50 protein-coding genes, 1 tRNA gene and 2 pseudogenes (2 of these 53 cut by a window edge) are annotated in these 57,671 nt (G+C 43.0%); 41 read left to right on the plus strand and 12 right to left on the minus strand.

Annotation, left to right across the window (positions count from 1 at the left end; genetic code table 11):
• The 15 genes and pseudogenes from ACESTK_RS09450 to ACESTK_RS09520 all read left to right on the plus strand — a co-directional run.
• A protein-coding gene (locus ACESTK_RS09450; protein WP_373119613.1) for a polysaccharide pyruvyl transferase family protein crosses the window boundary here: on the plus strand, nt 1-165 show its 3' end. The gene continues 885 nt to the left of window position 1, outside the view; the window shows 165 of its 1,050 coding nt (coding positions 886-1,050); its start codon lies off the left edge, out of view; the stop codon is at nt 163-165.
• 2 nt (nt 166-167) lie between these two features.
• The gene (locus ACESTK_RS09455; protein ID WP_005428647.1) at nt 168-1,277 is read left to right on the plus strand and encodes a radical SAM protein; all 1,110 of its coding nucleotides are present in this window, start codon (nt 168-170) and stop codon (nt 1,275-1,277) included.
• Between the two features lie 8 nt (nt 1,278-1,285).
• Complete coding sequence (locus ACESTK_RS09460; RefSeq protein ID WP_009246053.1) at nt 1,286-2,467, plus strand: hypothetical protein; 1,182 nt, start codon at nt 1,286-1,288, stop codon at nt 2,465-2,467.
• A gap of 2 nt (nt 2,468-2,469) precedes the next feature.
• A complete protein-coding gene (locus tag ACESTK_RS09465) occupies nt 2,470-3,930 on the plus strand; it encodes a lipopolysaccharide biosynthesis protein (RefSeq protein ID WP_005428649.1) in 1,461 nt (486 codons plus the stop codon).
• A complete protein-coding gene (locus tag ACESTK_RS09470; RefSeq protein ID WP_243000655.1) occupies nt 3,927-4,790 on the plus strand; it encodes an esterase-like activity of phytase family protein in 864 nt (287 codons plus the stop codon). The genes ACESTK_RS09465 and ACESTK_RS09470 overlap by 4 nt, the downstream gene beginning before the upstream one ends.
• Nucleotides 4,791-4,804: 14 nt before the next feature.
• The gene (locus tag ACESTK_RS09475; protein ID WP_005428651.1) at nt 4,805-6,043 is read left to right on the plus strand and encodes a nucleotide sugar dehydrogenase; all 1,239 of its coding nucleotides are present in this window, start codon (nt 4,805-4,807) and stop codon (nt 6,041-6,043) included.
• Between the two features lie 61 nt (nt 6,044-6,104).
• On the plus strand, nt 6,105-7,973 hold the full coding sequence (glmS, locus tag ACESTK_RS09480) for a glutamine--fructose-6-phosphate transaminase (isomerizing) (protein ID WP_373119615.1): 1,869 nt from the start codon (nt 6,105-6,107) through the stop codon (nt 7,971-7,973).
• Nucleotides 7,973-8,301 (plus strand): annotated as a pseudogene (locus tag ACESTK_RS09485) (SIS domain-containing protein); the annotation flags it as partial. The gene glmS (ACESTK_RS09480) and the pseudogene ACESTK_RS09485, both read left to right, overlap by 1 nt.
• Before the next feature lie 81 nt (nt 8,302-8,382).
• Complete coding sequence (gene glmM, locus ACESTK_RS09490; RefSeq protein WP_187566194.1) at nt 8,383-9,771, plus strand: phosphoglucosamine mutase; 1,389 nt, start codon at nt 8,383-8,385, stop codon at nt 9,769-9,771.
• Between the two features lie 214 nt (nt 9,772-9,985).
• Entirely contained in the window at nt 9,986-10,678 is a 693-nt protein-coding gene (locus ACESTK_RS09495; protein WP_187566195.1) for a hypothetical protein, read from the plus strand.
• Nucleotides 10,665-11,600 carry a nucleotidyl transferase AbiEii/AbiGii toxin family protein gene (locus tag ACESTK_RS09500; RefSeq protein ID WP_187566196.1) on the plus strand — a complete coding sequence of 312 codons (936 nt, stop codon included), beginning with the start codon at nt 10,665-10,667 and terminating at the stop codon, nt 11,598-11,600. The genes ACESTK_RS09495 and ACESTK_RS09500 overlap by 14 nt, the downstream gene beginning before the upstream one ends.
• Before the next feature lie 198 nt (nt 11,601-11,798).
• A pseudogene (locus ACESTK_RS09505) lies at nt 11,799-12,059 on the plus strand (phosphoglucosamine mutase); the annotation flags it as partial.
• A 97-nt stretch (nt 12,060-12,156) separates the two neighbouring features.
• Nucleotides 12,157-12,606: a hypothetical protein gene (locus ACESTK_RS09510; protein WP_187566197.1), complete on the plus strand. Its 450-nt coding sequence runs from the start codon at nt 12,157-12,159 to the stop codon at nt 12,604-12,606.
• A 298-nt stretch (nt 12,607-12,904) separates the two neighbouring features.
• Complete coding sequence (locus ACESTK_RS09515) at nt 12,905-13,174, plus strand: hypothetical protein (RefSeq protein WP_330608505.1); 270 nt, start codon at nt 12,905-12,907, stop codon at nt 13,172-13,174.
• 163 nt (nt 13,175-13,337) lie between these two features.
• Nucleotides 13,338-13,718: a hypothetical protein gene (locus tag ACESTK_RS09520; protein WP_118578885.1), complete on the plus strand. Its 381-nt coding sequence runs from the start codon at nt 13,338-13,340 to the stop codon at nt 13,716-13,718.
• A gap of 85 nt (nt 13,719-13,803) precedes the next feature.
• Here the strand turns inward: ACESTK_RS09520 and ACESTK_RS09525 are convergent, their stop codons facing one another.
• The 4 genes from ACESTK_RS09525 to ACESTK_RS09540 form a co-directional block, all read right to left on the minus strand.
• On the minus strand, nt 13,804-14,397 hold the full coding sequence (locus ACESTK_RS09525; protein WP_173717137.1) for a hypothetical protein: 594 nt from the start codon (nt 14,395-14,397) through the stop codon (nt 13,804-13,806).
• Nucleotides 14,398-14,520: 123 nt separating this feature from the next.
• Nucleotides 14,521-15,288, minus strand: a complete 768-nt coding sequence (locus tag ACESTK_RS09530; RefSeq protein ID WP_173771365.1) for a CpsD/CapB family tyrosine-protein kinase — start codon at nt 15,286-15,288, stop codon at nt 14,521-14,523.
• Nucleotides 15,288-16,037, minus strand: a complete 750-nt coding sequence (locus ACESTK_RS09535) for a YveK family protein (protein WP_373119616.1) — start codon at nt 16,035-16,037, stop codon at nt 15,288-15,290. Before ACESTK_RS09535 ends, ACESTK_RS09530 begins: the two co-directional genes overlap by 1 nt.
• A gap of 75 nt (nt 16,038-16,112) precedes the next feature.
• On the minus strand, nt 16,113-17,123 hold the full coding sequence (locus ACESTK_RS09540; protein WP_187566200.1) for an LCP family protein: 1,011 nt from the start codon (nt 17,121-17,123) through the stop codon (nt 16,113-16,115).
• A 448-nt stretch (nt 17,124-17,571) separates the two neighbouring features.
• Here ACESTK_RS09540 and ACESTK_RS09545 point away from each other — a divergent pair, with 448 nt between their 5' ends.
• The 3 genes from ACESTK_RS09545 (at nt 17,572) to selB (ending at nt 22,602) form a co-directional block, all read left to right on the plus strand.
• Nucleotides 17,572-18,954: an exopolysaccharide biosynthesis polyprenyl glycosylphosphotransferase gene (locus tag ACESTK_RS09545; protein WP_173717140.1), complete on the plus strand. Its 1,383-nt coding sequence runs from the start codon at nt 17,572-17,574 to the stop codon at nt 18,952-18,954.
• Nucleotides 18,955-18,978: 24 nt separating this feature from the next.
• Nucleotides 18,979-20,817 (plus strand): glutamine--fructose-6-phosphate transaminase (isomerizing), encoded by a 1,839-nt coding sequence (gene glmS / locus ACESTK_RS09550; protein WP_173717721.1) that lies wholly within the window; start codon nt 18,979-18,981, stop codon nt 20,815-20,817.
• A 135-nt stretch (nt 20,818-20,952) separates the two neighbouring features.
• The gene (gene selB, locus ACESTK_RS09555) at nt 20,953-22,602 is read left to right on the plus strand and encodes a selenocysteine-specific translation elongation factor (protein ID WP_373119618.1); all 1,650 of its coding nucleotides are present in this window, start codon (nt 20,953-20,955) and stop codon (nt 22,600-22,602) included.
• Nucleotides 22,603-22,701: 99 nt separating this feature from the next.
• On the opposite strand, the gene ACESTK_RS09560 is transcribed toward selB, so the two are convergent.
• Nucleotides 22,702-22,798, minus strand: a tRNA-Sec gene (locus tag ACESTK_RS09560).
• Between the two features lie 261 nt (nt 22,799-23,059).
• On the opposite strand from ACESTK_RS09560, the gene plsX reads away from it, so the two are divergent.
• The 13 genes from plsX to queA all read left to right on the plus strand — a co-directional run bounded on the left by plsX (nt 23,060) and on the right by queA (nt 37,176).
• Nucleotides 23,060-24,085, plus strand: coding sequence for a phosphate acyltransferase PlsX (plsX, locus tag ACESTK_RS09565; protein WP_118578869.1), 1,026 nt, complete (start codon nt 23,060-23,062; stop codon nt 24,083-24,085).
• Between the two features lie 79 nt (nt 24,086-24,164).
• On the plus strand, nt 24,165-24,848 hold the full coding sequence (gene rnc / locus ACESTK_RS09570; protein WP_118578867.1) for a ribonuclease III: 684 nt from the start codon (nt 24,165-24,167) through the stop codon (nt 24,846-24,848).
• An 18-nt stretch (nt 24,849-24,866) separates the two neighbouring features.
• Nucleotides 24,867-28,427, plus strand: coding sequence for a chromosome segregation protein SMC (gene smc, locus ACESTK_RS09575; RefSeq protein WP_195699237.1), 3,561 nt, complete (start codon nt 24,867-24,869; stop codon nt 28,425-28,427).
• A gap of 14 nt (nt 28,428-28,441) precedes the next feature.
• Entirely contained in the window at nt 28,442-29,383 is a 942-nt protein-coding gene (gene ftsY, locus ACESTK_RS09580; RefSeq protein WP_173717145.1) for a signal recognition particle-docking protein FtsY, read from the plus strand.
• A gap of 29 nt (nt 29,384-29,412) precedes the next feature.
• A complete protein-coding gene (ilvA, locus tag ACESTK_RS09585; RefSeq protein WP_118578861.1) occupies nt 29,413-30,624 on the plus strand; it encodes a threonine ammonia-lyase in 1,212 nt (403 codons plus the stop codon).
• A gap of 274 nt (nt 30,625-30,898) precedes the next feature.
• Complete coding sequence (gene trpS / locus ACESTK_RS09590) at nt 30,899-31,960, plus strand: tryptophan--tRNA ligase (RefSeq protein ID WP_118578859.1); 1,062 nt, start codon at nt 30,899-30,901, stop codon at nt 31,958-31,960.
• A 460-nt stretch (nt 31,961-32,420) separates the two neighbouring features.
• Nucleotides 32,421-32,744, plus strand: a complete 324-nt coding sequence (gene ylxM, locus ACESTK_RS09595; RefSeq protein WP_118578857.1) for a YlxM family DNA-binding protein — start codon at nt 32,421-32,423, stop codon at nt 32,742-32,744.
• A gap of 3 nt (nt 32,745-32,747) precedes the next feature.
• A complete protein-coding gene (gene ffh, locus ACESTK_RS09600) occupies nt 32,748-34,100 on the plus strand; it encodes a signal recognition particle protein (protein WP_373119620.1) in 1,353 nt (450 codons plus the stop codon).
• Nucleotides 34,101-34,154: 54 nt separating this feature from the next.
• Complete coding sequence (gene rpsP / locus ACESTK_RS09605; protein WP_117852013.1) at nt 34,155-34,400, plus strand: 30S ribosomal protein S16; 246 nt, start codon at nt 34,155-34,157, stop codon at nt 34,398-34,400.
• A 160-nt stretch (nt 34,401-34,560) separates the two neighbouring features.
• Nucleotides 34,561-34,791, plus strand: a complete 231-nt coding sequence (locus ACESTK_RS09610; protein ID WP_021926512.1) for a KH domain-containing protein — start codon at nt 34,561-34,563, stop codon at nt 34,789-34,791.
• 104 nt (nt 34,792-34,895) lie between these two features.
• Complete coding sequence (gene rimM / locus ACESTK_RS09615; RefSeq protein WP_118578853.1) at nt 34,896-35,399, plus strand: ribosome maturation factor RimM; 504 nt, start codon at nt 34,896-34,898, stop codon at nt 35,397-35,399.
• Complete coding sequence (gene trmD, locus ACESTK_RS09620; protein WP_118578851.1) at nt 35,400-36,164, plus strand: tRNA (guanosine(37)-N1)-methyltransferase TrmD; 765 nt, start codon at nt 35,400-35,402, stop codon at nt 36,162-36,164.
• Entirely contained in the window at nt 36,151-37,176 is a 1,026-nt protein-coding gene (gene queA, locus ACESTK_RS09625; protein WP_373119622.1) for a tRNA preQ1(34) S-adenosylmethionine ribosyltransferase-isomerase QueA, read from the plus strand. The genes trmD and queA overlap by 14 nt, the downstream gene beginning before the upstream one ends.
• 55 nt (nt 37,177-37,231) lie before the next feature.
• On the opposite strand, the gene ACESTK_RS09630 is transcribed toward queA, so the two are convergent.
• Complete coding sequence (locus tag ACESTK_RS09630; RefSeq protein ID WP_187566486.1) at nt 37,232-38,485, minus strand: CapA family protein; 1,254 nt, start codon at nt 38,483-38,485, stop codon at nt 37,232-37,234.
• A gap of 147 nt (nt 38,486-38,632) precedes the next feature.
• Nucleotides 38,633-40,006 carry a sodium-dependent transporter gene (locus ACESTK_RS09635; protein ID WP_187566488.1) on the minus strand — a complete coding sequence of 458 codons (1,374 nt, stop codon included), beginning with the start codon at nt 40,004-40,006 and terminating at the stop codon, nt 38,633-38,635.
• Between the two features lie 369 nt (nt 40,007-40,375).
• On the opposite strand from ACESTK_RS09635, the gene ACESTK_RS09640 reads away from it, so the two are divergent.
• Nucleotides 40,376-41,209 (plus strand): deoxyribonuclease IV, encoded by an 834-nt coding sequence (locus tag ACESTK_RS09640; RefSeq protein WP_173771390.1) that lies wholly within the window; start codon nt 40,376-40,378, stop codon nt 41,207-41,209.
• Between the two features lie 672 nt (nt 41,210-41,881).
• Here the strand turns inward: ACESTK_RS09640 and ACESTK_RS09645 are convergent.
• From ACESTK_RS09645 to ACESTK_RS09655, 3 genes are all read right to left on the minus strand, one after another.
• Complete coding sequence (locus ACESTK_RS09645) at nt 41,882-42,871, minus strand: 2-hydroxyacid dehydrogenase (protein ID WP_118578845.1); 990 nt, start codon at nt 42,869-42,871, stop codon at nt 41,882-41,884.
• A gap of 444 nt (nt 42,872-43,315) precedes the next feature.
• On the minus strand, nt 43,316-44,590 hold the full coding sequence (aroA, locus tag ACESTK_RS09650; protein WP_187564788.1) for a 3-phosphoshikimate 1-carboxyvinyltransferase: 1,275 nt from the start codon (nt 44,588-44,590) through the stop codon (nt 43,316-43,318).
• Between the two features lie 174 nt (nt 44,591-44,764).
• Nucleotides 44,765-45,874, minus strand: coding sequence for a prephenate dehydrogenase (locus ACESTK_RS09655; protein WP_173717731.1), 1,110 nt, complete (start codon nt 45,872-45,874; stop codon nt 44,765-44,767).
• Between the two features lie 210 nt (nt 45,875-46,084).
• Between ACESTK_RS09655 and ACESTK_RS09660 the strand changes: the two genes are divergently transcribed.
• On the plus strand, nt 46,085-48,175 hold the full coding sequence (locus tag ACESTK_RS09660) for a translation factor GTPase family protein (RefSeq protein WP_118578841.1): 2,091 nt from the start codon (nt 46,085-46,087) through the stop codon (nt 48,173-48,175).
• Between the two features lie 85 nt (nt 48,176-48,260).
• Nucleotides 48,261-49,319: a fibronectin type III domain-containing protein gene (locus ACESTK_RS09665; protein ID WP_195699233.1), complete on the plus strand. Its 1,059-nt coding sequence runs from the start codon at nt 48,261-48,263 to the stop codon at nt 49,317-49,319.
• 169 nt (nt 49,320-49,488) lie between these two features.
• Here ACESTK_RS09665 and ACESTK_RS09670 read toward each other — a convergent pair whose 3' ends face one another.
• A complete protein-coding gene (locus ACESTK_RS09670) occupies nt 49,489-51,045 on the minus strand; it encodes an ABC-F family ATP-binding cassette domain-containing protein (protein WP_373119626.1) in 1,557 nt (518 codons plus the stop codon).
• Nucleotides 51,046-51,183: 138 nt separating this feature from the next.
• The gene (locus tag ACESTK_RS09675; protein WP_373119627.1) at nt 51,184-52,932 is read right to left on the minus strand and encodes an NFACT family protein; all 1,749 of its coding nucleotides are present in this window, start codon (nt 52,930-52,932) and stop codon (nt 51,184-51,186) included.
• Between the two features lie 252 nt (nt 52,933-53,184).
• Between ACESTK_RS09675 and ACESTK_RS09680 the strand changes: the two genes are divergently transcribed.
• The 7 genes from ACESTK_RS09680 to ACESTK_RS09710 form a co-directional block, all read left to right on the plus strand.
• Nucleotides 53,185-54,063, plus strand: coding sequence for a YicC/YloC family endoribonuclease (locus ACESTK_RS09680; RefSeq protein WP_373119629.1), 879 nt, complete (start codon nt 53,185-53,187; stop codon nt 54,061-54,063).
• Nucleotides 54,064-54,274: 211 nt separating this feature from the next.
• On the plus strand, nt 54,275-54,541 hold the full coding sequence (locus ACESTK_RS09685; RefSeq protein WP_118578014.1) for an extracellular matrix/biofilm biosynthesis regulator RemA family protein: 267 nt from the start codon (nt 54,275-54,277) through the stop codon (nt 54,539-54,541).
• Complete coding sequence (gmk, locus tag ACESTK_RS09690) at nt 54,534-55,160, plus strand: guanylate kinase (RefSeq protein WP_373119632.1); 627 nt, start codon at nt 54,534-54,536, stop codon at nt 55,158-55,160. Before ACESTK_RS09685 ends, gmk begins: the two co-directional genes overlap by 8 nt.
• Before the next feature lie 135 nt (nt 55,161-55,295).
• Nucleotides 55,296-55,640: a DNA-directed RNA polymerase subunit omega gene (gene rpoZ / locus ACESTK_RS09695; RefSeq protein ID WP_118578015.1), complete on the plus strand. Its 345-nt coding sequence runs from the start codon at nt 55,296-55,298 to the stop codon at nt 55,638-55,640.
• A 1-nt stretch (nt 55,641) separates the two neighbouring features.
• Nucleotides 55,642-56,979, plus strand: a complete 1,338-nt coding sequence (gene rimO, locus ACESTK_RS09700) for a 30S ribosomal protein S12 methylthiotransferase RimO (RefSeq protein WP_118578016.1) — start codon at nt 55,642-55,644, stop codon at nt 56,977-56,979.
• Complete coding sequence (gene pgsA, locus ACESTK_RS09705; protein WP_173717736.1) at nt 56,963-57,502, plus strand: CDP-diacylglycerol--glycerol-3-phosphate 3-phosphatidyltransferase; 540 nt, start codon at nt 56,963-56,965, stop codon at nt 57,500-57,502. The genes rimO and pgsA overlap by 17 nt, the downstream gene beginning before the upstream one ends.
• Nucleotides 57,503-57,629: 127 nt before the next feature.
• Nucleotides 57,630-57,671, plus strand: the start of a protein-coding gene (locus ACESTK_RS09710) for a competence/damage-inducible protein A (protein ID WP_215661216.1). Its footprint extends 1,221 nt past the window's final position; only the first 42 of its 1,263 coding nucleotides appear in the window; its start codon is at nt 57,630-57,632; its stop codon lies beyond the right edge, outside the window.

The raw sequence follows: 57,671 nt of genomic DNA on the forward strand, positions 1-57,671 counted from the left end.
GTGGCAGATTGGCTTGATGATACAAATATGATTGTAAAAGCTAATTCGCTAAGTGAAGTGCTTGAAAAATTAAAGAGAACAACTATATGGGAACATAAAAAATATGATAGAGAAAAATTGCTAAACTATTTTGAAAAAATGGCAGAGGTAATACGAAAGGATTAAATATGGAAATTAAAAGATTGTTAGTTATCAATGTACCAATTAAGAATTGTAATCTTAAATGTGAATATTGTTATATTTCAGCATTGAAAGAAAATGAAAAAGGAGCAGCTAAATTTTTATATACTCCAGAGCATGTTGGCAAATGTCTTTCAAAAGAGAGGTTAGGAGGCCCTTGTATTATAAATCTAACGGGAGGAGGAGAAACTCTTATTCCGAAAGAAATGCCGCAATATATTTACCAATTATTATTACAAGGACATTTTTTAGAGGTTGTAACAAATGGAACATTGACAAGTCGATTTGATGAAATTGCTGAGTTCCCAAGAAATTTGTTAGAGCATTTGGAGTTCAAATTCTCTTTCCACTATGCAGAGTTAAAGAAAAAAGGATGGATAGATAGATACTTTTCAAATGTGAAAAAGATGTGGGAAAAGGGATGTTCGTTTACTGTTGAGTTAATGCCTTATGATGGATTGATTGATGATATTGATGAAATTATAAATCTTTGTAAATCAGAACTAGGAGCAGCATGTCAAATTACAGTAGGACGAAATGATTTGACTGAGAAAAAAGATCTTTTGACATCTATGTCAAGAAAAGAGTATGAGTCTGTTTGGAGAAAATTTGATTCTACAATGTTTGATTTCAAATTGGATATTTTTCAGAAAAAAATAGATGATTTTTGTTATGCGGGAGCTTGGACTTTGTACGTTGATTTGGGAACTGGGGCTGCTAAGCCATGTTATGGACAGCTTAGTAATCAAAATATATTTAAAAATCCTGAACAACCAATAATCTTTAATCCAGTGGGAAAACATTGCAGACAGCCATATTGTTATAATGGTCATGCATTTTTAACCTTGGGAGTAGTTCCAGAATTAGAAACACCAACATACGCTGACATTCGTAACAGAGTATGTGAAGATGGTAGAGAATGGTTATCGAAAGAAGTTAAAGATGCATTTTCACAAAAATTAGCTGATAACAATGAAGTATGGGATGAAAAGAAAAAGAATAGTTATGAAAGAAAGTATCCGTTTATATTTTTCAAAACGGCATTATATGACTGGAAAGAAATATATAATAAAGTTATAAGAAAACGCAAGAAATAAGGTGCGATATGAGTAATGGACAAAGAAATATAAAACAGAAAAGTACAATACTTGCAATTATATTGGTGATATATATTTATGTTCCATACTTTGCGAATATTTTAGAAAACACTTTTAAAATTTCATCGTTATATGAATATATAATTTATATGATGCTTGCGATAATAGCAATAGGAACGACAATGAGCATGAATAAACGTGTGCTTACATTTTTGTTTGTTTTTTGTTCTGCGATAATCATTAATTATATAGTAGTGCCTTATCGGTATTATGTATTTATAGAAGGTATACAAGCGTTGGTTGGCATAGCAGTTCCATGTTTGTGTGTTTCAAATAATATATTTGATTTAAGAATATTTGTTGAAAAATGGTGGAAATTTTCTAAATTAAATTTACCGTTGGTATTAGTTGCAGTTGTCTTACTTAAACAAGGGCTAGTGCATTATTCAATATTTACAAGTATATGTGTACCAAATGTATTTATTGGTTCTTACATGGTACTTCAGGGAATTGAAAAAAGAAAATGGTTATATATTAATGTTGCCATTAATATTCTTGTGACTGCTGTTTTGGGTGGACGTATGTCTGCAGTAATATCAGCGTGCATGATTTTATTTGCATATGTATATTCAGGTAAAATAAAGTTATGGAAGAAACTAATAATTATTGTAGGACTGGTAGTATCGGCATATATTTTGCTAAACAATTTAATAGATATTTTATATTGGGTAAGCCAAAAACTAGCACAATATGGAATGCAATCTCGAAGTGTTACTTTGTTGATAAATCAAATAAAAAGCAATGAGATATACTTGACCAACAGAGATTATATTTATACGGCATGTGTAGAGTATATAAGAGGTAGAGTCGGTTTGCCAGGAGGATTTGGAATTCCGCTATATATTACTTCGGGTGAATATTATTATGCACATAATGTCGTTTTGCAATTCTTGACATTTTTCGGAATATGGGGAACTATCATTATTCTTGGAATTACATTGATTCGTGCAAGAACGATAAAGTATATTGCACCTTTAAAGTGTAAAAAATTTATGTATTTTATGTTGCTATGTTATATAGGCATCGGAATGACAGGATCGAGTATATGGATTCATTATTTATCAACTATTTTTATTGCTATTTTCTTTTTTGGAAATAGTAAGATTTATCAGTCAATAGAAGTGAGTTAGATATGAAACTTTTTCTTAAAAAAATCATAAAAAAATATAGAGATATGTCAGTAGAAATGAAAGCTGCGTCTTGGTATGCAGTGGGAAATATAATACAAAAAATTGCGCCTTGGTTGGTAATGATTATACTGACGCATTACTTAGCTACTGAGGAATATGGAATATATAGTATATTTATGTCCTGGCTAGAAATATTTGAGATTATTATAACATTGAGAATATACAGCAATGGTTATGTTGCAGGATTGGTAAGGGACGATGAAAACAGGACAATATATACAGCAACTATGCAATCATTGAGTATTGTATTGATTGTGATTTGGACATTAATGTATTTAATGTTTCACAAGGGTATTAATTATATTACTGGAATAAGTACTCCGTTAAGTATACTGATGATATGTTCTTTTATAGGAACTATCAGTTTCGGATTGTGGTCATCAAGACAAAGAGTTGATAACCAATATAAGAAAATGTTATTTGCAATAATTGTATATGGTCTTATCGGACCTATCGTTGGTGCATTAACTGTTTTTCTTAATTTAGATAATCCTATATTTTATGTTATAGCTACAAGGACAGTAATCCAGTTAGGGGTTGCAATTCCGTTTTTTATATCAAATTATAAAGGTACATCCACACTATGGAAAAAAGACTATGCAATAGATGCATTGAAATATAATTTGCCATTGATGCCATATTACTTATCGATGATATTATTAAATCATTCGGATCGTTTAATGATACAAAAAATTGATGGTTATGAAGATGCTGCTTTATATAGTGTATCATATAGTGCAGCTATGGTCATCTTTGTTATAAGTGGTGCGTTGAATTTATCTTTACAGGCATGGCTGTTTAAGGAATTAAAGTTAAAGGATTCGTCGAAAGATAAAAGTAAATTGATAACAGTCGGGACAATTATAGTTGCTTTTTGCGCTATTGCGGAAATTGTGATGGCTCCAGAAATAATTTTGATTTTAGGAGGGAAAAAATATTTAAAGGCAATATGGGTTATGCCACCATTAGCAATTAGTGTTATTGTTATGTATATATATCAACAATATGTAAATATCTTGTTCTACTATAAAAAGACGAAATTTATTTTGTTTGCGTCAGTATTTGCAGCAGTGTGTAATATAATTTTAAATGCTATTTTTATTCCGATTTTTGGATATGTTGCTGGTGGATATACGTCATTAGTAAGCTATTTAATAGTCATGATTTTATATTTTGTATTAGCAAGAAAAGAATGTATTGATAATGAGATACAAATGAAAAATTATTTTAATACAAAATTGCAAATGACAATACTTATAGGTACGAGTATTGTGGCATTGTCTATGGTTGCTGTATATAAAAATGCAGTTGCTAGATATTTGTTGGCTTTAATGATGTTTGTATTGTTGGTTGCAACAAGGAAAAAATGGATACCAGAACTGAGAAAAGGAAAGAAAGTATGAAGAAGAAAAAACGATTAATTTTTATGTTATTTTTTCTCATAATATTTTTTACAGTAGGATATATAATTTTACCACGCATTAGAGTAAAAATTGAACAAGAGAAATGTGACAAAATATATGCAAATAAAATATTAAAGTTGCCGGACAAAGAAAAAGCTAATGTAGGATTTACGTGTACAGGGCTTTATTGGGATAAAGAAGAAGAGTGTTTTTTTATAGGGAATGCAGGTAAATATAAGCCTAATGATAAAACTTTCCAGGCTTCTATCGAAATAGTTGAAAAGGATTTTTCGGCTATTAAAGGAGATATACCTTGTTATTTAAAATTTGAGAATATGAGAGATATACAAGGAGTTACTAAGTCAACAGATGGAACTATCTGGTTATGTTCTTATGGAGAAAACAAAGTTCGCCATATAGACGAAAAAGGAAATGAATTAGGAAATTTTGATATAAAAGAACCATCTGGCATTGCAAATGATAGTAAGAGTAACACGCTTTGGATTTTGACGAATAATTATTTATATAATTGTTCATATGATGGCGTAGTACAAAAATCAATTAAAATACATATAAAAGGACAAGATCAATTGTTTTTAGACGAAAAAAATGATTTGATATATTTTTCAGCAGGTGCAGACTATCATGGAGATAGCTATATTTATACAGTTGACTTAAAAACAAGTAAAGTTAAACCATTATATGTATTGAAAGATTCATATGCAATTGAAGGGATTACGATTGTTGATGATGTATTGTATGTGCTAAATGATGGTTATTATCATGACGCTGAAACGCCAATCAATCAAGTTAATATGTATTTTTTAAATAAGATGCAAACCAAAGAAAATTATCAGTAAATGGGGGGAATATAATGAAAATAGCAGTAGCAGGAACAGGATATGTAGGACTTTCTATTGCCACATTATTATCTCAAAATCATGAGGTAATGGCAGTAGATATTGTTCCGGAAAAGGTAGAGAAGATTAATAAAAGGATTAGCCCGATTCAGGATGAGTATATTGAAAAATATTTAAAGGAAAAAGAGTTAAATCTGACGGCTACATTAGATGCTGAATCTGCATATAAAGATGCGGATTTTGTAGTTATTGCTGCACCTACAAACTATGACAGCAAGAAAAATTTCTTTGATACGTCAGCAGTAGAAGCTGTGATTAAACTGGTTATTGAATATAATCCAGATGCAATTATGGTAATTAAGTCTACAATTCCGGTAGGGTATACTGCAAGCATTAGAGAGAAATTTCACTGTGATAATATTATCTTCAGTCCGGAATTTTTACGAGAGTCAAAAGCATTATATGATAATCTGTACCCATCCAGAATTATTGTGGGAACAGATGTTGAAAATGCTAGACTTGTAAAAGCTGCGAATACGTTTGCTGGATTGTTACAGGAGGGTGCAATTAAAGAAAATATTGATACCTTGATAATGGGATTTACAGAAGCAGAAGCAGTGAAATTATTTGCTAATACATATTTGGCTCTCAGAGTTTCATATTTTAATGAGCTTGATACTTATGCAGAAATGAAAGGATTGAACACACAACAGATTATTAATGGTGTGTGCCTTGATCCTAGAATCGGCTCTCATTATAACAATCCGTCATTTGGATATGGTGGATATTGCTTACCGAAAGACACAAAACAGCTTCTGGCAAATTATGCAGATGTTCCTCAGAATATGATGTCTGCAATCGTTGAGTCTAATAGAACAAGGAAAGATTTCATAGCAGATCGTGTTTTACAGAAAGCAGGATATTACGCTTATGGAGATGAGAATACATACGATGCCTCTATGGAAAAAGAGGTTGTAATTGGTGTATATCGCCTTACTATGAAATCAAATTCAGATAATTTCCGCCAGTCCTCTATACAGGGAGTTATGAAGAGAATCAAAGCTAAAGGGGCATCTGTGATTATTTATGAACCAACATTGGAGGATGGAAGTACTTTCTTTGGAAGCAAGGTTGTGAATGATCTGGACAAATTTAAAGAACAGAGCCAGGCAATTATCGCAAATAGATACGATAGTTGTTTGGATGATGTACAGGATAAAGTATATACAAGGGATATTTTTAAAAGAGATTAAAAATGTAATAAGGGGAGAATATTAATAAAGATATTCTCAAATAAAGGAGAATACAGTTTTTATGTGTGGAATAGTTGGTTTTACTGGAACACAGCAGGCAGCACCTATTTTATTAAGCGGTCTGTCTAAATTAGAGTACCGAGGGTACGATTCGGCTGGGATCGCTGTGCGAGATGGGGAGCGTCTGGCACAGGTGGTTAAAGCCAAGGGAAGATTAAGCAATCTGGTTGAAAAAACAGATGAAGGAAAAGCATTGTTAGGAACATGCGGAATCGGTCATACACGTTGGGCAACACATGGCGAGCCAAGTCAGATTAATGCACATCCGCATGTATCTGGAAATTGTACAAGATCAGGTTCTGGAGAAGTAGAATCAGAAGTGGTTGGAGTACATAATGGCATTATCGAAAATTATACGGAACTTAAAGAAAAATTATTAAAGCATGGTTATACTTTTTACAGTCAGACTGATACAGAGGTAGTAATCAAACTGGTGGACTACTATTATAAGAAGTATAATCTCGGACCGATTGATGCGATTGCCAAAACGATGGTTCGTGTGCGTGGTTCCTATGCTCTGGAACTTATGTTCAAAGATTATCCGGGAGAAATTTGGGTAGCAAGAAAAGACAGTCCAATGATTATTGGAGTAACAGACGGCGAAACCTATGTAGCTTCTGATGTTCCGGCTATTCTGAAATACACCAGAAATGTTTATTATATTGGTAATCTGGAGTTTGCCAGATTGACACCTGGAGAAGCTCATTTCTTTAACCTTGATGGGGATGAGATTGAAAAGCAGACAACAGAAATTAAGTGGGATGCCGAGGCAGCAGAAAAAGCAGGATTTGAACACTTTATGATGAAAGAAATCCATGAACAGCCGAAAGCAGTTCAGGATACTTTGGGTTCTGTTATAAAAAATAATTGTATTGATTTAACATCAGTTGAGATTACAGAAGAAGAAATTCAGAAGTTTGAACAGATGTATATTGTTGCATGTGGTTCAGCTTGGCATGTTGGAATGGCAGCGCAGTATGTGATTGAGGATTTAGTGGATGTTCCGGTAAGAGTGGAGCTTGCATCTGAATTTAGATACAGGAAAATGTCAACAAATAAAAATTCGTTGGTTATTGTCATCAGCCAGTCAGGAGAAACAGCGGATACTTTAGCAGCTTTGCGTTTGGCAAAGGAAAAAGGTATAACAACTTTGGCAATCGTAAATGTGGTTGGCAGCAGTATTGCTCGTGAGGCAGATAAAGTGTTCTATACGCTTGCTGGCCCGGAAATATCAGTAGCAACGACAAAGGCTTATAGTGCCCAGCTTGTAGCAATATATTGTCTTGCTGTTCAATTTGCCAAAGTTAGAAACACCATTACAGAAGAGCAGTATGGCAATTACATTACTGAGTTATTGACGATTCCGGATAAGATTCAGAAAATCTTGCAGGATAAAGAAAGACTTCAATGGTTTGCTGCGAAATATGCGAATGCTCATGATGTGTTTTTTGTGGGCAGAGGAATTGATTATGCAATTTCTCTGGAAGGCAGTTTAAAGCTGAAAGAAATTTCTTACATTCATTCTGAAGCATATGCAGCCGGGGAATTAAAGCATGGTACGATCAGTTTGATCGAGCCAGGAACATTAGTAATTGGTGTATTGACACAGAGTGATCTTTACGAGAAAACCATCAGTAATATGTTGGAGTGCAAGAGTCGTGGTGCGTATTTGATGGGATTGACAACATATGGAAAATATGAGATTGAAGATCAGGTAAATTTTGCAGTTTACGTTCCGAAGATAGATGAACACTTTGTGGGAAGTTTGGCAGTTGTTCCGTTGCAGTTAATGGGATATTATGTCAGCGTGGCTAAAGGGTTAGATGTAGACAAGCCTAGAAATCTGGCAAAAAGTGTTACTGTAGAATAACGCTGAAGCATGGCACTATTAGTCTCATTGAGGACACGGCACTCTTGTGATCGGTGTGCTCACCCAGTCTGAGCTTTATGAAAAAACCATTTCCAATATGGTAGAGTGCAAAAGCCGCGGAGCTTATCTCATGGGGCTGACTACCTATGGAAATTATAATATTGAAGATACTGCTTCCTTTACCGTTTATGTTCCAAAGACAGAGGAGTGCTTTGCCACAAGCCTTGCGGTGATTCCGTTACAGCTTATGGGATATTACGTAAGCGTGGCAAAGGGACTTGACGTGGATAAGCCGAGAAATCTTGCAAAGAGCGTTACAGTAGAGTAAATTTGCAGCAGTCTTATGAGTGCGGTGAGCAGAAACGGCAGATGTTTTTCGGGGGAAAAACAACAGGATGAGGTTATAAAAATGGGAAAATATTTTGGTACAGATGGCTTCCGTGGAGAGGCAAATGAAAACCTGACAGCAGATCATGCATATAAAGTAGGCCGTTTTCTCGGCTGGTATTACGGAGAACTGAAACGTCAGAACGGTGATGACACTCCGGCACGTATCATAATAGGAAAGGATACCCGCCGTTCCAGCTATATGTTCGAGTATACACTGGTTGGCGGACTGGTGGCTTCCGGTGCAGATGCATATCTTCTCCATGTCACGACCACACCTTCTGTGGCTTATGTGGCAAGAGTGGATGAATTTGACTGCGGTATTATGATCTCCGCAAGCCATAATCCATATTTCGACAATGGAATCAAGCTGATCAACGGAAACGGGGAGAAGATGGACGAGGAGACCATTTCTCTTGTGGAAGCCTATCTGGATGGAAATCTGGAAGTCTTCGGGCAGAAATGGGAGGAGATTCCTTTTGCAAAGAAGGAAAAAATCGGCTGTACAGTAGACTATGTTTCCGGAAGAAACCGTTACATAGGTTATCTGATCTCTCTGGGTGTCTATTCCTTCCGCGGCGTGAAGGTGGCGCTGGACTGTGCCAACGGAAGCTCCTGGAACATTGCCAAGGCTGTTTTTGACGCTCTCGGCGCCAAAACCTACGTGATCAATGCCCAGCCGGATGGCACTAACATCAACAACAATGCTGGTTCTACCCATATCGGGGGACTGCAGAAATATGTGGTGGAGAATGGAATGGACGTGGGTTTTGCCTATGATGGGGATGCGGACCGTTGTCTTTGTGTGGATGAAAAGGGCAATGTGATCACAGGTGACCACATTCTGTACATCTACGGAAAATACATGAAAGAGCGCGGCAAGCTTCTGACCAATACAGTTGTTACCACCGTCATGTCCAACTTCGGTTTGTACAAGGCCTTTGATGAGCTTGGAATTGACTACGCGAAAACAGCCGTTGGAGACAAATATGTATATGAGTACATGATGAAAAACGGCTGCCGCATCGGCGGTGAGCAGAGCGGGCATATTATTTTCAGCAAATACGCCAGCACAGGGGATGGAATTCTTACCAGTCTGAAGATTATGGAAGTTATGATGGCGAGAAAGAAAAAGCTCAGCGAACTGGCAGAAGGATTTACCGTTTATCCACAGGTGCTCACAAACGTGAGAGTGACCGATAAGAAGGCTGCGCAGGATGATGCAGATGTGCAGGCTGCGGTGAAGAAGGTTACAGAGGAACTGGGCGATACTGGCAGGATCCTGGTACGTGAATCCGGAACGGAACCGGTTGTGCGTGTAATGGTGGAAGCGGAGAGCGAAGAAATCTGCCAGAAGTATGTGGATATGGTTGTGAATGTAATTAAAGAAAATGGGTATGTGGCCGGATAAGGGCTGGATGCCGTGGATGCTGCCGCCCGGCGTGTGCCGGGCGGTGGTGGTGTGTATAAGATAAGTTATAATATAATAATTTCGTATAGAATATTTAGAGATTAAATTGTTATAAGTTTGCAGCATCTGAATGTCGAGTAAAAGCAAAATCTACTTGACATTCGATCTATGTCTGTTTATTATTTAAATAAAATAATTAGAAGGAGCAGGAGTGATGAATAGTAGAGAGCGGATAGAATTGTTTCTTTGCAATATTAAAGAGAATACTGTAATTGAAGCAAGCCGTATATATACTTTCTTGGCAGATGACATGACAGAAGCAGCATTTTATAAAACACTTGAACGCTTCTGCCAAAGTGGTTCACTTGTCCATTTGACTAAAGGGTTATATTATAAGCCGAAGAAATCCAGATTTGGAATTGTTCCGATCAGAGAGCAGGATATTGTTACTCATTACATTGGGAATCAGAAGGGATTGGTTGTAGGCTATAAACTGTATAATGAGAAAGGACTTACTACACAAATAAGTAAGCAGACGGAAGTTTTTTCAAATCATGTGCCAGGGCAAAGGAAAACAATTCAGAATGTGGTTGTAAAAAATATCTCTTGTGATCTGAATGAAGAGCGCGTAGCAGTAATTGAAACTCTGGAGATTCTTCAAAATTATTCTAAGATAGAAGATGTAAACAAAAAAGCGCTGATTACTTATATGGAGAAGTTTGCACAGTCTTATTCTGATAAAGCTGCGGTCTATGTCCTGGAGCATATGAAATATAAAAAGGCAACAATTGCTTTTTTGGAATCCTTTTTGGAGTATCTAAATGTTAATAACTCATTAAAACAATTTTTATCATCAATGTCTGTTTATGCAATTCCAACCATGGAGGAAATATATGAGACTGCATGAGAATGAAGAGGATTTTCGAGATCTTTGTAGTATAACAGCTGGATACATTGGCATTCCAGAAGACGCTGTTAGAAGAGATTATTACATTGTGAGTATGCTTCAAAAACTTGAGAAGAGTGAGTTTGCAGACTGTTGTGTGTTCAAAGGTGGAACTTCACTTAGTAAATGCTATCCAGGCTCAATCGAACGGTTTTCAGAAGATATAGATTTGACATTTTTGGCTTCTGGTTTGTCTAAAAAGCAGTATGATAAAAGTTTAAAGAAGATAGAGAAGATAATGACAAACACTTATAAAGTGGAAATTATCCCAGAAGAGCGAAACGATAGGAATAAAAGCTCTTATGTTTTCTTTGGTAATAATGATAATATTAAAGTGAAATTGGAAATTGGCTCTAGTGTTAGACCAGATCCATATTCTAAAAGAGTATTGAAGACATATATTCAAGAATACCTGGAAAAACAGGAAATGGAAGATGTTATAGCTGAATATGAATTAAAAGAAGTGGTAATAAATGTGTTGGCTATTGAACGTACATTTCTTGATAAGGTGATGTCAGTTAAAAGACATGCAATATGTGGAACATTAGGAAATAAAGTACGTCATATTTATGATGTTACCAGACTTTTTCAGCGCGAGGATATTCAGGAATTTTTAAAAGCATCGGAAGAGCTAAAATCCCTTTTAAGAAAAACAAAGGATACAGATAGTTACTATCTGCAGAAAAGAAATATTTCCGAAGAATATGATCCTACTGGGAAATATGATTTTAACTCATGGAAAGAATACTTTAATGAATCAATACAAAGACGTTATGAAACTTTGCATGAGGATTTGCTGTATACTGATCAGAAACAGAATTTTGAAGATGCAGTAAATACATTCGAGGAGATTAACAGGATATTTGCTGCGATTGATGAATGAAATAAAAAAGTTTTTTGAAGGAAGAAGAAACATATTGTTTGGAGAAAATATCTTGATATATTTTTATAATATGGAAAAAGAGGACTAATGGTATTATTATGAGAGAATTTGTAGAAAAATGGGAGGTTCTTATAACTGTAATTATTTCTATTACAAGTATTTTTTGGCTACCAAAGCGAACGAGATGACATTTCCAATGCATGCACAGGCAATAGAATCCTGACTAGCTTGAAAATCATGGAAGTTATAATAACGAGAAAGAAGCTTAGTGAACTGGCATAAGGGTTTACGGTGTATCCGCAGGTGCTTACCAATGTGAGAGTAACCGATAAGAAGGCCGCACAGGACGATGTGGACGTGCAGGCAGCGGTGAAGAAGGTTACAGAAGAGCTGGGAGATATCGGCAGGATCCTGGTCCGCGAGTCCGGAACAGAGTCGGTGGTACACGTTATGGTGGAAACGGAAAGTGATGGATTCGAGCTATAAGATATAAAGTTAGGAAATTCGGATGAGACAGAATAGTAAAAATAATTAGGAGAGATAGGGGAGAAGGTATATGGTAGAAGCTTTACTTAAAGAAGTAGTATCTGCAGGTCGCACTGAAATTATATTGGCGGCAGGAGAACATTTGGCTGGTAAAATTAAAGCCGGTTATGACATAAAGAAATTGTTTGTTGAAACTGGGGAGTTTTTTATTGATTTTGAACCACAAGCAGAGCAATTATTTGAAGATTTGGCGTTAGTTTTTTCTAAAGAAAATATGACTAAATTGGCAAATGAGATGAAAGGAGATTCTGGCTATACTCTTAAAAAAAGTTTGCTTGATTCAATTATAAGATTGATGAACAAATATGATATTCCTAGAGAGCAGGCAATTTTATACGCTAATGAATTTCTTTTTGCTGTTCTGGGACAATTACCTGAAGTAGCACCGAAACAGTATGATAGATATTTTCAGAGTGAATGGAGAGAGGAACAGGAAAAGACACTAAATGATAGAAGTTAGTGTTGCAAACCTCTTGATATCTAGTTATAGTTGTGGGTCAGCAATAGAATCCGGATGGCGTTATCCAAGGAGAATATCATGAAGCATAAAACAACTTGTTTCTAATAGTAAATTCCAGTTTTGAAGAACTTTGCAAAACTAACTTCCATAAAAATCATGATATTTTGATTTGCCAGAATTTACTTTTGCAAGCGATTAGCTAAATCAGAACTTAAACTTGCAAACTGGAAGCAAGGTATTAAATATGTTTTCTTTCTTAAATTTGAAGAGGTAGTATTAGATATATTAGAGGAGGGACGTGCTGCTGGAAAATCTGAAGGAATCCAGATTGGCGCAGAGCATGAGCAGCGACTTACCAAAGGATGCTGATTTGGTGGAACGGGCTGTTGATATTAAAGCATGGTATGATGGCTACCATTTTGGTGATTTTGATGTATATTGCCCCTGGGATGTGATGAATTATCTGCTGGAATTGCAGCGTGATCCAAAGGCAACCCCTATCAGCTATTGGAAAAATACCAGTGACAATGCGATCATTCGCTCTTTTATACAATCATCCACTGTATAGTTCTGGTATGAAGATCTATAGTGCTGCGTCAGAAAAAAATCTCGAAATTTTTAGATAAAAACAGACAGATAAAACTTGTGAAGCTCCTGTTTCCGTGCTATTATGAGCATAGAAATTTGAAGCAGCAAACAGCTGCGAAAATAAAGGAAAGATGTGAGAGAAAATGAAGGAAACAATACAGGACGTACTTCAGCTGATTTTACAGGCCGATGATATCAAATATGTAAAAAATAGCGGTATATTGAATTATGGACTGGATTTGAAACAGGTGGTGGAACGTGAAATTGAATTGTCTGTTTGCAAGGATGATAAGGAAATATTGCTTGCGATGAATTATGACATAGAGCAATGCTCTGTTCAATTTCAGATTGTAGACTGCACGGAGGAAGAGGAGAAGAAGATTATAGATCTGGATTTTGCTTTAAACGGCGCCGAAGCTACGGTGGATTTTACAAAAGCGCTTAATTTATATTTGTTAAGTATCGGTTATATTGATGAAGGCGACCTGGAAGAGTATCGTCAGAAGGTCAGCCGCCTGAGCTGAGGATAATATGTGAGGCGAAAATCAGTAACAATGAAAAAACAGCTCCCTGCGTGGTCAGAGAGCTGTTTTTTATTATACACCAGGATTATTTAACTGTAACGGTGATATATTTGTTTACTGTCTTGTAGTTTTTAGCTTTAACAGTAACTTTTACCTGATAGGTACCTTTCTTGGTTCCCTTAGCAACTACGATCTTACCGTTTTTGTTAACTTTGATCTTGGAGTTGTTTGTTGTGTAAGAAATTTTACCAGTTTTCTTAGTTACTTTGATAGCTTTCTTAAGAGTCTTGCTGCTCTTCTTAACTGCAGAAGCCTTTACAGTATACTTGTCAGTAGACTTTAAGGTAACCTTCTGAGTTTTAGCTTTGATCTTGTAAGTAAGAGTCTGTGTATATCCGGCATATTTTCCTTTACCGATGATGGTAACTTTGTATGTTCCGGCATTCTTACATGTTTTAACTTTTACTGTGTAGTATTTAGCCTTGATTGTTTTTCCAGCTTCATTCTTAACTACAACCTTTGGCTGCTGTTTCTTACCAGTGTAAGTTACAGTTTTCTTGGTAAGAGAAGCATTGAAAGATGTTTTTACAGGTGAATCTGCTGCAAAAACAGTAGTGCTGATGAGAAGCATCATTACTGCAGCCAGGATGGTTACAGCTACTTTTTTGAATGATTTCATTGGTAACACCCTCTATTTCTTAATTTAATGTATTTAATAAACGGTCTCCCCACGCAGACCCGTTTATCCGGAAGTTGGATTGCTGTGAATAAAGTTCACAGCCGGTAAAAATAGTACAAACGGTTATTTTCCGGTAGAATTCTTATCTGTGGCAGCGGAGTCAGAGCTGTTTTTCTTATCCTTAGGCTCATAACCATAGCCGTATCCATAACCATAACCGTATTTTCCATAGCCATACTTGCCATAAGCACGTCCCTTTACATCGGCACGGTTCAGGACTGTACCCAGGAGCTTGCAGCCAGACTGCTGGATCTCATAAAGAGACTGCTTGATCAGAGTACGCGGTGTAGTACCGGCACGTACAACCAGAACTGCGCCGTCGCACAGAGAAGCGATAAGTGCTCCATCTGCTACACTGCCAAGCGGCGGGGAATCTATAATAACAAAACGATAATTCTCTGAAAGAGTATTCAGAAGCTCTTTGAAACGAACGTCTTCCAGAAGAGCGGAAGGATTCTCAAGGAGCTGTGTACACGGAACCATATAGCCGTTTGGAATATTGGTACTATATACAACGTCTTCATATTCTGCCATACCGGAAAGATAATGGTTCAGTCCCATAGTAGTGTCATCGTCATAGTCCATCTGAAAACGTGTTTTCATAACGGATTTACGAAGGTCAACGTCTACCAGAACAGTGGGAAATCCTGCTTCTGCAAGCATTTTCCACAGGTAGGAGGAAATGGTACTCTTACCTTCATTAGGCTGGCAGCTGGTCAAAAGGATCTTGCGGGTATTTTTACCGCAGAATTTAATATTAATACGAAGTCGGTTCATCGCTTCGGAAACTGCATAGGGCAGCTCCGGAAGGTTTACATTAAGCTGGTTCATTATTTCTTACGACCTCTCTTTCTGCCGCGTCTGCGGTGCTGCTCCTCATCCAGATCGATTACCTGATCGCTGTCAGGGATTGTGGTAAGAGGTACCAGCCCAAAATATTTTTCCATATCATCTGCAGTATGGATGGTGTCATCCATCAGATATTTTACAATAAAGAATGCTGCACAGATGAGAAGTCCAAGCAGAGCACCGATCATGGTGAATTTGGTATAGCTTGGAGCTACTTTACTCTCAGGAAGCTTGGCATGCTGTGCCAGATTCGGAGCAAGTGTGCTCATGGTATCCGGGAGATAATCAATGGCTTCCTCAGCCATAGTTTCAGCCAGATCCATAGCCATCTGCGGATCGGTAGAAGTAGCGGTGATCTCCAGAATACGGGTATCGCTTGGGTTATTCAGTGAAAAAGCTTTAGCCAGTTCATCGGATGTGGCATCCAGATTCAGACGGTCAATGACACGGTTCAGTACCGGATAGCTGAGCATCAGCTGTTCATAATCTGCAGTCAGGGAAGTACCAAGATTCAGGTCACTTAAATTGACTACAGAATCGTCTGAGGCAGATACTACGTAAAGCTTGGTTGTGGATTCATAGGTAGGTGCGATAAAGAAAAAGGAATACGCACCCAGAAGTACAGCGCCTGCAATAAGACTGATCAGCAGATAACGCCATTTGTCTAACAAGACGTAGCCTAGATCCACAAGGTCGATTTCCACCTCGTCGTTTGTGAGTTCTTCGTTCATGTCGGGTCTCCTTAATTTTGTTTATTGTAGCTGTTCAGTATCTTCCTAGCTACGATTTATTTTCTAACAGGAAAATTATTTCTTTTCCTTATAAAAAAGCGAAAGGATCGCTTCCTGAAGGCTGTCCGGATCAGGAGTGAAAGTCTGCCAGCCATCCTCGTCGAAGTCGGCAGTTCCTTCTATAGATACTTTCTCCTCCTCTTTCTCATCGGAAAGAAGAAGGGCAAGACGGGAAAACTTCTTGGCACTGATGTTGGTAGTCATGTAGTCCTCAAGTGCATGATAAAGATCCAGCGGGAACGTCTTATCTTCACTGCATTTCGCCTGGAAAACAGGCTTGAAAGCTTCCTCGTACTGGGCCTGACGGCTCATTCGGTTCTCGTTCAGTCCGTCGGCAACGGTCTTGCGCTCACGGATGAAGCGTTCAGCGTCTTTACCGTGCAAGGTAACGGTCTGTCCCTTGATCAGTGTGTCACTGTCCGGGAAATCATCCTCGATGGTGACGGTGACACCGCCAACCATATCATTTACCACTTCGATGGCGCTCATGTTTACCATTGCAAAGCCATCGATCTTGTGACCTCCAAGGAGCGTGGAAACTGCATCCACAGTATTCTCTGCACGGGTCTCATGATCCAGGCTCATGGCGTGTGCCAGGGAAATCTGGCATTCTGTGGTATCTATGTAAGAACCGTCATCTGCAAGGCTTTTCACCGGAGTCATGGTGTTCCGGTCGATGGTGAGAAACTTGCAGGTGTCTGTGCTTCTGTCGCGGACAAGCACAAGCAGCACGTCGCACTGACCGGTACCGTCGTATTCCTTGATCTCGGTTACCTTATCCGGAGAATCAATTCCGGCGAAAAGGTAAGTCTCAAGATTCCCTTTCGGAACATAGGTAACACCTTTATAAGTGATCTGGTCAGTATCCTGTGTGGAAGAGGATGCACTCCGGTTCACAGCATGGCTGTTGGCAGAAGTGAGAACACCTGCAGCTGAGCCTATGCCAAGAACGCCAGCGGCAAGTCCTATGGCGAGATATTTTATTTTTTTATTTTTATTCTGTCTGGAAATTTGATTATGACGCATTGATTCCTTTCTGCAGACCGAGGTATACTTCGCAGCTGTTCACTCCGTTCACAGCAACACGCTCCGCGATGCACAGAAATCATGCTTTTGCATGATTTCGCGCCGCAATTCTCGGGCTTTCTGTGAGCCTTGCTCACAAAAAACACCTCGCGGAACATTCCCTGTGAACAGTAACGGAACAGTACCTGTAAACCGTCACTCTGAAAATTACATATTGACAAAACTTAGAATCTGTTATTTACTTCACATTATAAAATATCATATTGTATAAATATTATATTGCTTTACTACAATATGTACTGATTTTATCACGGTTTGATTTGGATATCAACCCGCTCTGTCATTTTTTGGCAAAATAAGGTGACGAAAAAAATCGTTTTCCTCTGGGATTTTTTGTGCTATACTTATACAACGTATAGATTTCAGAGGAAATTTACTGGAGGAAAAAATGGAAAATCGCGAACGATATAAGAGACTGATCATGTTTTTGGCGTCTGCGGTGATCATAGCTATTGAAACATTGCTTTTCGCCTATATCTGGTATAAATTTTATGCCCACAAGGAGGTCATCGGCAGACGCTTTGACAGAGGCAATCAGGTAGTCATTGGCCTGTATGTGCTGATGATATACTTCTTTTATAAAATTTACGGTGGTTTTAAGGTGGGTTATCTGCGGGTATTTGAAGTAATCTATTCCCAGATCCTGTCTGTGTGCTGCGTGAATTTTATTACCTATTTACAGTTGTGCCTGATCGGCCGCTGGCGTCTGGGAGAGCATCTGACACCTATGCTGGCTATGACGGGGATTGACCTGGTGATCGTTGTCATATGGGTGGTTGGTATGCGTTATGTGTACACCAGACTGTATCCGCCCAGACAGATGCTGATGATTTATGGCGGACGTAATCCGGGAGATTTAAGGAATAAGTTTGAGACCAGAGAGGATAAATATGCCATTAAAGAGATGGCATCCCTTTCCCTTGGCCTTGACGTGATCAAGGAGAAGATCAACGGATATAAAGCAGTTGTGATCGGGGATATCCCGTCCCACGAACGAAATCTTCTTCTGAAATACTGCTTTGAGAAGGATATCCGCTGTTATTCTATTCCGAAGCTTTCTGATATTATGCTCCGGAATGCAGACGATATTCATTTATTTGATACCACGCTTCTTCTTTCCAGAAACCTGCGTCTGACAGCAGAGCAGCTGTTTTTCAAAAGAATTGTGGATATTATATTTTCCCTGGCAGGGCTGGTGATCGCATCTCCGTTTATGATTCTGATCGCACTTGCTATTAAGCTTTATGATGGCGGTCCTGTTTTTTATAAGCAGCCGCGTCTTACGAAGGATAAGCAGATCTTTATGATCCTGAAATTCAGAAGCATGAAAATGGACTCTGAAGTGAAGGGTGCCCAGCTGGCGAAGAAAGAGGATGACAGGATCACACCGGTCGGGAAGCTTATCCGCCGGATCCATTTCGATGAGCTGCCACAGATTTTTAATATCCTGAAAGGTGATATGTCTCTGGTAGGCCCAAGACCGGAGCGGCCGGAAATTGCTGCACTGTATAGCGAGAGGATCCCTGAATTTGATTACCGCCTGAAAGTGAAGGCCGGACTTACCGGTTATGCCCAGGTTTATGGTAAATACAACACGACACCTTATGATAAGCTGAAACTGGATCTCACCTATATTGAGACCTATTCTCTGAAGCTGGATCTGAAGCTTTTGATGCTTACCTTCAAAATCCTTTTCCAGAAGGAAAATACAGAAGGGGTTGAGGCATGGCAGAAGACAGCTGGCCAGGAGAAAAACGAGGAGAATGATTAAGACTGAGACTGAGGAGGAAATTTTATGTGTGGAATTGTTGGTTATGTAGGAGATGAACAGGCGGCACCGATTTTGCTGACAGGCCTTTCCAAGCTGGAATACAGAGGCTATGATTCAGCAGGTATCGCAGTTCGAAACGAGGCAACTGATAAGATCGCAATCGTAAAGGCGAAAGGGCGTCTGAAAACTTTGATCGAGAAGACAGACGGCGGTTCAGCCGTACCTGGTACCTGCGGTATCGGTCATACCCGCTGGGCGACTCATGGAGAGCCTTCTGAGACAAATGCCCATCCTCATTGTACAGATGATAAGTCCGTAGTACTTGTTCATAATGGAATTATCGAGAATTATCAGGAGCTGAAGGCGAAGCTTCTTCGTTCCGGTTATACGTTCTATTCACAGACAGATACAGAAGTGGCTGTGAAGCTGGTAGATTACTACTATAAGAAAACCGGAACCCCGTTGGAAGCAATCTCCAGAGCAATGCTCCGTATCCGCGGTTCTTATGCATTTGGTGTTATTTTCAAGGACTATCCGGGCAAACTGTTTGCAGCCCGCAAGGACAGTCCGCTGATCATTGGAAAGAGCGAGAACGGAAGCCTTATCGCTTCTGATGTTCCTGCGATCCTGGATCAGACCAGAAGAGTTTATTATATCGGCAATCTTGAAATTGCGGAGCTTTCCCGTGATGAGATCCATTTCTACAATATCGACCGTGAAGAGATTGAGAAAGACGTTGTGGAGATCCAGTGGGATGCAGCTGCTGCTGAGAAGGGCGGCTATGAGCACTTTATGCTGAAAGAGATCCATGAGCAGCCGAAGGCTGTTCAGGACACCATTGGCGCTTATGTAAAAGAGGGACACATTGATTTTTCTGAGACAGGGCTTACAGATGAGAAGCTGGCTTCTCTTAAGAGAATCTATATCATCGCCTGCGGTTCTGCTTACCATGTTGGTATGGTTGGCAAATATGTGATCGAATCCATGGCGAAGATCCCGGTTGAGGTGGATGTGGCTTCTGAGTTCCGTTACCGTGATCCGATCCTTGTGGAGGATTCCATGGTGGTTATTATTTCCCAGTCCGGAGAGACCGCAGACAGCCTGGCTGCCCTTCGTCTTGCCAAGGATAGAAATGTTCCGGTACTTAGTGTAGTCAATGTTGTAGGCTCCAGCATTGCAAGAGAGAGCGATTATACGTTATATACTTATGCAGGACCTGAGATTTCTGTTGCCACCACCAAGGCTTACAGCACCCAGCTGATCGCTATGTATCTGCTGGCTATCCAGAGCGCTTTTGTCCAGGGAAAGCTTGAGGAGGGAAAAGTGACCCGTCTGCTTGCTGAGATGGAGACCCTGCCGGACAAGATCAGCCGTGTTCTGGATGATAAGGAGCGTATCCAGTGGTTTGCAAGCAAGTATGCAAATGCCCATGATATTTTCTTCATCGGACGAGGAATTGACTATGCTATCAGCATGGAAGGAAGCCTGAAGATGAAGGAAATCAGTTATATTCATTCTGAGGCTTACGCAGCAGGTGAGCTGAAGCACGGAACGATCAGCCTTGTAGAGGATGGTACTCTGGTGATCGGTGTGATGACCCAGAAGGATCTTTTTGAGAAGACACTGAGCAATATGGTTGAGGTAAAGAGCCGTGGTGCTTATCTGATGGGACTGACCAGCTATGGCAATTACAGTATTGAGGATACCGCTGATTTCTCCGTATATGTTCCCAAGACGGAGAAGTATTTCACAACCAGCCTTGCAATTGTTCCGCTGCAGCTGATGGGATATTATGTCAGCGTAGCGAAGGGCCTGGATGTGGACAAGCCGAGAAACCTGGCGAAATCTGTTACTGTAGAATAATGTTATTAAATTACTGAATTATATTTCTAAACAACAGAAAAAAGACAATATTGTTATAAACGTAAACATGGCGCGGAGAAGTGGCTTCTTCGCGCTGTTTATTTGGAAACGAAATAGTGGGATTGTTCGAACAAAATGGGGCATGAAAAAGATATGGAAGAAAAAAGGTACAGGATCATAGGTACTGCCGGACATATTGATCATGGTAAAACCTGGCTGGTCAAGGCGCTGACAGGCACGGATACGGATCGCCTGGCAGAGGAAAAAAGGCGGGGGATTACAATTGAAAATGGTTTTGCGTTTCTGAAATTTCCGGATGGCAGGGAAGCCGGGATTATTGATGTGCCAGGCCATGAAAGGTTTATAAAGAATATGCTGGCTGGAGCTGGCGGAATTGATATTGCCATGGTAGTGATCGCAGTAGATGAGGGAGTTATGCCTCAGACCAGGGAACATCTGGCAATACTTTCCCTGCTTGGTATTCGAAAGGGTGTGCTTGTGCTCACCAAAGGTGACCTGGAATGGAAAAAGGGACTTGACCAGGAAATCAGGGAATTTGCAGAGGGAACGTTTCTGGAAAATGCGGATGTGGTAGTGACCAGTGCTGTGGATGGGCGTGGGATTGAGGAACTGCGCAGGGTGTTGTGGAAACTGTGCACAGCCGGAAAAAACACGGGAAATCAGAAGCCTTCCCAAAAAGAAGGTGACAGCTGCACAGGCAGAATGGGGACAAAAGCATCTGCGTTTCGCCTGCCCATAGATCGTGTATTTTCTCTAAAGGGTTTTGGAACTGTAGTGACCGGGACGCTGCTTGATGGCAGTTTAGGCTTGAATTATGACGCCATGCTTTATCCCAGAGCTGAAAGGGTAAAAATTCGAGGGATTCAGGTGCATGGTCAGGAAGTATCCGAAACTGTTCCGGGACAGCGGGTGGCAGTGAACCTTCCGGGAATTGGAAAAGAGCAGATCTCCCGGGGAGAAATCCTGGCAACAGCAGGAAGTATGGAAGGTACCATGATAGCAGATGTACGGCTGCAGCTGTTGAAGTCAGGACAGCGTACTTTAAAAAGCGGTACCCGTGTTCATCTTTATCATGGGGCAGCAGAACTGGTGTGTAAAATAATTCTGTTTGACAGAGAAGTGCTGAAGCCCGGTGAAGAGGCCGTAGTCCAGCTTCGGATGGAGCAGATGACGGCAATGAAAGCAGGGGATCATTTTGTTATAAGATTTTATTCGCCAGTAGAAACCATCGGCGGTGGAGTTGTGCTGAATCCCAATGGGGTAAAAAGGAAAAAAAGACAGAATGCAGATGCTGTTGTTCATTGCGCATGTACCGGAAAGGAAAGAAAAAAAGCACATGCTTCAGGAAAAATAACAGAAGAAATATGTGGAAATTCTGTCTTTTTGCAGCTGCAGGAATTATATCTGAAATCGGGCTTTAAGCCTCCGCTGACAGATGAAGTGAAGAAAGTATTTTCCGGTGAGCGGGATTTTTCAGAAGTGTTCTTTGCCATGGTGCGGGACGGTGTTCTTGTACGGTTTGACGAGAAGCATTATATGCACTGGGAAATACGGCAGAAAGCTCTGGATATGGCGTATCTGTTATATGAAGAAAAGGGTATGATCCAGACTGGAGAATTTCGTGACCGTCTGGGAATATCCCGTAAATGTGCGATCATACTGCTGGAGGGGTTTGACAGAGAGCGGATTACAGTTATGGAAAATGGAGGAAGAGTATTAAAACGAAACTTGCAGCAGACAGATCGGCTGCGTCGAGGCTTTTAGACCTGCGCAATCGGATTCACAGACAAGTGAGTGGTATGGTTATTTCGAAAACGTAGTCTCCATGAGAAGAGTAAGAATGGAAAGCTGGGTATGCTTTTTTGGCGGGAACATATGGGAATCGAACCCATCCGGGACGGGATTAGCGCCCCACACTGGTTTTGAAGACCAGGAGGCACACCGGCACCTATCTGCTCCCAGTGAGAGTATAGCGGAGATTGGAAGCTTCGTCAACCACAGTCTTTGGGTCCGAAACCTTTCTTTGATTCCCTATTGACTAAGAGGGGGCAGATAAAGTAGAATAGTATTATTCGGGATAGTGTACCTTGTAGCCTTTTTCAAACATGCTCTGGTATGGCGGAGCTGTTGAACAGGGCTGTGTTTTGCGTATCCCGTTTATAATGGATGTTTTCACATTACCAGATTACAGTATTGAAGAATATCCGAAGAGGAGAAAAATATGGCAGAGACAGTTAGAGTTGTAGTAGATGCCATGGGCGGAGACAACGCTCCGGCAGAACCAGTGAAAGCAGCTGTAGAGGCTGTTGCCGAGAGGGAAGACATTGATGTGATCCTTACCGGCAGGCAGGATGTAATTGAGAAAGAGCTGAGTAAATTTCAGAATTACCCCAAGGAAAGAATCCAGATCGTGAATACCACAGAGGTGATCGAGACAGCAGAGCCTCCGGTTCTGGCAATCCGTAAGAAGAAAGATTCTTCCATTGTGGTAGGACTGAATCTTGTGAAGAAGCAGGAAGCAGAAGCATTTGTTTCCTCTGGAAGCTCAGGCGCTATTTTAGTAGGTGGTCAGGTGATCGTAGGAAGAAGCAAAGGAGTACAGCGTCCGCCGCTGGCACCCTTGATTCCTACCCAGAATGGTGTGTCACTTCTTATTGACTGCGGTGCGAACGTAGATGCCAGACCAGAGCATCTGGTACAGTTTGCGAAGATGGGTTCCATCTATATGGAAGACGTGGTTGGAATCAAGAACCCTCGTGTAGCCATTGTAAACATTGGTGCAGAGGAGGAGAAGGGAAATGCCCTTGTGAAAGAGACGTTCCCTCTTTTGAAGGAATGCCCGGGGATCAATTTTATTGGAAGTATTGAAGCAAGGGATATTCCAGCTGGTTATGCAGATGTGATTGTCTGCGAGGCTTTTGTCGGGAACGTGATCCTGAAGCTTTATGAAGGACTTGGAAGTACCTTTATGAAGATGCTTAAAACCGGCCTTATGAAAGACACCCGCAGCAAGGTTGGAGCTCTTCTGGTGAAACCGGCCGTCAAAGAAACTATGAAGGCATTTGATGCAAGTGAGTACGGCGGAGCCCCTCTTCTGGGTCTTAAGGGACTGGTTGTGAAGACACACGGCAGTGCCAGGGCGGTTGAGATTCGTCACGCTATTTTTCAGTGTGTTCAGTTCAGACAGCAGAAGATCAATGAGAAAATCGCTGCCCATATGGTGGAAGAGACACCAGAAAAAGCATGATCATCCATGCATTGCAGCAGACTCTTCGGCAAAGACCTGCCGGGGGTCTGCCAGCTAGTCAGAGGGAAGGAAGTTTATCATGGAAAAAAAGTTAAAAGCATTGGAGAACCGGATCGGTTATGAGTTCAGGAACAGAAACCTTCTGATCCTTGCACTGACACATAGTTCTTATGCCAACGAGAAGAAGCTTGGTAAGGCAGGCTGCAACGAGCGTCTGGAGTTTCTTGGAGATGCAGTTCTGGAGCTGATCAGCAGTGATTTTCTTTATAAGAAATTCACCCAGATTCCAGAGGGCGAATTGACCAAGAAGAGAGCCAGCCTGGTTTGCGAACCCAGTCTTGCTTATTGTGCAAGAGATTTCGGACTGCCGCAGTATCTGCTCCTTGGAAAAGGTGAGGATATGACCGGTGGAAGAAACCGTGACTCTATTGTTTCCGATGCAACAGAGGCTCTGCTTGGAGCTATCTATCTGGACGGTGGTTTTGCTAGCGCAAAGGAGTTTGTTCTGAAATTCATTCTGAACGATCTTGAGAATAAACAGCTCTTTTATGATAGCAAGACCATCCTGCAGGAAATCGTACAGGAGAAGGGAACCCATCTTGTGGAGTACCATCTGATAAAAGAAGAAGGCCCGGATCACAATAAAAGCTTTACCGTGGATGTGCTTGTCAGCGGTCATGTGATGGGTACCGGAGTAGGACATACCAAGAAAGCTGCCGAACAGGAAGCTGCTTACCAGGCAATCCGGAAGATGAGAAAATAATAACAAGGATTCGAATACATGTATTTAAAAAATATTGAAGTGCACGGGTTTAAGTCCTTTGCACAGAAAATCAATTTCGAATTTCATAATGGAATTACGGGAATCGTTGGTCCCAACGGCAGTGGGAAAAGCAACGTAGGTGATGCGGTCCGCTGGGTTCTTGGAGAACAGAGTGCCAAGCAGCTTCGAGGCGGAAACATGCAGGACGTTATTTTTTCCGGCACGGAGACCAGAAAGCCCCTTAGCTTTGCTTCTGTTGCCATTACTCTGGATAACAGCGATCACAAGCTTCCGGTTGATTTTAATGAGGTTACGGTTACCCGAAGACTTTACCGCTCCGGTGAAAGTGAATATCTTATTAATGGAAGTGCCTGTCGTCTGAAGGATATTAATGAGATGTTTTACGATACCGGTATTGGGAAAGAGGGCTATTCCATCATCGGGCAGGGACAGATCGATAAGATCTTAAGTGGTAAGCCGGAAGAGCGCCGTGAGCTTTTTGACGAAGCTGCCGGAATCGTAAAGTTTAAGCGAAGAAAGGCAACTACCATTAAGAAGCTGCAGGACGAGCAGGCGAACCTGGTGCGTGTTACCGATATTTTAAGTGAGCTTACCAGACAATTGGGCCCTTTGGAGCGCCAGTCCGAGACAGCCAGAATTTATCTTGCCAAAAGAGACACTTTGCGGGAACTGGATGTGAACAGTTTTCTTCTGGAAAACGAGGAGACCAGCCGTGAATTAAAAGAGCTGGATACCAAGAATACCCGGGCTGCTGAGGAGCTGGAGGAGAATCAGAAGGCCTACGAGCAGACGAAAGTGGAATATGATCGTCTGGAAGAGGAACTGGAACAGTTGAATTCCCAGATGGATCAGCTGCGTGAAGAGACGCAGAATAAGGCAATCCGCAGGCAGCAGCTGGATGGCGAGACCAAGGTACTTCGGGAACAGATTTTGTCCGGAGTGCAGAGTGAAGAACATTACAAGAGCCGTCTGCAGTCCATTGAGGCGGATCTGAAGGAACGCCAGGAGTCTCTGGAGAGGCAGGAGGCGGAGAAATCCCAGCTCCATGCAGCTCTTCTGGAAGCAAGGAAGCGCCAGGAGGCAGAAGAGGACCGGATTTCCAATATTCAGGCACAGATCGAAGAGTGCTCCCAGGCAGTGGAGAATGGCAAGAACGAGATTATCGAGCTTCTCAATACCCGTGCCACTACCAAAGGAAAAGCCCAGCGTTTCGATACCATGATGGAGCAGATCGATATCCGTAAAGCGGGAATCAGTCAGAGACAGCTTCATTTGAAAACAGAGGAAGCCCAGCAGCAGAGTGAGCTGGAGAGGGCAAAGGAGAAGTTTCAGGGAATTACCACACTTATCCAGGACATGAATGCAGAGTGTCAGCGCCTGGATAATGAAGTACATAAAATTACAGATGAATTAAAGAAACAGAACGGCCAGATGGAAATCGGCCAGAGCGCATATCACCGTGAGGCTTCCAGGCTGGAATCTTTGAAAAATATTACAGAGCGCTATGACGGATACGGAAACAGTATCCGCCGTGTAATGGAACAGAAGGACCGAGTACCGGGAATTAAGGGTGTTGTAGCAGATCTGATCCAGGTAAATAAGGAGTATGAGATCGCCATTGAGACGGCTCTTGGCGGAAGTATTCAGAACATTGTCACAGACAATGAACAGACTGCCAAGCACATGATTGAATTTCTGAAGAAAAACCGTTTCGGCCGTGCTACGTTCCTTCCGCTTAACAGTATCAATACCAGAAGTGGTTTTACCCAGAGGGATGCGCTGCAGGAGCCGGGAGTGATCGGGCTTGCCAGTGAACTGGTAACTACAGGTCCGGAGTATGTTGGACTTGCTACTTATCTTCTGGGTCGTGTGCTTGTGGTGGATCACATTGACAATGCCATTGCCATTGCGCGAAAGTACCGGCACAGTCTTCGCATGGTAACTGTGGAGGGTGAATCCTTCAGTCCGGGCGGTTCTATGTCAGGCGGTTCTTTTAAGAATAACAGCAACCTTCTTGGCCGCCGCCGTGAGATCGAAGAACTGGAATCCAGTGTGAAGGCTCTTCGAAAAGACATGGATGACATGCAGACTGCTATTAATGATAATCGAAGCAAGCGCAATGTTATGCGTGACACCATTGCAGATCTGCAGGAAAAACTGCGTCAGCAGTATGTTGCCCAGAACACGGCGAAGATGAACATTAACCAGGTAGAAGCCAAGACAAAGGAAATCCAGGCTGGCTACGGAGAGATTCAGAGAGAGCAGATGGAAATCCGCCGTCAGATCGAGGAGGCAGAGGCTGATCACAGCAAGATTGCCGAAGAATTGAAGGCTTCTGAGCAGGATGAGAAAGAACTGGAGACTTTTATCCAGAATAAACAGGAAGAATTAGAGACCTGGAGGGCTGAGGAGCAGGAGGTTTCCAGGAAACTGGAGGCTCTTCGTCTGGAAGCAAGTACAGCCCAGCAGAAAGAAAGCTTCGCAGCAGAGACTCTGGGCCGTCTGACCCATGAGATGGAAGCTCTTCGCCAGGAGGAAGCAGATATTCATGAAACGCTGGAGCTTGGCGGCGAAGAGAATGAGAGAAAGCGCCAGTCTGTAGAGAACCTGGAGGCAGTAATCCGGACTTTGGAAGAGGATGAAACCAAGGCGAAGGCTCAGATGGAGAGCTGGCAGAGTGTGAAGGATGAAAAAAATGCCAGCCATAAGGCATTTTTTGAGAAGCGGGATCAGCTGTCCGGTAGGATTTCACTTCTGGACAAAGAGTGTTACCGTCTGAAAAGTCAGATCGAGAAGCTGGAAGAGCACAGGGAATCTCAGATTTCCTATATGTGGAATGAGTATGAGATCACCCCGAACAATGCCCTTCAGTACAAAAAAGAAGAGCTGAACGATCTGAAAGCCATGAAGAAAGAAATTGCCCAGGTGAAGGATGAAATCCGTAAGCTTGGTAACGTTAATGTAAATGCAATTGAGGAATATAAGGAGATTTCAGAACGTCATGCTTTCCTTTCCGGACAGTATGAGGATCTGAAAACCGCAGAGGCACAGCTGGAGAACATTATCCAGGAACTGGATGAGGGAATGCGTAAACAGTTTACGGAGAAATTCCAGGATATCCAGAGAGAGTTTGACAAGGCTTTCAAGGAATTGTTTGGAGGCGGTAAGGGCACTCTGGAGCTTGAGGAAGACGTGGACATTCTGGAAGCAGGAATTCGCATTATTTCCCAGCCGCCGGGCAAAAAGCTTCAGAATATGATGCAGCTTTCCGGTGGTGAGAAGGCACTTACTGCAATCGCACTTTTGTTTGCAATCCAGAATCTGAAGCCGTCGCCATTCTGTCTTCTTGATGAGATCGAGGCGGCACTTGACGATTCGAATGTAGGTCGTTTCGCAGGCTATCTTCAGAAGTTGACGAAGAACACTCAATTCATTATAATAACACACAGGCGTGGTACTATGAATGCCGCAGACAGACTTTATGGTATTACCATGCAGGAGAAAGGCGTCTCCACGCTGGTTTCCGTTGATCTTGTGGAAAACCAGCTTACGCAGTAAAAGGAGGAGAGGAAATGGCAGAGGAAAAGAAAGGCTTTTTTAAAAGACTTGTCAGTGGCCTGACAAAAACAAGAGACAACATCGTGGCAGGATTTGATTCTCTTTTCACCGGCTATTCAACAATAGATGATGATTTTTATGAGGAACTGGAAGAAATCCTGATCATGGGTGACATTGGAATCAATGCCACCACAGCCATTCTGGACAAATTAAAAGACCAGGTGGAGATCCGGAATATCAGGGATCCCAAGGAGTGCAAGCAGCTTCTTATTGATACCATCAAGGAGCAGATGACGGTAGACAGCACAGAGTACGAGTTTGAAAACCGTAAATCCGTTATTCTTGTGATTGGTGTCAATGGTGTTGGAAAAACAACTTCCGTTGGAAAACTTGCTGGCAAGCTGAAGGACCAGGGCAAAAAGGTTATTCTTGGTGCTGCGGATACTTTCCGTGCAGCGGCAGGGGAACAGCTGACCCAGTGGGCGAACCGGGCAGGAGTGGAGATCATTGGCGGTCAGGATGGAGCAGACCCGGCATCAGTTGTCTATGATGCAGTGGCAGCAGCCAAGGCCCGCAATGCAGACGTTCTGATCTGTGATACCGCAGGAAGACTTCATAATAAGAAGAATCTTATGGAAGAGCTTCGCAAGATTTACCGCATTCTGGAGAAGGAATATCCGGAAGCGTATCTGGAAACTCTGGTGGTTCTGGATGGAACGACAGGACAGAACGCACTTGTGCAGGCAAGACAGTTTGCAGAGGTGGCGAATGTAACCGGTATCATTCTTACCAAGCTTGATGGTACAGCCAAGGGTGGTATTGCGGTGGCAATCCAGTCTGAGCTTGATATTCCGGTGAAATATATCGGCGTTGGTGAGAGCATTGACGATTTACAGAAATTCGATGCAAATTCTTTTGTGGATGCGTTGTTTGATATTCGTCCGGATGAAAACTAACCCCACAGACTACAGGAGGAAAAATAAAAATGCTTACATTAGAGAGTTTTGAAGAAGCGGCAGAAATAGTTAAGCAGGTAACCCAGGAGACCAAGCTGGTGAAGAGCAGTTATTTCTCTGAACTCACTGGAAACAAGGTCTTCTTCAAACCAGAGAACATGCAGAGAACAGGTGCATATAAGGTGCGTGGAGCTTATTATAAGATCAGTACTCTTTCCGACGAGGAGAGGGGCAAAGGCCTGATCACAGCTTCCGCTGGAAACCATGCACAGGGTGTGGCATATGCAGCACACAAGTACGGTGTGAAGGCCGTGATCGTAATGCCGACCACTACACCGCTTATTAAAGTAGAGCGTACAAAAGGTTATGGCGCAGAGGTTATTCTTCATGGTGATGTTTATGATGAGGCCTGTGCTTATGCGCTGGAGCTTGCTGAAGAAAAGGGCTATACCTTTATTCATCCTTTTGACGATCCTGCAGTTGCTACCGGACAGGGAACCATTGCCATGGAGATCATTCAGGAGCTTCCTCTTGTAGATTATATTCTGGTGCCAATCGGTGGAGGCGGACTTGCAACAGGTGTATCCACACTTGCCAAGCTTCTTAATCCTCATATTAAAGTAATCGGTGTAGAGCCGGCAGGTGCAGCCTGCATGAAGGCTTCTCTTGAGAAAGGGGAGGTTGTTACACTGCCCCATGTAAACACCATTGCAGATGGTACTGCAGTTCAGACTCCGGGTTCTCATATTTTCCCATATATCCAGGAGAATCTGGATGAAATCATCACGGTTGAGGATGATGAGCTGATCGTTGCATTCCTGGATATGGTAGAAAATCATAAGATGATCGTTGAGAATTCAGGACTTCTGACAGTGGCTGCGCTTCGTCATCTTGATTTCAAGAATAAAAAGGTTGTGTCCATTTTAAGTGGTGGAAATATGGATGTGATTACCATGTCTTCTGTAGTACAGCATGGCTTGATCCAGCGTGACAGAATCTTTACCGTATCTGTTCTTATCCCGGATAAGCCTGGTGAACTGGTACGTGTGGCTTCTATTATTGCAGAGAATCAGGGAAATGTTATCAAGCTGGATCATAACCAGTTTGTAAGCACAAACCGTAATGCCGCTGTAGAATTGAAGATCACTCTGGAGGCGTTTGGTACAGACCATAAGAATCAGATCGTGAAAGCGCTGGAGACTGCCGGATGCAGACCGAAAGTAATTCGCGCAAGTCTGTAATTGAAAAATAGAAGCATTTCCCCAGCTTGCAGTTAATAACTGAAGCAACATTACAAATGGTATGAATAAAGTTAGTTACTGTTCACTCCGTTCACAAAAAACACCTCGCGGAATGTTACCAGTGAATAGTAACTAAAGTTAATCTATGTGCTTTGGACGTTTTGCATATTCATGTAAAAAAATGGGGAGTGTTTGCTGAAATGATTATAAATAAGTACAACTGTGTTGGTAAAAAAAGGATCGGCATGGCGGTGAATATAAGGAGTAGCAAACTATGAAAAAAGTAATTTTAACAGGAGACCGTCCTACAGGACGTCTTCATGTGGGACATTATGTAGGCTCTTTATCTGAGCGTGTAAAGCTTCAGAATTCCGGAAATTATGACGAGATTTATATTATGATCGCGGATGCCCAGGCGCTTACTGATAACGCAGAGCACCCGGAGAAGGTTCGTCAGAATATTATCCAGGTAGCACTTGATTATCTGGCTTGCGGGATTGATCCGGAGAAATCCACAATTTTCATCCAGTCTATGGTTCCGGAGCTTACAGAGCTTACTTTCTATTATATGAATCTGGTTACAGTAGCCCGTGTTCAGCGTAACCCTACTGTGAAATCTGAGATCCAGATGCGTAATTTCGAAGCTAGCATTCCGGTTGGATTCTTCTGCTATCCTATCAGCCAGGCAGCTGATATTACAGCCTTCCGTGCAACAGCAGTTCCGGTTGGCGAGGATCAGCTTCCTATGCTGGAGCAGTGCAAAGAGATCGTACACAAGTTTAACACAGTATATGGTGAGACACTTACAGAGCCGGAAATCGTACTTCCTTCCAACAAGGCGTGCCTGCGTCTGCCAGGTATTGACGGTAAGGCAAAAATGAGTAAATCTCTTGGAAACTGCATTTATCTTTCCGATGAGGCAGATGAGGTTAAGAAGAAGGTTATGTCCATGTTCACGGATCCGAATCATCTTCGTGTTCAGGATCCGGGAAATGTTGATGGCAACCCGGTATTTATTTATCTGGATGCTTTCTGCAAACCAGAATACTTCCCGGAATTTCTTCCGGATTATCAGAACCTGGACGAGCTGAAAGACCATTATAAGAGAGGCGGACTTGGAGATGTTAAGGTTAAGAAGTTCCTGAACAACGTTCTTCAGGCTGAACTTGGCCCGATTCGAGAGCGCCGTAAAATGTGGGAGCAGCGTATTCCGGATGTCTATGATATTTTAAGAGAGGGCAGTAAGGTGGCTGAGGCAAAGGCAGCTGAGACTCTGAAGGATGTAAAGGCTTCTATGAGAATTAATTATTTTGATGATGATAGTTTGATTCAGTAAAATATGTGGATTTTAAGTGTCAGTAAAATATGTGAATTTTAAGTTGACATTTCGTTGGTTATGGCATATCCTAATAGTAGCTAAGGATTAGAGCAATAGTCCATCGAAAGCAAACGAAAACCCCGGAGGTGTGCGAGACTTCCGGGGTTTTCTATTCCGTTTATGTAGGTGGCTTATGCCTTAGGCTGTTATGCTGCCTATTTGTCTTTTCTGTCCAGCCATTTGTAAATGCAGTAGCTAATTACATTTACTGCGACAGGGACAAGGATTAGAGCAATAATATTATCCATCGAATTCACCTCCTTTCTGCTGGAGGCTCGGCAGCTTTTATAGTATAACATAAGGGCAGACAATTAGAAATAGCGTATAATAAATTTGGACATATAAAAAATATTGCGTGTAAAGAAAAAATACTTGACACACACCACAAAATACGGTATGATACCCAAGGTGATAACGAATGGAAAAGTTTGTAGAACGTACTTTGCTCTATGATTTTTACGGAGAGCTTCTTACGAAGAGACAGCAGCAGATCTACGAGAGTGTAGTTCTGGAGGATTATTCTTTAAGTGAGGTTGCAGAGGAACTGAATATCAGCCGTCAGGGCGTACATGATATGATCAGACGCTGTGACAAAGCACTGGAAGGATATGAAGAGAAGCTGCATCTGGTGGAGAAGTTTGTGAATATCCGGGGACAGGTACAGAAGATACATGAGCTTGCATCCGGATATCACGCTGATGATATTGAGGCAATATCCAATGTGATTTTAGAGGAGTTATAATTCATGGCATTTGAAAGCTTAACAGATAAACTTCAGAATGTATTCAAGAAGCTGAGAAGCAAAGGCCGTCTGACCGAAGAGGATGTTAAGATTGCTCTTAAAGAAGTTAAGATGGCACTCCTTGAAGCAGACGTTAACTTCAGAGTCGTGAAACAGTTCACGAAATCTGTACAGGAACGTGCAGTTGGACAGGACGTTATGAACGGACTGAACCCAGGCCAGATGGTCATCAAGATTGTAAATGAAGAGCTGGTTAATCTTATGGGAAGCGAGACTACAGAGCTTCCGATCAAGCCTGGCAATGATCTGACTGTCATTATGATGGCAGGTCTTCAGGGAGCTGGTAAGACCACTACGGCAGCCAAGCTTGCAGGTAAGATCAAGTCGAAAGGTAAGAGCCCTCTTCTGGTAGCCTGTGACGTTTACAGACCCGCAGCGATCACTCAGCTGCAGGTAAACGGTGAGAAACAAGGTGTGGAAGTCTTTACCATGGGTGATAAACAGAGCCCGGTAGACATAGCCAAGGCGGCTGTTGCACATGCCAAGACGAATCAGCAGAATGTAGTGATCATTGATACAGCAGGTCGTCTTCATGTCGATGAGGATATGATGCAGGAGCTTGCTGATATTAAGTCTAATATTGAGGTAGATGCTACAGTCCTTGTAGTAGATGCCATGACCGGACAGGATGCAGTCAATGTAGCCCAGACCTTTGCAGAGAAGGTTGGAATCGATGGAGTGATCCTGACCAAGATGGATGGTGATACCCGAGGTGGTGCAGCTCTTTCCATTAAGTCCGTAACTGGCAAGCCTATCCTGTATGTAGGTATGGGAGAGAAGTTATCTGATCTGGAACAGTTTTATCCGGAGAGAATGGCATCCCGTATCCTTGGTATGGGAGATGTAATGAGCCTGATCGAGAAGGCAGAAGCAGCCGTAGATCAGGAAGCAGCCCAGGAGATGTCCAAGAAGCTGAAGAAGATGGATTTTGATTTCAATGACTATCTTACCAGCCTTGAACAGATGAATAAGATGGGCGGAATCTCTAGTATCCTGAATATGCTCCCAGGTGTGGGAAGCAAGATGAAAGATGTGGAGAGTATGATTGATGAGAAAGCAATGGACAGAACCAAGTCCATTATTCTTTCCATGACTCCACAGGAGCGTTCTAATCCGGGAATCCTGAACCTTTCCCGCAAGAACAGAATTGCCAGAGGCGCAGGTGTGGAGGTTGCAGAAGTCAATCGCCTTGTGAAACAGTTTGAGCAGAGCAAGAAGATGATGAAGCAGATGCCGGGTCTCATGGGCGGCGGCAAAATGGGTGGTAAAAGAGGCGGCTTCAAGCTTCCTTTTTAACATAAAATAATTAAATTAACTAATAAAGAGAAAGTAAATTGGAGGAAAATTAAAATGGCAGTTAAGATCAGATTAAGAAGAATGGGACAGAAGAAAGCACCTTACTATAGAATCGTTGTTGCAGATTCCCGCAGCAAACGTGATGGAAGATGTATCGAAGAGATCGGAACATATGATCCAAACCAGGAGCCAAGTGTATGCAAGGTTGACGAAGAAGCAGCTAAGAAATGGCTTGCAAACGGTGCTCAGCCTACAGAAGTTGTTGCTAAGATCCTCAAACAGGCCGGAATCGAGAAATAATTTAAGGAGTATCTTAGAGGTTGCCAGAACGGTTCAGACTGCACAGTATTTCCTGTGAAAGTCGTGAACTGTAACCGGCAATTTTCAGGGGGTATTTCTGTGACGTCCAGATGAGGGCATTTTTTGAATATGCTCCGGGGCGGGATCAGGGAGGTGTGTAATGAAAGAATTAGTAGAAGTAATTGCAAAATCTCTTGTTGAAAATCCGGACGAAGTAGTCGTTACCGAAACAGAAAAGGATGACGCTGTTGTTATCGAACTGAAGGTAGGACCATCTGATATGGGTAAGGTGATCGGACGTCAGGGCAGAATCGCCAAGGCCATCCGTACCGTAGTAAAAGCGGCTTCTTCCAAAAGCAGCAAAAAAGTGATTGTAGATATTCTGCAATGATAAGCAAGATATATGGATGCAGGAGCTGTGGAGACATGGCTCCTGTTTTTACTTATGAAAGTCCTGGACGGCAGACATATTCGTTTTTTGTAGAGGAGTTTTGAATGGAAGATTTATTAAAGGTTGGAGTAATTACCACCACTCATGGCGTGCGGGGAGAAGTAAAAGTATTCCCTACCACAGATCCGGAGCGTTTCCTGGATCTTGAATACGTGATTCTGGATGCTGGCAGAGAGATGAAAAAGCTGGAAATCCGTAACGTGAAATTTTTTAAGAATCTTGTGATCCTGAAATTTGACGGGATTGATAATATAAATGATATTGAAATGTACAAAGGCAGAGACCTGTGGGTTCCCAGAGAAGAAGCCCAGGAACTGGATGAAGATGAATATTACATCGGCGACTTGATTGGCATGGAAGTGGTTCTGGAGGATAACACCCATTTCGGAACCCTGAAAGATGTTATGGAAACAGGAGCCAATGATGTTTACGTAGTAGAGCTTCCAGATCATCAGGAAGTACTTCTCCCGGCAATCAAGGAATGCATCCTTGACGTTGATCTGGAGGAGAATGTGATGACGGTACATTTGATGAAAGGACTTTTGTAAATGAATTTCCATGTTTTGACCCTTTTTCCAGAAATGATCCGGAATGGAATGAACACCAGCATTACAGGACGTGCCATTAATGCAGGAATCCTTTCTGTGGAGGCCATAAATATCCGCGACTATGCTTTTAACAAGCACCAGAAAGTAGATGATTATACTTACGGCGGCGGTGCTGGAATGCTGATGCAGGCAGAACCGGTTTACCTGGCTTATGAAGCGATTGCCGAGAAAGCCGGGAAGCGCCCCCGTGTGGTTTATCTCACCCCGCAGGGACAGGTGTTTAATCAGCAGATGGCAAGAGACATGGCGAAAGAGGAAGACCTGGTTTTCCTTTGCGGTCACTATGAGGGAATTGATGAGCGTGTTCTGGAAGAAATTGTGACGGATTATGTGTCTATCGGAGACTATGTGCTTACAGGCGGCGAGCTTCCGGCCATGGTTATGATGGACTCTATTTCCCGCATGGTTCCAGGCGTGCTCAGCAATCAGGAGTCTGGCGAGACCGAGTCCTTTGCAGGAAACCTTCTGGAATATCCCCAGTACAGCCGCCCGGAAGAGTGGCATGGTAAAAAGGTTCCGGAGGTTCTTATGTCCGGTCATCATGCAAATATAGAGAAGTGGCGCAGAGAGCAGTCTATCATTCGTACAGCCAGAAGGCGCCCGGATCTGCTGAAAAAGGCAGATCTCACCAACAAAGAATGGAATTTTGTGCGGCAGCTGAAAAAGCAGTGGAAAGAGGAGGAATCCAAAGATGAGAACATCTGATTTTTACTATGAGCTCCCTCAGGAGCTGATCGCCCAGGATCCGCTGGAGGACAGAAGTTCTTCCAGACTGATGCATCTTTCTATGGCAGATGGCAGTATTGAGCATCGCCATTTTAGGGATATACTGGACTATCTGAATGAAGGTGATACTTTGGTTATCAATGATACCAAGGTTATTCCGGCAAGGCTTTACGGTCACAAGGAAGAGACTGGCGCAGTGATCGAAATCCTTCTTCTGAAAAGAAGAGAGAACGATATCTGGGAATGCCTGGTAAAGCCTGGCAAAAAGGCTCGTCCAGGTGCCAAAATCACATTTGGTGATGGCATTTTAGAGGGCGAGATCATCGACGTGGTGGACGAAGGCAACCGTCTAATCCAGTTCCATTATGAAGGCATTTTTGAGGAGATTTTGGACCAGCTGGGAGAGATGCCGCTGCCGCCATATATCACTCATAAATTAAAGGATAAGAATCGCTACCAGACTGTTTATGCAAAGAATGAGGGTTCCGCAGCAGCTCCTACAGCAGGTCTGCATTTCACCAAAGAACTTCTGGAACAGGTGAAAGCCAAGGGCGTAAATATTGCCCATGTAACTCTTCACGTAGGTCTTGGAACTTTCCGTCCGGTTAAAGTAGATGATGTAGAACAGCATCACATGCATTCTGAATTTTACATTGTGGAAGAAGACCAGGCGAAGCTGATCAACGATACCAAGAAAAATGGCGGCCGTGTGATCGCAGTTGGAACTACCAGCTGCCGTACACTGGAGTCTGCAACTGGCGCTGATGGTGTTCTGAAGTCTGGAAGCGGCTGGACAGAGATTTTTATTTATCCAGGCTATAAATTTAAGATGATCGACGGTCTGATCACCAACTTCCATCTGCCGGAATCCACACTGGTTATGCTGGTGTCTGCACTGGCTGGAAAAGAGAATATTCTGCATGCCTATGAGGTGGCAGTGCAGGAGAAGTATCGGTTCTTTTCATTTGGAGATGCGATGCTGATATTATAATCAAAAAATACCCCCGGAGCTTTCGCTCTGGGGGTGCTGAACAACATATTTTTTTCTATCCGATCCAGGAGCTTCTTTCCTGGATTTTTTCCATAATTCTGGTCTTTTCATCCCCTTCAGCAGGCGTTGGCTGGTAATTGTTATAGCCGTAAGCGGAGGAGATGGAACATGGGATGATATTTGTTACATTATCTGCTTTTACGCCGTCATTTGAGATGGTAAAGGTCTGCTGGAAAATCATACTGTCCATGTCACTTGGGGCGCTGTTTCCGCCGAAGCAGAAGTTTCCAAGGCTGTATACAATATTCTTTCCTTTATATTCTTCAATTCCCTGAAGTACATGAGGATGATGTCCGCACACCAGGTCAGCGCCAAGGTCAATGGCAAGATGTCCAAGTGTGGTCTGATTGGAGTCTGGAACGGTTTCTTTTTCGTTTCCCCAGTGAAAGATAACGATGATCAGCTCTGCACCATCTTCTTTTACCTTGGCAATGTTGTCTTTCAGCTGCTGTTCACGCTCTAGATGATCGTATAACTCATAGATTCCCACAAGACCTACTTTTACCCCTTTTATATCCATTACAGCCGTCTCATCATAGCCGAAATGAACAATTCCCTGGGCATCCAGGGCGTCCATGGTATCCTGAAAGCTCTGCTCGCCGTAATCATGGCTGTGGTTGTTAGCTGTGTTCACTGCTTCCACAGAACTGCTGGAGTAAATTCCTGCAAAAGATGCGGGTGCTTTGAATGCGAAGGTTTTATCCTCGCGGCTGCTGCTGTCTGTGAAGGTTCCTTCATTGTTGGCGATAGTCAGGTCATCTGCTTCAAAAATGCTCTTTACATTCTGTAAAAAGTATTCTTTTCCATAATTTTCAAAATATGCATTCAGGCTGGTACTGTAATCGAAGGCCTCATCTGTACCAAGGGTACAGTCTCCCACAACGCTTATAGTAAGGGTGACTGGGGTGTCGTGCTTCGATTTTGTTGAAACAGTATCGCTGCTTTCGGAATCAGAAGATGAATCTGAGCTGTCACTGGAAGATTCTGCAGTCTGCTTAGCTCCATCGGCAAATGAAGAATCGTTCTTTTCGCTGTCAGAAGAAAGAGCAGAACCAGTTGTATTTTCGTCGGTTGCGTTGTTTATATTCGAAGAGTTTACACTCTTTGTCTTTCCTGCACATCCCCGGACGATCAGGAGCAGTACCACCAGCAGCAGGACACCACCTGCGGTCATACAGATCTGCCGGATTTTTTTCTGGCGCCGGCGGTAATATTTGGATTTTTTGTATAAATTCTTTTTCTTTTGCATACGTCTGTCCTCATATGGCTTTTGTATATGATGTCGCCGACAGGCGACGTGTTTGTTCCGTATAAACATTGAGGCAAAAATCCATAGGTCATGTTTTGAGTGAATAGCCCTGTGAACTTTTGCCTTTGATTTACATTACAATAATATTTATCTGAAGAATTTATCGTAATAACCCATTACGAAAATCAACAGTACAATAAGCGGCAGTACATAGGTAAGATATGGACGTGCCCACTTCGGGAATTTAATGCCGTTTCCTGTATCCGCTTCTTTGATGAAATTGTCCCATCCCCATCCGTAGCGGGTTACGCAGAACAGCAGGTAAACTAGGCTTCCAAGCGGAAGCAGGTTATTGGAGATGATGAAGTCCTCCAGATCCTGGATGGTGCTTCCTGCGCCCAGTGGCTGAAATCCGCTCCATACGTTGAAACCAAGTACGCATGGCATGGATAAAACAAAGATTGCAATTCCGTTTACCAGAACTGCCTTCTTACGGCTCCAGCCCCACAGATCCATGGCAAAGCTTAAGATATTCTCAAATACTGCAATGATGGTGGAGAGAGCTGCGAATGTCATAAAGATGAAGAACAGTGCACCCCAGAAACGACCGCCCATCATCTGGTTAAACATGTTCGGCAGTGTTACGAATACAAGTCCAACACCCTGTGTAGGGCTTACATTGTAAGCAAAGCATGCGGGGAAAATAATAAGTCCGGCCATTAGTGCCACGAAAGTATCCAGAATACCAATCTGGATGGATTCGCCCATAAGGCTGCGGTCTTTGTCGATATAACTTCCAAAGATTGCCATTGCGCCGATCCCAAGGCTCAAGGTGAAGAATGCCTGTCCCATAGCGGCATAAATACCGGAAAGCAGTCCGTTCTCTTTCAGACGGCCAAAATCCGGGAGAAGATAGAACTTAATACCCTCGATGGCGCCTGGAAGCGTACAGCTCTTAACGCAAAGAACTACCATAATAGTAAGAAGACATACCATCATAACCTTTGTGATACGTTCAACACCTTTCTGCAGTCCCATGCAGCAGGTACCAAAACCGAATGCAGTTACGATTACCATCCAGAAGGTCATTTCTCTAGGATTGGAGAGCATGGTGTTAAATACGTTTCCTACCGCTTCTGTATCAAGACCTGTGAAGGTGCCGCTTGCTATTTTAAAGAAGTAAGCCAGCATCCAGCCGCCTACAGTGGTGTAAAACATCATCAGCATATAGTTGCCAAGCATGGCTCCATAGCTGTAAAGGTGCCATTTGGTGCCCTTTGGCTCAAGGAGATGGAAGCTTCTGGCAGCGGACTTGCGGCTTGCGCGTCCGACAGCAAATTCCATAACCATAATAGGCAGTCCAAGAATTACAAGGAACAGAAGATAAATCAGTACAAAAGCAGCACCGCCGTACTGACCTGTTATATAAGGGAAGCGCCATACATTGCCGATTCCAATGGCGCAGCCGGCTGAAATGAGAATAAATCCAAGCCGGGATGAAAACTTTTCACGTTCTTTCATGTTGATTTCCTTCCTTTTTTCTATGTATGAATTCTGTGGAAAAGTATGGGACAAAAGTCTTTTTTACAGAAGAGCACACCTTTTAACAGTATAAGAATAAAATGGGTTTTCGTCAATAAATATCTTGAAAAAGAAGGGGGAAATGCTAAAATATATAGGATGTACTTAAGGAGTGCCTGAGAGTCAGCTGTTTCGCGCCTATGGCGCTCCCGCAGCTTCCGACCGCATTCGTAATCCGGGCCATCGTCCTACTTACTCATACGGTCTAGCCCGTTCGATATCCAAGAGTTCGCTCGTGCAAGCATGGCTCATTTTTGGCTACCGTACGGGATTTTCATAATAAAATAGTAAATAAGAAGGGAAAACGACATGTTATATATAGGAAATCATACTTCATCATCCAAAGGCTACGCAGCCATGGGACGCCAGATTGTAAAAAATGGCGGCAACACGTTTGCATTTTTTACCAGAAATCCAAGAGGAGGGAATGCCAAAGCTATTGACCCTGCAGATGTGGCGAAGTTTCAGGAGATTGCCAGGGAGCATGAATTCGGCAAAATCGTGGCGCATGCGCCTTATACCTTAAATGCCTGCGCGGCCAAAGAAAATCTGCGGGATTTTGCCAGAAATACTTTTTCGGATGATCTGAAACGCATGGAAGCCACACCAGGAAATTATTATAATTTCCATCCAGGCAGCCATGTGGGACAGGGAATAGAGGTTGGAATTCAGAAGATTGCAGAAGTGCTGAATGCAGTTCTTACTGAAGAACAGACCACTACAGTTCTTCTTGAAACCATGGCTGGAAAAGGCTCTGAGGTGGGAAGCCATTTCCAGGAGCTTCGTGCCATCATGGACCTTGTAGAAAAACGCGATAAACTTGGAATCTGCCTGGATACCTGCCATGTGTGGGATGGTGGCTACGATATTGTAAACGACCTGGACGGTGTCTTAACTGAATTCGACCGCATCATCGGTCTCGACCACTTAAAAGCCATCCACCTAAACGACAGCCTCAATCCTCTTGGCAGTCACAAAGACCGCCACGCCAGAATCGGGGAAGGCCAGATTGGTCTTGATGCCCTTGTCCGTGTCATCCGGCACCCGGCATTGGAGGGTAAGCCTTTTATTCTGGAAACGCCTAATGATGATGAGGGTTGGACAAGAGAAATTGCACTTCTTAGGGAAAGATATTCAGAATAAATTGCTATTTAGTGTGTTGAAAAGTTCTTCAGGAGGGACGCATTTGGGCAATGTGTATTACTCACTCGCCGGCGCAACGCTCCAGCGAACTAATCGCTAACTGCGACTAATGCGTTCGGGAGAGCCCTCACGCATAAGTCTTCGTAAGCGCTGGATTTCGCTTACGCTAAGAGCGCGCCTGAAATGGCTCGCTGGAGTAATACACACTGCCCAAATGCTGTGTACTGGCTGGGACTTGCTGGTTAGTAAGAACTTTTAACGAAGGGGGAGGGGGAGTGATTGGTTTCCCTATACTTTCTTGACAACGATAGATTAGAAAAAACAATATAGTTGCGGGATACCAACTACTTCACCCCACCCGCGTTGTTGTCGTTACTGTTTCTTTCTTCCCTTGCCAGTAACCAGCGATTTTGCAATGTATATTCGCAAGCCGCGCATTTCAGGAGCGGTTTTAGTGGAGGCGAGATCCATGACTTACGGAGACTTAGGCGCGAAGGCTCTCCTGAGCGTCTTAGTCGCAGTTAGTCATTAGCTTGCCGGAACGTTGCGACGCGCGGCGGTGAATATACATTGTGAAATCGCGTCCGGAATAATGACCAACACACTAAATAGCAAAACGGTGTTTCAATACCTATGCATTGAAACACCGTATTTTCTATAGTGATTTATGAATTATGAGAGAACCTCGTTCTTCAGCTCATCTCCATTGATATAAGCCTGCGCATTCTCCATAGTTGTCTCTGCAATATTGGTGAGCGCTTCTTCTGTAAAGAATCCCTGATGGGAGGTCATGGTTACGTTCGGGAAGGAGAGAAGCCTCTGGATCAAGGAAGTCTGCATGATGCTCTCAGACAGATCTTCGAATACGTAATCAGATTCCTCCTCATAAACATCCAGACCAACTGCGAAGAACTTGTGGTCACGGATACCGGAAATCAGATCCTCCGTCTTGATAAGACCGCCACGGGAAGTGTTTACAAGGATAACTCCGTCCTTCATCTGGGCAATTGTCTTTTCGTTGATAATATGTTTGGTTTCGTCAGTAAGCGGGCAGTGCAGGCTGATCAGATCACTGGTAGCCAGCAACTCATCAAGAGAAACGTATTCCAGGAAGTCAAGATTCTTGTTTGGGAAAAGATCATATGCAATGACCCGCATTCCAAATCCCTTGCAGATTCTTGCCATAGCCTGACCAATCTTACCAGTACCGATAATACCGGCTGTTTTCTTGTAAAGGTTCACGCCCATAAGACCGCTTAAAGTAAAGTTGTTCTCACGGCATTTGATGTAAGCCTTGTGAGTGTGACGGTTAGCTGTAAGCGCCAGCGCCATTGCGTGCTCAGCAACAGCCTCGGGAGAGTAACCTGGTACACGCAGAACTTTCATGCCATATTTGTGGGCTGTCTTAAGATCCACGTTATTGTAACCAGCGCAGCGCATAAGGATCAGTTTTACACCCTGCTGATGTAATTCTTCAATAACAGGAGCGCCAAGGTCTGCATTTACAAAAGCACAGATGGCTTCATAACCTTTTGCAAGAGAAGCGGTCTCCTCATGGATATTTGCTTCAATAAATTTAATCTTAATATCTGGAAATTCAGGTAAAAGTTTTTCAAAAAACTGCTCGTCATAATTTTTGGTTCCGTAAAATAAAATTTTCATTATTTCTGGCTCCTTTCTTGTGGCAGCCGCTCTTTTGTCTGGGCTGTTCACCTTCGCTTTGTTTGTTTTAGTGTTCCTCAACTTACAGTGGGATTATACGTTATTTTTTTGAAGAAAAAAAGAGGAAAACGGAAAGTTTTTTAACTTCGTCGAAATCGTTAAAAGAATATCAATATAGAAATGAGATTAAAACGAATTTTAAAATTGCACAGAAATTAATACATGGTAAAATGTGCAATATGTATATTTAAAAAGAAAATACAAGCATATAATCTGGCAAAGTATGACAGTTACACTAAACTAACATTGACTATTATTTAACATAAAATAATAGGAATGCACATCTAAAAAGGCAAAAAACAGGAACCTAAATGGAAAAATGGTTATTGCTCACTCCGTTCACAGTAACGAAAAATGTTCTCATTTAAGTTCCTGCGGTTCAGATTATTCTCCTAACCGATACAGATCCTCATAAAATTCCGGATAAGAAATCTTCACACAATCTCCACCCTTAATAGAGAGCGGTCCATCACAGAGCAGTCCTGCAACAGCGAAAGACATAGCCACTCTGTGGTCCAGATAAGAATCAATCTCTGCGCCGTGAAGCGGCTTGCCTCCATGTATGATCATTCCGTCCTCTGTAGGTGTAATGTCCGCACCCATGCGGGAAAGATTCTCTGCCATAACCAGAATACGGTCTGATTCTTTTACTTTAAGTTCTTTTGCATCCTTGATCACAGTAGTTCCCTCTGCGAAAGCCGCCATAACTGCAATCATCGGAATCTCATCAATAAGCGTCGGGATAATTTCTCCGCCAACAGTTGTACCATGAAGAGAACTGGCGCGGACAAGAAGGTCAGCAGTAGGTTCTCCATCCATATTAACATTTAGCAGGGTAATGTCTGCGCCCATGTCCTTACACACACGGAGCAGTCCGTCTCTTGTGGGATTGATTCCCACATTCTTCAGAAGAATCTCACTGCCTGGCACCAGAAGTCCGGCAGCGATGAAATAAGCAGCAGAAGAAATATCCCCAGGTACTGTAATTTCTCTGGCAAAAAGAGATGGTTCCGGAGCAATGGAAGCGGTAGTTCCCTCAGAAGTTACCCGAGCTCCAAAATAGTTTAACATGATTTCTGTATGGTTCCTGGAAAGAACCGGTTCGGTGACGCTGGTAATTCCGTCAGAATACATTCCTGCCAGAAGTACACAGGATTTTACCTGAGCAGAAGCAACTGGGGAATCATAGTGAATGGCCTTCAGAGGATGACCTGTGATCCGAAGAGGAACACAGTTATTTCCCTTTATGCTTGCAATATCAGCGCCCATGGAAAGGAGAGGCGTCATGATCCGTTTCATGGGACGGCTCTGGATAGAGTCATCGCCGGTAAGCTCCGATACAAAATTTTGTCCTGCAAGAATACCGGAAATCAGGCGGGTAGTTGTGCCACTGTTTCCGACATCCAGAATATCAACAGGGGCAGATAATCCGTGGAGTCCTTTTCCATGAACCAGGATTTCTCCGCTGTTATTCTCAATATCAATGCCCATTTTGCGGAAACAGGAGATGGTGGAAAGGCAGTCAGCTCCTTCCAGAAAATGGGTGATCTTTGTGGTTCCTTTGGCAAGGGAACCGAACATGACGGCACGGTGGGAGATGGATTTGTCGCCTGGGACTGTAAGTTCTCCGTGGAGATTTGTAAGTTTTTTTATTTCCATAATAATCGTTCCTTAAATATAAAGTTTCATACAGTAAAAACGGGTATCGGCTATATTACTTATAAAGAATTAGACGAGTCAATATGGCGGTTACTTCGTATTTGCTGTATTGATACAGAGTTTGTATGAAAAATTAATTGTGATGTATCCAATAAACAACTGCCGGTGCGCTGGTTATCGCTCATAAACAATATAATTGCGCTTTTTCAAAAGTGCAATGGCCTTTTCCATAGCGTCTTCTTCATAAAATTCGATTTTCAGAACACCCTGCTCAAATTCACGGTTGTGGATAATTCCGATGTTCTTAATGCTGATCTTATCCATGGCAAGGATGGTGGCAATGGTAGCGATTCCGCCGGCTTCATCTGCAATATCCAGATAAAGCACATAAGCCTTGCGGATAGGACCATTATCCACAACATCAATGGAATCACGGTAATCCCTGGAGCTTGCAAACATCTGATAAATAGCATCTGCCTCCTTACCATCTGTAGCACAGTTGTCTACAGAACAGCGGATCTGGATCAGCATGCGGATGTAGTCGTCCAGAACATTGGAAATGTTCTCATGGTTTTCCATGCAGATCTGCTGCCACATAACAGGAGAAGAAGAGGCAATCCTTGTAATATCGCGGAAACCGCCTGCTGCGATGGTCTTCATGTATTCGGCATCGTTGTCCAGAGTTTTTACCAGATTTACAAGGGCGGAAGCAATAATATGGGGCAGATGGCTTACACCTGCTGTAATAAAATCATGTTCTTCAGCTGTAAGCACCATAGGGATAGCACCAAGAGAACTGATCAGCTCTGTAAAATCTGAAATATATTCCAGTCCCACTTCCCCGCCAGGGGTAAGAATATAGTATGCATTTTCCAGAATGCGCTCGTTGGAATGGTCAAAACCGGTTTTCTCAGAACCGGCCATAGGGTGACCGCCGATAAAGCAGTCTGTCATTCCCAGCTCATCCACTTTCTGATGGATGATTCCCTTTACACTTCCCACATCTGTGATAATGCAGCCTGGCTGGCGGATCTCTTTCAGATATGCAAGGCACTCCAGGTTGATCTCTACCGGAGCACATAAAAATACATAATCACAGGATCCAAAGCGTGGATCCTTCATTTCCTCACAGACACCATCTATAATGCCGGTGCTGATGGCGGAGGCAAGTGCTTCCTTACTGCGGTTATAGGCCAGAATGTGGTAATCCGGATGGTACTTCCGGATGGCCTTGGCGATAGAGCCGCCAATCAGACCGAGACCGATAAAACCGATTGTCTTCATAATATAATGTCGTTTCCTTTCCTTCGTTAAAGTGAAAAATTATCTTATGATATTGTACGAGATTCCTCGCAAATTGTCAATTCCTACAGAAATGACAAAATAATCTAAACTTTTTTGAAAAAAGACCGTCAAAATCCCAGAAAATACTTGAAATTCTTCTGAATATTTAGTAAAATATGAACATATTAGACAAACAGGGAGGTATTACATATGGACGTTTTTAGAACTGACCGAATCAGAAATGTAGTGCTGTTAGGACACGGCGGTGCTGGAAAGACAACTCTGGCAGAAGCAATGGCATATCTTGCCGGCTTGACCAACCGTTTAGGCCGTGTAGAAGATGGCAATACAGTCAGTGATTATGATAAAGAAGAAATCAAACGACATTTCTCTATCACTACATCTCTGATTCCGGTCCCGTGGCAGAAGAACAAGGTAAACATTCTGGACACTCCCGGATATTTTGACTTCGTAGGAGAAGTTGAGGAAGCTGTCAGTGCTGCAGACGCAGCAATCATCGTAGTATCAGGTAAGGCAGGGGTACAGGTTGGTACCCAGAAGGCATGGAATCTCTGCGAGAAGTATAAACTTCCGCGAATGATTTTCGTTACCGATATGGACGTGGACGATGTAAGTTACCGTAAGGTAGTAGATCAGCTTACTGAGCTTTATGGCAAGAAGATTGCCCCGCTGCATTTCCCGATCCGTGAGGATGGCAAGTTCGTGGGATATGTTAACGTTGTGAAGCAGGCCGGAAGAAAATATATCGACAAGGGACAGAAGGAAGAGTGCGAGATTCCTTCTTATCTGGATGAGTACCTTGAGAAGTATCATGATATCCTGATGGAATCTGTAGCAGAGACCAGCGAGGAATTCATGGATCGTTATTTTGAGGGAGACGAGTTCTCCGTTACAGAAGTTTCCGCAGCACTTGCCGCCAATGTACAGGATGCAAGCATTGTTCCGGTATGCATGGGATCCCCGATCAATCTTCGCGGCGTATCCAACCTTCTGGACGACATCTGCGGATATTTCCCAAGCCCGGACAAACGTTCCTGCAACGGTATTTCCCAGAAGACCAACGAGATTTTTGAAGCAAATTACGATTTCGCCAAAGCAAAATCAGCATATGTATGGAAATCCATCGTGGATCCATTCCTTGGCAAGTATTCCCTGATCAAGGTTTGCTCCGGTGTTATCAAATCTGATGATACCCTTCTCAATGTTGAGAAAGGCACAGAAGAGCGTCTTAACAAATTATATGTTCTTCAGGGTTCCAAGCCTATCGAAGTTCCAGAGCTCCATGCAGGTGATATCGGTGCAATTGCCAAATTAGTCAGTGTTCAGACTGGTGACAGCCTTGCCACCAAGGCGAATCCGGTTCTTTATCCGAAAGCAATTCTTTCCACACCTTATACCTATAAGAGATTTAAGGCTGTGAACAAGGGCGATGAGGATAAGATTTCCCAGGCTCTTGCCAAGATCATGAGCGAAGACAGGACTGTTCGTGTTGAGAACGATGGTGCTAACCGTCAGAGTCTGATCTATGGTATGGGCGATCAGCATCTTGATGTTATTGTCAGCATGCTGAAAGAGCGTTATAAAGTTGATGTAGAGCTTTCCAAACCGAAGGTTCCATTCCGTGAGACCATCCGCAAGAATTCTGACGTAGAAGGCAAACATAAGAAACAGTCCGGCGGACATGGACAGTATGGACATGTTAAGATGCGTTTTGAGCCGTCTGGCGATATGGAGACTCCATACGTATTTGAGCAGGTTGTTGTTGGTGGTGCAGTTCCGAAGAACTACTTCCCGGCAGTCGAGAAGGGCCTTCAGGAATGTGTTCAGAAAGGACCTCTTGCAGCATATCCGGTAGTTGGTGTAAAGGCTACTCTTTATGATGGATCTTATCATCCGGTAGATTCCTCAGAGATGGCGTTTAAGATGGCTACCATCCTTGCATTCAAGAAAGGCTTCATGGATGCTTCTCCGGTACTGTTAGAGCCAATCGTTTCCATGAAGGTTACAGTTCCGGATAAATATACAGGTGACGTTATGGGCGATCTGAATAAGCGCCGCGGCCGTGTTCTTGGAATGAATCCGGATCATAACGGAAATACCATTATTGAAGCTGACGTTCCTCTTCTTGAGATTTATGGATATTCCACAGATCTTCGTTCCATGACTGGTGGAAGTGGTGACTTCTCCTACGAGTTTGCCCGCTATGAGCAGGCTCCTGGTGATATCCAGCAGAAAGAGATCGAAGCAAGGGCAAGTAAGGTTGACGCTGCTGATGAATAAGTAGTATAATGAGACGGAGAATTTCTTGAAGAAGTTCTCCGTCTTTTATGATGGAAGTTCATATGAGGAAAGAAGGAGGAATATTATGAACAGAAAAGGAATCAAAAAGATTATGCTGTTTTTACTTGCTTTTATGCTTGTATTTCCGGTTTATTCATTTGGAAAAGCAGAGGCGGTTCAGGCAGCAGCATTAAAAGCACCGAAGCTTTCCAAGGTGGTACGTGTAAACAAAAGTGTTAAAATTACCTGGAAAAAGAGTAAAGGCGCTTCCGGCTACTATGTTATGCGTAAGACAGAAAATAGTTCCTGGAAAAAAATCAAAACTGTGAAAGGCGGTTCCAAAACATCTTACACAGATAAAAAAGTGAAGAGTGGAACTACATACTGCTACACAGTAAAAGCCTACAAAGGAAAGAAAGTAAGTTCCTATAACAAAAAAGGACTGAAAATTGTTTATGAGGTGCCAACCACAACGAAACCGGATACTGCCGGCGGAAATACCACGGCAACAGGTTCCACTGTTGCAAATACAGCTTCCGAATATACCATTGAAACGGATATGGTACTTTCTGGTTCCGGTTCCGGTTACCATGCGAAGCTGGTTGCCTGCACGGCGACCTCTGCAGTAAGCTTTGGTATCCAGTATGACAAGCATGCAAGAGCTCCCTATACAGGTAAGGCATGGTTCATGATCGAGAATGTAGCCCACAATGGTGCAGGCGGTCAGAACTATATCTGGGTTCAGGAAGCGGCCAGAGATAAGACTTACCATGTAATGCTGACTGTGAAAAAAGACGGAACCTGCAGCTGCTACATCAACGGCAAACTTGCCAAAACAGTTAAAAACAGCAGTCTTGCAAACACAACTGTCTATCTTCGCGTAGAGGGTTCTGCAAGATTAAACGGAGATTCTGTAAATGCCACATTCAGCAATATTGAATTGAAGGCTGACGGCAAATATTATGCAGATAAGATCTGGCGTACGCATGACTTCACAACCAATAAGGGAATCAAGGCAGATGCTTCCGGATATGCGGCTTCCAAGCGAGTAACAATCAAGGGAAAAGTAAAAGGACTGGCAAGTGGTCAGGACTGGGATAGTGCATACGAGCAGGTATCCGGAATCATTCAGTTTGTGAACTGATAGATTGAAATGTAACAGAATGCATAAATCCTTCATATATGGTGATGCCGCCGACAGGTGACACGTCTGTTTAGTAAAGGAAATAAAAACAGCATTCAGACAGAAGTATAAAAAATATATTCTGTCTGGATGCTGTTTTGCTTATAAAATAATAATCTTAGTATAGCATTTACAGGATCTTAGTTGTCCATTTACTGCAGTCCCACACCTGTGAAACCACATCCTGATAAAATTCCGGCTCATGGCAGATGAGAAGCACACTTCCGCGGTATTCCTTTAGTGCCTCCTTCAGAGCCTCTTTTGCATCCACATCCAGGTGGTTGGTAGGCTCGTCAAGAAGAAGGACATTTGTCTCTTTGTTTACCAGCTTGCAAAGGCGGACCTTGGCCTGCTCACCGCCGGAAAGCACACGGACCTGACTCTCAATATGCTTGGTGGTGAGACCACATTTTGCAAGTGCGGAGCGTACTTCATACTGGGTATAAGACGGGAATTCTGCCCAGATCTCATCAATACAGGTGGTTTTGTTGTCACCTTTTACTTCCTGCTCAAAATATCCGATCTGCAGATTGTCCCCTAATTCCCTGGTTCCCTTTAATGATGGGATCAGACCAAGAATACTTTTCAGAAGTGTGGTTTTTCCAATTCCGTTGGCACCTACAAGCGCGATTTTCTGGCCTCTTTCCATGGAAAGGGTGAGAGGGCGGGAAAGGGGTTCGTTATATCCGATCACAAGATCCTTTGTCTCGAAGATGTATTTGCCTGGGGTGCGTCCCTGTTTGAAATGAAACTCCGGTTTTGGTTTCTCGGCAGCCAGTTCGATCACGTCCATTTTGTCTAGCTTTTTCTGGCGGGACATTGCCATATTTCTGGTGGAAACCCGGGCCTTGTTTCTGGCAACGAAATCCTTCAGTTCGCTGATTTCCTGCTGCTGGCGGCGATAAGCCGCCTCTAACTGAGCTTTTTTCACTTCATAGACTTCCAGGAAGTGGTTATAATCGCCTACATAACGGTTCAGCTCCTGATTTTCCATATGATAAACGATATTGATCACATCATTGAGAAACGGAATATCATGGGAAATAAGGATAAAAGCATTCTCATATTCCTGAAGATAGCGTTTCAGCCATGCAATGTGCTCTTCATCCAGATAGTTGGTGGGCTCATCCAGAAGAAGAATATCTGGTTTCTCCAGAAGCAGCTTGGCAAGGAGCACCTTAGTACGCTGCCCGCCGCTGAGATCTGTGACATCACGGTCAAGTCCAAGATCCAGAAGACCAAGTGCCCGGGCAACCTCTTCTACCTTGGAATCAATTACGTAGAAGTCGTGCATGGTCAGGGTATCCTGGATAGTTCCCAGTTCCTCCATAAGAGCTTCCATTTCTTCCGGGGAGGCTTCGCCAAGGGAATCGCAGATAGTATTCATTCGTTCTTCCAGTTCAAAAAGCCAGGAAAAAGCAGATTTCAGCACGTCGCTGATGGTCATGCCAGGAGCGAGGACAGAATGCTGGTCCAGATAACCTACGCGGACATTTTTTGCCCACTGGATCCTGCCCTCATCCGGCATCAGTTTGTCAGTTACAATATTGAAGAAGGTGGATTTTCCCTCTCCGTTGGCGCCTACCAGGCCAATATGTTCTCCTTTTAAAAGACGGAAGGAAACATCATGGAAAATGGCTCTGTCACCAAAGCCGTGGGTAAGGTGTTCAACATTTAAAATACTCATAGATAACTCCTGTTCTTAAATCAGAGCGTGCTTGAAACAGGCTCCGGTATATATAGATAGCAGCTTGCGGTTTGCAGAGCAGCCGTTTTGCAAATTTAGGGCTGTATGCAAAATGCAAAGAGGGAAAAACGGTTACAATCAGGATAACTGCTGGATTCCTGCAATATCTGGTGAAGCCATCAGAGAATAGTTGGTATAATAAACTACAAATCCCGGTTTGGCTCCAGCCGGCTTTTTCACATTCTTTTTCTGGAGATAATCAATCTCTACCTTTGGTGCAGTGCGTCCCTTGGAATAAAAGGCTGCAAGATTTCCTGCTTCTTCAAAGGTGCGGTCCGGAAGTGTGCCGTCTTTTGTCTTTACCACAACATGGGAGCCCGGCATCTTTTTGGCATGGAACCACCAGTCATTTCCTGTGGCAAATTTAAAGGTCAGCTCATCATTCTGGTAGTTGTTTTTTCCTACATAAATATCGTATCCATCGCTGGAAACATAGTGGAAGGGTTTGGATTTCACCTGCATTTTGGCACCTTTTTTGTTTCCGTAGTGGCGCTTCACATAGCCGTATTCCATCAGCTCTTCCTTGATCTGGGAAAGGTCGCTCTCCTCAGCGGCAATGTCCAGGGCATTGGAGATGGATTCCAGATGTTCGATCTCGCTGGTGGTATCTGCAATCTGAACCTCCAGAGCTTCCTGGGTACGCTTCAGCTTACCGTAACGATCGAAATACTTCTTGGAATTCTCCTGAGGAGTCAGGGTAGGATCAAGAGGAATGGTGATTTCTTCTCCATTATAATAGTTCACAGCCTTAAAGGATTTACAGCCTTCTTCCAGACCGTAGCCGTAGGTGTTGATCAATTCGCCGTAAACCTTGTATTTGTCTTTTTTCTCAGTGTCTTTCATCTGCTTCTGCTGAAGGCTTAATTTTTTTCGGTTGCGGTCAAGGGCAGTCTGGACGATCTTTCGGAGATCCGCAGATTTCTGACGGATACGGGTGATCACGTCGCGGGAGGCATAATAGGTTTCCAGCATCTCTGACACAGATTCAAAGGTCCGGGTGGTGAAGCCTTCTCCATATTGGGAAAAAGGAAGAACACCGTATTCAACCGGCTCGTCCCCTTTGAAAACAATAACCGGGGTAAATTCTTCCCTCCGGATCTGTTCCATTAAATGGGTGAATTCTGTATAAAGCTGCTCTCTGGTATTCTCATCTAATGTCTGGACATCGTCATTTCCATCAATGGAAGCGCGATAGCAAAGTTCCTGAGCCATTACCGGGCTGAAACCGGTAAGCGTCTGATAGAGAGCTTTGGAGACAGCATTGGATCTGCCACATACTTTTTCCATGAAATCCTCTCTGGAAATGGTAAGAGGATCCAGCTTGTCCTGAGTGTGGGGGATGAAATAAGGACGTCCTGGCAGAACTTCACGTACAGAACTTACGTTGCAGGATACGTGCTTGATACTATCCAGGATCATATTATTATCATCACAGAAGATAATGTTGCTGTGCTTTCCCATCAGTTCCATAATGAGAACCTTATGGCATACATCACCAAGTTCGTTCAGGTGCTCCAGCTCAAATTCTACAACACGCTCCAGACCAGGCTGGCGTATCGCAGTGATCCTGGCGCTTCCGATGTGCTTGCGGAGAAGCATGCAAAAATTAGGAGCAGTCAAAGGGCTGATCCGGTTTTTGCCTGTAAAATAGATCAGAGGCAGGGAGGCGCTGGCGGAGAGAAGCAGACGCTTCTGACCATTTGCACCTTTTCCGGTGATCAGCAGTTCGTCACTTTCCGGCTGGGCAATTTTGTTAATGCGTCCCCCGGAGAGATTTTTATTTAATTCAGAAACCATTGCAGCAATGGTAATTCCGTCAAAAGCCATAAAAAACTCCTTTCTGCTGACAGGTTACCGGTCGCTCCGTGACCAGTAACCGTGACATGCAGACTTTATTATAACAGCAAAAAAAGGATTTGACTAGGGTTTTAGAATGAACTATAATAAATCTGTATGCGTAGGCAACTGTGAACGGTAACCTGCGTAGAGTTATTGCCTGAATATCAGAGACGATTCTGTTATGCGGAATGGGACTCTTTTCAGACAGTATTCGGAATAAAAATAAAGAAAGAGATTACTATGATAAAAAGTATGACCGGCTTTGGAAGGGCCGAGGTGATTACAAAAGAGCGGAAAATCACCGTTGAGTTAAAATCCGTCAATCACAGATATCTGGATCTGAGTATCAAAATGCCAAGGAAGCTGGTTTTCCTTGAGGGCGCGATCCGGAATCTTATGAAGACCTATATGCAGCGTGGTAAAGTGGATGTGTTTATCACATATGAGGACTATACCTTAAGCTGTGGCGCACTGAAGTATAATAAGGAGCTTGCAGGAGAATATCTTGCATATATCCGTCAGATGGCAGAGGAATTTGGCCTTGAGAACGATGTGAAGGCAGGAGCTCTTTCCCATTATCCGGACGTGCTGACTATGGAGGAGCAGTCTGTAGATGAGGATGCATTGTGGGCAGTTCTGGAAGCACCGCTTCGTGAGGCCTGCGAGAAATTTGCCCAGTCCCGTGCAAGAGAGGGAGAGAATCTGAAGAACGACCTGATCGCCAAGCTGGATGCTCTTGATGAGAAGGTAAGTCAGGTAGAAGCCCGCTCTCCGGAGGTTGTGGATTCTTACAGAGAGAAGCTGGAAGCCAAGGTTCATGAGCTTCTGGAGGATTCTCAGATCGAAGATTCCCGTATTGCAGCAGAAGTTGTCCTGTTCTCCGACAAGATCTGCAACGATGAGGAAACCGTCCGTCTCCACAGCCATATCCAGGGAATGAAGAAGATGCTGGAGGAGAAGGAAGGCATCGGACGCAAGCTCGATTTTATGGCACAGGAGATGAACCGTGAGGCAAATACCATTTTGTCGAAATCAAGTGATCTGATTATTTCCAATATAGCGATTGATCTGAAGACAGAGATTGAGAAGATCAGAGAACAGGTTCAGAATGTGGAGTAACCTAGTACATCGTTTTCGAAATAACTATACCACTCACTTGTCTGTGAATCCGATTGCACAGGTATAAAAGCCTCGGCGTAGCCCGCTACGCCTGCGTTTTTATACCTGCACACTCGAATCCACATCCTACGTGATTGGTATAGTTATTTACGAAGCGATGTACTAGAGAATCAAAGACGTAAGCTTTCCATATTGACAGAAGGGTGAAAACATGGCAAAATTAATCAATATCGGATTCGGCAATGTGGTGAATTCCCAGAAAATCGTAGCTGTGGTAAACCCGGATGCCGCTCCGGTGAAACGAATGGTTCAGAGTGTGAAGGGTTCCAATTCCCTTGTGGATGCCACTCAGGGAAGAAAGACCAAGTCTGTGATCGTTACCTCAGATCACATTCTGATATTATCTGCGATCCAGCCGGACACGATCGCTCGCAGATTTGCAGAAGTTATAGAAAATAAGGGAGAGGGCCATGAGTAGAGGAGTTTTGGCAGTTGTTTCCGGATTTTCCGGAGCAGGAAAAGGCACCATTATGAAAAGCCTGATGGCGAAGTACGACAATTACGCATTGTCTGTATCTGCCACCACCAGAAACCCCAGACCAGGGGAAGAAGACGGAAGAGAATACTTTTTCCGCACAAAAGAAGAATTTGAGGAAATGATCCGTCAGGATCAGCTGATCGAATATGCCCGGTACGTGGAGAATTACTACGGCACACCTAAGGCTTATGTGGAGGAGCAGTTGTCAGCAGGCCGGGATGTGATCCTGGAGATCGAGATTCAGGGAGCCCGCAAGATCAAGAAGAAATTCCCGGAAGCTGTGCTGGTATTTGTAACAGCGCCCTCCATGGAGGAACTGAAAGAGCGTCTTGTTGGAAGAGGCACTGAGACTGCGGAAGTGATCCACCAGCGTCTTGCAAGAGCTGCACAGGAAGCAGAAGGAGTTGACGAGTACGACTATCTGCTGGTGAATGACCAGCTGGAGGATGCTGTAGACAGGCTTCATAATATTATTCAGAGCGAACATTTCGCCATGAGGCGAAACCTTAGTTTTATCCATGAGATCCAGGCACAGGCAGCAAAGTTTGTGGAAGAATAATCCAAATAAAGAGCAGATGAAACTGCTATAAAATGAAATATCGATTTGCAACTTTATTCGCGAAAATACAGTTTGAAGCTGCGAATCTTTATAAAAATTATAACAATAATCACAATTTTTGAAAGGAGTATATATATGATCCATCCATCTTATTCTGAGTTAATCGAAGCAATCAATACCAACAATGAGGACGACGATGAGAGCATGGTGCTCAACAGCCGTTATTCCCTGATTCTTGCTACAAGCAAGCGTGCGCGTCAGCTGATCGGCGGTGCAAAGCCGTTGGCAGATAATGTTAAAGGCAAGAAACCTCTTTCTATCGCAATTGACGAGTTATATCACGGAAAGGTTAAGATCCTTCCAGGTAAACATGAGGAAGAGGATTTAGCAGAGATCGCAGGACATTCTGCAGAGGAGATTGCTGCTGAAGAACCTGCAGCTGCAGTTGATCCTGCTGAGTCTGAGGAGAGTGCAGAATAATATGAAATTACTGTTCATTTCCCTTGGATGTGATAAGAATCTGGTAGATTCTGAGGAAATGCTTGGAATGCTTGCTGCAGACGGACATGAGATCGTTGATGATGAGGACGAAGCAGAGGTCATTATTGTCAATACCTGCTGTTTTATCGGTGATGCCAAAGAAGAAAGTGTAAATACCATTCTTGAAATGGCAGAGAAGAAAAAGGCAGGTACCTGCAAGGTGCTGATCGTTACCGGCTGCATGGCACAGCGTTACAAGAAAGAAATTTCAGAGGAAATACCTGAAGTGGATGCTATTCTTGGTACAACCTCTTACGGCGATATCAGCAAGGCTGTAAAGGAAGCCCAGGCAGGCAGACACTTTGAAGAGTACAAGAGCATTGATTTTCTTCCGGATATTTCCGGTAAGCGTATGTTGACCACAGGTGGACATTTTGCATATCTGAAAATTGCAGAAGGCTGTGACAAGCATTGTACCTACTGTATTATCCCAAGACTCCGGGGCGGCTACAGAAGCGTGCCTATGGAGCAGCTCGTAAAAGAAGCCCGGTCTCTTGCTGAAAAAGGGGTGAAAGAGCTGATTCTGGTTGCCCAGGAGACTACTGTATATGGTAAGGACATCTATGGAAAGAAATCTCTTCATGTCCTTTTAAAGGAGCTTTGCAAAATAAAGGGAATCCGCTGGATCCGTATTTTGTATTGTTACCCGGAAGAGATTTATGATGAGCTGATTCAGACTATGAAGGAAGAGAAGAAGATCTGTCATTATCTGGATCTTCCGATCCAGCATGCAAGTGACCGTGTGCTGAAACGCATGGGCCGCCGTACCACCAAGCAGGAGCTGGTGGATATTATTGGCAGGCTGCGCCGGGAGATCCCGGATATTTTCCTTCGTACAACCCTGATCAGTGGTTTTCCTGGAGAGACACAAGAAGACCACGAAGAACTGATGGAGTTTGTGGATGAGATCGAGTTTGACCGCCTTGGTGTTTTCCCATATTCTGCTGAGGAGGATACCCCGGCAGCCACTATGGAAGATCAGATTCCGGAGGAGGTCAAGGAAGCCAGACGCGATGAGATCATGGAACTTCAGCAGGAAATTTCTCTTGAAAAGGGTGAGAGCCGCGTTGGTCAGGTGCTGACTGTTATGATCGAGGGCAAAGTATCTGGAGAGAGTGCGTACATTGGACGTACTTACGGAGATGCGCCGAAGGTCGATGGATATATTTTTGTACAGACTGGCGAACTTCTCATGACAGGAGATTTTGCGAGAGTCCGGGTTACCGGAGCTCTGGAGTATGATTTGATAGGAGAGCTGGAAGATGAATACACCGAATAAACTGACTATTGCCAGAATGATCCTGGTACCGTTTTTTGTATTATTTATTCTGACTGGCTGGGGCGGAGATGCCAACCGCTATATCTGCCTTGCTATTTTTGTAGTGGCAAGTATTACGGACTGGTTTGACGGTCATCTTGCCCGCAAGAATAATCTGGTTACCAATTTTGGTAAATTCATGGATCCTCTTGCTGACAAGCTTCTTGTTTGTTCTGCACTGATCTGCATGATCGAGCTTGACCGCCTGCCGGCATGGTTCGTGATCATTATCATTGCAAGAGAATTTATTATCAGTGGCTTCAGACTGATCGCTGCCGAGAACGGCGTTGTCATCGCTGCAAACTACTGGGGCAAATTTAAAACTGCATCCCAGATGGTCATGATCATTCTTCTGATCCTGAACTTTGGGGGAGCTTTTGAAATACTGACACAGATTTTTGTATGGGCATCACTTGCTCTGACGGTGATCTCTCTGATCACTTATATTGTGCAGAATAAGAATGTAATTTCCATGCAGGAATAAAATAGCCGCTGCCCGCGAAACGTTTTTGCGTGCAGAGAGTGAGAATATCTGAATGTAAACCAGCCAGCATCTTTGTGAGCAGAGATGTTGGCTGATTTCAAACATGCTCTGGAAAAGAGGTATATATATGATTGCAGAACTTGTAGCTGTAGGAACTGAGATTTTGCTG

The organism is Ruminococcus sp. Marseille-P328 (genome assembly GCF_964249465.1).
Lineage (GTDB): Bacteria > Bacillota > Clostridia > Lachnospirales > Lachnospiraceae > Blautia_A > Blautia_A faecis.

Excerpts from the sequence above, each read along its gene's own strand:
- ACESTK_RS09465 (WP_005428649.1), top strand. The coding sequence starts at position 2,470 with ATGAAACTTTTTCTTAAAAAAATCATAAAAAAATATAGAGATATGTCA.
- glmM (WP_187566194.1), top strand. The coding sequence starts at position 8,383 with ATGGGAAAATATTTTGGTACAGATGGCTTCCGTGGAGAGGCAAATGAA.
- ACESTK_RS09630 (WP_187566486.1), bottom strand. The coding sequence starts at position 38,485 with ATGCAAAAGAAAAAGAATTTATACAAAAAATCCAAATATTACCGCCGG.
- ACESTK_RS09545 (WP_173717140.1), top strand. The coding sequence starts at position 17,572 with ATGGAAAATCGCGAACGATATAAGAGACTGATCATGTTTTTGGCGTCT.
- ACESTK_RS09495 (WP_187566195.1), top strand. The coding sequence starts at position 9,986 with ATGAATAGTAGAGAGCGGATAGAATTGTTTCTTTGCAATATTAAAGAG.
- trmD (WP_118578851.1), top strand. The coding sequence starts at position 35,400 with ATGAATTTCCATGTTTTGACCCTTTTTCCAGAAATGATCCGGAATGGA.
- ACESTK_RS09680 (WP_373119629.1), top strand. The coding sequence starts at position 53,185 with ATGATAAAAAGTATGACCGGCTTTGGAAGGGCCGAGGTGATTACAAAA.
- rnc (WP_118578867.1), top strand. The coding sequence starts at position 24,165 with ATGGAAAAAAAGTTAAAAGCATTGGAGAACCGGATCGGTTATGAGTTC.
- ACESTK_RS09455 (WP_005428647.1), top strand. The coding sequence starts at position 168 with ATGGAAATTAAAAGATTGTTAGTTATCAATGTACCAATTAAGAATTGT.
- trpS (WP_118578859.1), top strand. The coding sequence starts at position 30,899 with ATGAAAAAAGTAATTTTAACAGGAGACCGTCCTACAGGACGTCTTCAT.
- ACESTK_RS09540 (WP_187566200.1), bottom strand. The coding sequence starts at position 17,123 with ATGCGTCATAATCAAATTTCCAGACAGAATAAAAATAAAAAAATAAAA.
- ftsY (WP_173717145.1), top strand. The coding sequence starts at position 28,442 with ATGGCAGAGGAAAAGAAAGGCTTTTTTAAAAGACTTGTCAGTGGCCTG.
- ffh (WP_373119620.1), top strand. The coding sequence starts at position 32,748 with ATGGCATTTGAAAGCTTAACAGATAAACTTCAGAATGTATTCAAGAAG.
- ACESTK_RS09470 (WP_243000655.1), top strand. The coding sequence starts at position 3,927 with ATGAAGAAGAAAAAACGATTAATTTTTATGTTATTTTTTCTCATAATA.
- ylxM (WP_118578857.1), top strand. The coding sequence starts at position 32,421 with ATGGAAAAGTTTGTAGAACGTACTTTGCTCTATGATTTTTACGGAGAG.
- gmk (WP_373119632.1), top strand. The coding sequence starts at position 54,534 with ATGAGTAGAGGAGTTTTGGCAGTTGTTTCCGGATTTTCCGGAGCAGGA.
- ACESTK_RS09520 (WP_118578885.1), top strand. The coding sequence starts at position 13,338 with ATGAAGGAAACAATACAGGACGTACTTCAGCTGATTTTACAGGCCGAT.
- pgsA (WP_173717736.1), top strand. The coding sequence starts at position 56,963 with ATGAATACACCGAATAAACTGACTATTGCCAGAATGATCCTGGTACCG.
- ACESTK_RS09475 (WP_005428651.1), top strand. The coding sequence starts at position 4,805 with ATGAAAATAGCAGTAGCAGGAACAGGATATGTAGGACTTTCTATTGCC.
- glmS (WP_373119615.1), top strand. The coding sequence starts at position 6,105 with ATGTGTGGAATAGTTGGTTTTACTGGAACACAGCAGGCAGCACCTATT.
- ACESTK_RS09460 (WP_009246053.1), top strand. The coding sequence starts at position 1,286 with ATGAGTAATGGACAAAGAAATATAAAACAGAAAAGTACAATACTTGCA.
- rimO (WP_118578016.1), top strand. The coding sequence starts at position 55,642 with ATGAAATTACTGTTCATTTCCCTTGGATGTGATAAGAATCTGGTAGAT.
- ACESTK_RS09675 (WP_373119627.1), bottom strand. The coding sequence starts at position 52,932 with ATGGCTTTTGACGGAATTACCATTGCTGCAATGGTTTCTGAATTAAAT.
- ACESTK_RS09500 (WP_187566196.1), top strand. The coding sequence starts at position 10,665 with ATGAGACTGCATGAGAATGAAGAGGATTTTCGAGATCTTTGTAGTATA.
- glmS (WP_173717721.1), top strand. The coding sequence starts at position 18,979 with ATGTGTGGAATTGTTGGTTATGTAGGAGATGAACAGGCGGCACCGATT.
- ACESTK_RS09645 (WP_118578845.1), bottom strand. The coding sequence starts at position 42,871 with ATGAAAATTTTATTTTACGGAACCAAAAATTATGACGAGCAGTTTTTT.
- aroA (WP_187564788.1), bottom strand. The coding sequence starts at position 44,590 with ATGGAAATAAAAAAACTTACAAATCTCCACGGAGAACTTACAGTCCCA.
- ACESTK_RS09530 (WP_173771365.1), bottom strand. The coding sequence starts at position 15,288 with ATGAACCAGCTTAATGTAAACCTTCCGGAGCTGCCCTATGCAGTTTCC.
- ACESTK_RS09685 (WP_118578014.1), top strand. The coding sequence starts at position 54,275 with ATGGCAAAATTAATCAATATCGGATTCGGCAATGTGGTGAATTCCCAG.
- ACESTK_RS09665 (WP_195699233.1), top strand. The coding sequence starts at position 48,261 with ATGAACAGAAAAGGAATCAAAAAGATTATGCTGTTTTTACTTGCTTTT.
- ACESTK_RS09660 (WP_118578841.1), top strand. The coding sequence starts at position 46,085 with ATGGACGTTTTTAGAACTGACCGAATCAGAAATGTAGTGCTGTTAGGA.
- queA (WP_373119622.1), top strand. The coding sequence starts at position 36,151 with ATGAGAACATCTGATTTTTACTATGAGCTCCCTCAGGAGCTGATCGCC.
- ilvA (WP_118578861.1), top strand. The coding sequence starts at position 29,413 with ATGCTTACATTAGAGAGTTTTGAAGAAGCGGCAGAAATAGTTAAGCAG.
- ACESTK_RS09510 (WP_187566197.1), top strand. The coding sequence starts at position 12,157 with ATGGTAGAAGCTTTACTTAAAGAAGTAGTATCTGCAGGTCGCACTGAA.
- ACESTK_RS09670 (WP_373119626.1), bottom strand. The coding sequence starts at position 51,045 with ATGAGTATTTTAAATGTTGAACACCTTACCCACGGCTTTGGTGACAGA.
- plsX (WP_118578869.1), top strand. The coding sequence starts at position 23,060 with ATGGCAGAGACAGTTAGAGTTGTAGTAGATGCCATGGGCGGAGACAAC.
- ACESTK_RS09655 (WP_173717731.1), bottom strand. The coding sequence starts at position 45,874 with ATGAAGACAATCGGTTTTATCGGTCTCGGTCTGATTGGCGGCTCTATC.
- rimM (WP_118578853.1), top strand. The coding sequence starts at position 34,896 with ATGGAAGATTTATTAAAGGTTGGAGTAATTACCACCACTCATGGCGTG.
- selB (WP_373119618.1), top strand. The coding sequence starts at position 20,953 with ATGGGGCATGAAAAAGATATGGAAGAAAAAAGGTACAGGATCATAGGT.
- ACESTK_RS09610 (WP_021926512.1), top strand. The coding sequence starts at position 34,561 with ATGAAAGAATTAGTAGAAGTAATTGCAAAATCTCTTGTTGAAAATCCG.
- rpsP (WP_117852013.1), top strand. The coding sequence starts at position 34,155 with ATGGCAGTTAAGATCAGATTAAGAAGAATGGGACAGAAGAAAGCACCT.
- ACESTK_RS09635 (WP_187566488.1), bottom strand. The coding sequence starts at position 40,006 with ATGAAAGAACGTGAAAAGTTTTCATCCCGGCTTGGATTTATTCTCATT.
- ACESTK_RS09640 (WP_173771390.1), top strand. The coding sequence starts at position 40,376 with ATGTTATATATAGGAAATCATACTTCATCATCCAAAGGCTACGCAGCC.
- smc (WP_195699237.1), top strand. The coding sequence starts at position 24,867 with ATGTATTTAAAAAATATTGAAGTGCACGGGTTTAAGTCCTTTGCACAG.
- rpoZ (WP_118578015.1), top strand. The coding sequence starts at position 55,296 with ATGATCCATCCATCTTATTCTGAGTTAATCGAAGCAATCAATACCAAC.
- ACESTK_RS09525 (WP_173717137.1), bottom strand. The coding sequence starts at position 14,397 with ATGAAATCATTCAAAAAAGTAGCTGTAACCATCCTGGCTGCAGTAATG.
- ACESTK_RS09535 (WP_373119616.1), bottom strand. The coding sequence starts at position 16,037 with ATGAACGAAGAACTCACAAACGACGAGGTGGAAATCGACCTTGTGGAT.